This is a genomic window from Streptosporangium sp. NPDC023963 (assembly GCF_040639135.1).
Lineage (GTDB): Bacteria > Actinomycetota > Actinomycetes > Streptosporangiales > Streptosporangiaceae > Streptosporangium.
Genome location: NZ_JBEZZK010000006.1, coordinates 57,672 through 114,702, shown reverse-complemented (window position 1 = coordinate 114,702; position 57,031 = coordinate 57,672). Strand labels below are relative to the sequence as shown.

Here is a 57,031-nt window from a genome sequence, read left to right as displayed (position 1 = left end):
GTGAGCCCGGACATCTTCCTGCCGACCCACTTCGCCGGGAAGATGAAGATCGGCAGCAGCACGAGGGCGACGACGGTGATCTGCCAGGAGAGCACCAGCATGGCGCCGAGCACCAGCACCAGCATGACCACGTTGGCCACGACCGACGACAGGGTGCTGGTCAGGGCGCGCTGGGCGCCGATGACGTCGGTGTTGAGCCGGGAGACCAGGGCGCCGGTCTGGGTGCGGGTGAAGAAGGCCACCGGCATGCGCTGGACGTGGTCGAAGACCTCGGTGCGCAGGTTGTAGATGAGGCCCTCGCCGATCCGCGCGGAGAACCAGCGCTGGGCCAGGGTGAGCGCCCCGTCGGCGACCGCCAGGCCCGCGATGACCAGCGCGAGGAGAATCACCACGTCCTGGCGCTTGGCGATGATGCCGTCGTCGATGATCGCCTTCATCAGCAGCGGGTTGGCGATCACGATGACCGAGCCGACCACGACCAGCGCGAGGAAGGCGGCGATGTGCCGCGAGAAGGGCTGTGCGTAGCGGGCGATGCGTCTGACCGTGCCCGGCGCCAGACGCTGCTTGGTCACCGACCTGTCCCGCCGGAACGAGAACATCGCCTGGGGGCCGAGACCCCCGCCCATCATCGCCATACGGCCTCCTCTCCCGATGCGAGCACCGGGAGAGGCACGATCATTCCCCTGTCAGCTTCGGGCGAACACCGCCGGGGGGCCACCGGGACGGACCCTGCGACGGTCTTGCGCGAACCGCGTGCCACGAGCGGGACGGCCTACCCGAACAGCGCCTTGACGCGCCCCGCCTGCTCGCGCGCCTCGGCCGCGCACTGCTCCTCCAGCGTGCGCCCCGAAGCACCCTGAAGCAGCCGCTTGGTCGCCGTCGCGGCGTCGCGGTTGGTCGCCAGCAGCGCGTCGGTCAGGTCGCGTACGGCCTGCGTCAGCTCCTGTGGCGCGACGACCAGCTCGGCCAGGCCGATCCTCGCCGCCTCCTGCGCCCCCACGACGCGGGCGGTCAGGCAGATCTCGATGGCCCTGGACAGGCCCACCAGGTCGACCAGCGGCTTGGTGCCGGTCAGGTCCGGGACCAGCCCGAGGGCCGGCTCCTTCATGCACAGTTTGGCGTCGTCCGCCAGGACCCGCAGGTCACAGGCGAGCGCCAGTTGGAACCCCGCACCGACCGCGTGGCCCTGAACGGCTGCCACGGAGACGATGTCGGGACGCCTCAGCCAGAGGAAACCCCGTTGGGCCCGCGCCACCCGCTCGGCGAAATCCACTTCGCCGAGTGTCGCGGAGGACGCGAACGACCCCTGCCCGGGAACCCCCTCCGGGGTGAACATCCTCAGATCGATCCCCGCCGAGAAGGACGGCCCCTCACCTCTGATCACGACGACCCTCACCTGCTGCGGCAGGCCGTCACCGATATGAGCCAGAGCCGACCAGGTAGCGAACGTCTGGGCGTTCCGCTTCTCCGGACGGTCCAGCGTGATCGTCGCGATCTCGCCGTCCACCTCATAGCGCAGACCGACCTCCTCGAGAGAGATCTCCTCCGCACTCCCCCCGAACGCCACTTCCGCCATCGCCTGTTCTCCCACCTTCGGTGTCCGCCTCGCCCGAGCCTATCGATTCCCCAGAATGAGGTTCTACAGGTTCGGGCGGGGACGGCTTCAGAGTGGGGGACGAGCGGCTGCGGTCGCGCGTTCCGAGGCGGGGTCAGCGCTTGGACTTGCCTCGGGTGGCGCCACCGCGCCCGCGCAGAGTCACGCCGGACTCGCTCAGGATGCGGTGGATGAACCCGTACGACCTGCCGGTCGAAGCGGCCAGGGCGCGGATGCTTTCACCCGCGCTGTAGCGCTTCTTGAGATCGGAGGCCAGTTTTTCACGATCGGCCCCGGTAACCCGGGTGCCCTTCTTCAGAGTCTCGGCCACGAGTACCTCCTGTAGTGCCAGACTTCCGCAGCGTTACACACGCCATGATCAGTCATTTCAGCGAGATCGGCTACCTACTCCACGGGAAAAGATCCGTACCCGCTCAAATTAAGATCAGGCAAGTGCCACAAGATCGGAAAATTCGTCGCTCCACGCGTCTTCAACTCCGTCAGGCAGCAAGATCACCCTATCGGGTCGTAGAGCCTCTACAGCACCCTCATCATGCGTGACAAGCACAATCGCCCCAGAATAGGACGTTAGCGCCGAAAGAACTTGTTCCCGGCTGGCCGGATCGAGGTTGTTCGTGGGCTCGTCCAGGAGGAGGACGTTGGCCGCGGACAGCACCAGCGTGGCCAGGGCCAGCCGCGTCTTCTCCCCGCCCGACAGCACGCCCGCGGGCTTGTCCACGTCGTCGCCGGTGAACAGGAACGAGCCCAGGACCTTGCGCAGCTCCACGTCGGGCAGCTCTCCCCCGGCCGAGCGCATGTTCTCCAGCACGGTCCGCTCGGGGTCGATCGTCTCGTGCTCCTGCGCGTAGTAGCCGAGCTTGAGCCCGTGGCCCGGCTTGACGGCGCCGGTGTCGGGCTCCTCGATGCCGCCCAGGATGCGCAGGAGAGTGGTCTTCCCCGCGCCGTTCAGGCCCAGGATGACGACCCTGCTCCCCCTGTCGACGGCGGCGTCGACGTCGGTGAAGACCTCCAGGGAACCGTACGACTTCGACAGCCCCTCCGCCATGATCGGGGTGCGCCCGCACGGGGCGGGCTGGGGGAAGCGCAGCTTGGCGACCTTGTCGCTGCGCCGCTCCACCTCCAGGCCGGACAGCAGGCGCTCGGCGCGGCGCTGCATGTCCTGCGCGGCCTTGGCCTTGGTGGCCTTGGCGCGCATCTTGTCGGCCTGCGACATCAGGGCCGAGGCCTGCTTCTCGGCGTTGGCGCGCTCGCGCCTCCTGCGCTTCTCGTCGGTCTCGCGCTGGGCCAGATAGGCCTTCCAGCCGACGTTGTAGGTGTCGATCACCGCGCGGTTGGCGTCGAGGTGCAGGACGCGGTTTACCGTCGCTTCAAGAAGCGTGACGTCGTGGCTAATAATGATCAAGCCGCCCTGGTGAGATCGTAAAAAATCACGAAGCCACCCGATTGAGTCCGCATCTAGGTGGTTTGTCGGCTCGTCAAGAAGGAGAGTCTCCGCCCCGCTGAAGAGGATCCTGGCCAGTTCCACCCGCCTGCGCTGCCCTCCGGAGAGGGTCTCCAGCGGCTGGCCGAGCACCCGGTCGGGCAACCCCAGGCTGGAGGCGATGGAGGCGGCCTCCGACTCGGCGGCGTACCCGCCCAGGACGTGCAGCCGGTCCTCCAGGCGCCCGTAGGCACGGACCGCGCGGTCCCTGGTGCGGTCGTCGGCCGAGGACATGCCGGCCTCGGCCTCGCGTAGCTCGCGCAGCACCTGGTCGAGCCCCCGGGCCGAGAGGATGCGGTCGCGGGCGAGCACGTGCAGGTCGCCGGTGCGCGGGTCCTGCGGCAGGTAGCCGACCTCGCCGCTGATGGAGACCGTGCCCGAGGCGGCCGACCCCTCTCCCGCGAGCACGCGGGTCAGCGTGGTCTTCCCGGCTCCGTTCCGGCCGACGAGCCCGATCTTGTCACCGGGGTTCACCCGGAAGGACGCACCCTCGATGAGCAGCCGGGCCCCGGCCCGCAATTCGATGTCAGAAGCTACGATCATGGTTGGAGAACACTCCCAGCAGGAAATACACAGGCTCACTTCACTGTGGCCGAACCCGCCGCGCCCTGTGTCTCCCGGCTCTCGGCTCGGCCGTCTCGCCTTCATCGGGACGACGGTCAATCGGGAGTGCGCATACCGATCAGTGTACGGCGCGACACCGAGCGGGTTCTCCATGATTTGACGAGCCCCGCCCGCCCGGGACCCGCGGACGCGGGCGCCCGCCACGCGAACCCCGGCCGCACAGGCCCCTCCGCACGGAGGCGCTCACGCGGGCGCCCGCCACGCGAACCCCGGCCGCACAGGCCCTTCCGCACGGGACCCGCTCACCCGCGACCCGGTCATCCCGGATCGCTCACCCTGATGCGGACCGCGCGGAACTGGGCGGGGGTGTCCTTGAGGACCACCAGCCGCGGGTCGGGGACCGTCAGGAAGGGCTCGGTCTCCAGCGCGAAGACCGGCGCGAGCCTGCGGTCGGGCCGCAGCGCGTCGACCGCGCGCCGGTCGCCGCCCAGCACGACCGCCTCCAGCTCGCCCACGTGCGGGCCCAGGACGCGCAGCGCCACCTCGGCCGCCGCCTCGTGCGCCTGGTCGACCTGCTTCTCCCTGCGCCGGGCGAAGCGCCGCTGCGACCAGCCGCCCGCCGCGCTGCGCCCGTGGACCTGCCGCGAGCCCACCTTGGAGGAGAGCAGCTCCTCCCCCTGGAAGATCCCCGCCGCGTGGCCGCCCAGCCGTACCAGCAGCACGCCGATCCTGCGCTCGGTGCGCACGTGGGTGACCAGCCGCGCCATCGGGCCGCCCCCCGAGGAGGTCAGCGGCGGGAACGGCACCTGGCACTCGGCGACCGCGCCGTCCGCGCCTTCGAGGCGTACGACGGAGGCCGAGGCCGTCACGCTCGGCGGGCCGTGCCGGTCGACGAAGCCGTCGATCCAGCGGTTCAGGCGCTCGGGCGCCACGGAGACCCAGCGGCCTCCCCCCTTGGCCGGTCGCGACGTCATGGAACGCGACACTACCGGCTGACCTCGCCGGACACACGATCTCACTGGTCAAGTCCAACGAATGGCGAAATATCGGTGAACATCACAGTGCGTTACTTCTGTGACGGTAGAGAATGCCCCATGCTCGGAATGTGACGACCAGAGCGCAAACCGTCCCGCAGGCCTCCGCGGGAGGCGCGGGTGTCACGCCTGTCGTCGATCTCGACACCGGGGGCGTCATCGCCTTCCAGGCGGACGGCGGGGGACGCGGGAACATCTCCTCCACCGTCCAGACGGTGCGCGACGTCGCCGCGAGCGAGATCCTGCTCCCCCTGGTGCTCACCCTGCCGACGGCCGCGGTGATCGGTGGCTCGGCCGCGCTCGCACCGCTGCACGAGGCCCTGCGCGCGTCAGGCCGGCGGCCCCGCGAGGTGATCCTCACCATACGAGGCGACTTCGCCCAGTTCGAGCGCCGCTCCCTGCTCACCGGCCTGGACGGCCTGCGCGCCATCGGCTACCTCGTCGCGGTCGGCGACCTGGGCACCGGGCACGTCCCGCTGGACCTGCTCGCCGACGCGGCACCGTACCTGGCGGTGATCTCGCGGGACCTGATCGACCAGGTGCCCGGCGACCCGCGCCGGGCCGCGATCGGGGAGGGCCTGGCACGGGTCGCCCGGGGAACGGGGGCGCACGTGCTGGCCCCGGGGGTGCGGGACGAGGCGCAACTCGCCGTGATCCGCGGCTGGGGGGTGCGGCTGGCCCAGGGCCCGCTGCTGATCCCCGGCCCGTCGGGACGGGTGCACGTGCCGCTCCCGGTCGTCGAACAGGAACCCTCGCGGCTCCTGCTCGGCCCCCGCGTCCACGAGTTCCTGCTGCCCGCGGTGACCCTCCCCTACGAGGCCACCGCCGAGGCCGTGATCGACGCCTTCGGCAGCGAGCCGTCCATCACCAGCGTGATCCTCGTCGACGAGTACCAGCGCCCCAGGGGCAGCCTCGACCGCAGCCGCTTCCTGCTGTCGATCGCCGGGCGCTTCGGTCACGCCCTGCACGGCAAGAAGGCCGCCGGGCGGCTGGCCGACCCCGCGCGCACGGTCCCCAAGACCACCCCCGCCATAGCGGCCATGCAGGTCGCGGGCCGCGACGCCGAGCGTGTCTACGACGACCTGGTCGTCACCGACGAGGTCGGCCGCTGCATGGGCGTCGTCCGGGTCGCCGACCTGATCCGCCAGGTGGCGGCCATGCAGCACTGAGGGCTCCTTCGCCCACCGGCCCTGCCTGCCGGCCCTGCCCGCCGGCTCCACCCGTTGACCCTCCGGCTCCATCCGCCGGCGCGACGGGCCGCCTCACCGTGCCGGGCGCCCTCGCCTTTACGTTGTAGATTCGAATATCCGCCACGCCGGCCCCGGCCCCCTTGGCAGGCGCGCATGATCACGGTAGGAAGGGCACAGGGGCGGGACGACGACGAGGGGCACGGAATGGACGATCGCGGACCTCGGGTCGGGCGGCGGGGGCTGCTCGGGGCGGGACTCCTGGCCGGGGCCGGGGCCGCGCTGTCCGGCTGCACCCCCGGCGACACGCCCGCCGCCCCGGCTCCTTCGCAGTCTCCGCCGTTCGACCCCGCCAGCTGGGAGTCGGTGCGGGCCCAGTTCCCGCTCGACCCCTCCTACGCGCAGTTCGCCGCCTACGTCCTCGCCTCCCACCCGGCCCAGGTGCGGCGGGCGATCGAGGAGCACCGGCGCGGCCTCGACACCGACACCGACGCCTACCTGCACGGCGAGGACAGGGAGGGGAAGGTGCGCGAGGCCGCCGCGGCCTACCTGGGCGCCGACGCCCCCGACGTCGCCCTCACCGACAGCACCACGATGGGCCTGGGCCTGCTCTACAGCGGCATGCGGCTGCTGCCCGGCCAGGACGTGCTCACCACCGAGCACGACTTCTTCGCCACCTACGAGAGCCTGCGGCTGCTCGCCGCCAGGACCGGCGCCAAGGTCCGCAGGGTCGGCCTGTACGACGACCCGGCCAAGGCCTCCGCCGACGAGATCGTCTCCCGGCTGAAGGCCGCGCTCACGCCGAGGACCCGGGTGGTGGCGATCACCTGGGTGCACTCGGGCACCGGGGTGCGGATGCCGGTCAGGGCGATCGCCGACATGGTCGCCGAGGCCAACCGCTCCAGGGACGCCGAGGACCGGGCGCTGCTGTGCGTGGACGGGGTGCACGGTTTCGGCGCGATGGCCGACGGGGTGGAGGAGCTGGGCTGCGACTTCCTGGCCAGCGGCACCCACAAGTGGCTGTTCGGCCCCCGGGGCACCGGCGTCCTGTGGGGCCGGGGGCAGGCCTGGCGCGCGCTGCTGCCGGTGATCGCGAGCTTCTCCAACGTGACCGTCGACCCGGGGACCGGCGACGAGCCGTACGGCCCCGGCGGGCTGCTGAACACCCCCGGCGGCTATCACAGCTTCGAGCACCGCTGGGCGCTGAGCGAGGCGTTCGCCTTCCACCGGGCGATCGGCAAGGAGCGGGTGGCGGCCAGGATCACCGAGCAGGCCACCCGGCTCAAGGAGGGGCTCGCGGGCCTGCCCAACGTGCGGCTGATCACCCCGGTCTCCGCCGAGCTGTCGGCCGGGCTGGTCTGCTGCGCGGTCGACGGCGTGGACGCCCCCACCGCGGTGGGCAGGCTCCGCCGCGACCACCGGATCGTCACCAGCGCGACCCCGTACCAGGACGTCTACCTGCGCTTCGGCACCGGGATCGTCACCACCCCCGAACAGGTGGACCAGGCGGTGAAGGCCGTCGCCGCCCTCAGGTGACGTATGGTACGAGTTAGGTTTACCTAACTTGGACCCCCACGGAGTGACACATGGCAGACGAGAAGGCCGAGCGCCGCACGCCGAAGGTGACGACCGGCCTGGTCCGGCGAGTCGAGCGGCTCACCCCCCACATGATCCGGGTGGTGCTCGGCGGAGAGGGTCTCGCCGGTTTCCGCGCGGACGAGTACACCGACCACTACGTCAAGCTGCTGTTCGCCCCGGCCGGGGTGAGCTACCCCCGGCCGTTCGACATGGAGGCGATCCGCCGCGACCTGCCCCGCGACCAGTGGCCCACCACCCGCACCTACACCGTCCGCCGCTGGGACGCCGAGGCGGGCGAGCTGACGATCGACTTCGTCCACCACGGCGACAGCGGCCTCGCGGGGCCGTGGGCCGACCGGGTCCGGCCGGGCGAGGAGGTCCACTTCTTCGGCCCCGGCGGCGCGTACGCGCCCGACCCCGAGGCCGGCTGGCACCTGTTGGCGGGAGACGAGAGCGCGCTGCCCGCCATCGCCGTCGCCCTGGAGAACCTCCCCGCCGGGGCACCGGCCTGGGCCTTCATCGAGGTCGAGGGCCCCGAGGAGGAGCAGAAGATCGAATCCCCCGGTGACGCGCGGATCGTCTGGCTGCACCGCGGAAGCTCCCCGTACGGCGAGCTGCTGGTCAGAGCGGTCCGCGAGCTCGACTTCCCCGACGGCGACGTGCACGCCTTCGTCCACGGCGAGGCGGGCTTCGTCCGCGACCTCAGGCGCCACCTGCGCGCCGAGCGCGGCATCCCCCTGGCGAGACTCTCCATCTCGGGCTACTGGCGCCTGGGCCGCGACGACGAGGCCTGGCGCTCCTCCAAGCGCGAGTGGAACGAGCAGATCGAGGCCGAGGAGGCCGCGGCGCTCTCCTCCTGACCGCGCGTTCACCGGGCGCACCGGCCCCGTGACACCCGGCGGCGAGCCGCCCCGGCGCCACGGGAACACGGGGCAGGACCGCCGGGGCGCCCGGCGGTTACGGGCCGGGGCGGCAGGCGAGGGCGCGGCTCAGAGGCGGCAGGCGAAGATGGCGGTCACCAGGATGGCCTTGGCCCCCATCTCCCACAGCTGGTCCATGATCTGCTGGTGCCCCTTGCGCGGGACCATGGCCCGGACCGCGACCCAGCCCTCCCGGTGCAGCGGGGAGACCGTCGGCCCCTCCATACCGGGGGTGAGGGCGATGGCCTCCTCGATCCGCTCGGCGCGGATGTCGTAGTCCATCATCACGTAGTCGCGCGCCACCAGCACGCCCTGCAGGCGGCGGATGAGCTGCCGCAGGCCCGGGGTCTCCTCGGTGCCGATCCCCTTGATCAGCACCCCCTCGGAGCGGGTGATCGGCTCGCCGAACACCTCCAGGCCGATGTTGCGCAACGTGGTGCCGGTCTCCACGACGTCGGCCACGGCGTCGGCCACGCCCAGCCGGATGGCGGTCTCGACCGCGCCGTCCAGCTTGATCACCCGGGCCTCGACGCCCTGCTCGGCGAGGTAGGCCTCCAGCAGGCCCGCGTAGGCGGTGGCGACGCGCCTGCCCTTGAGGTCGGCGACGGAGTCGAAGTCGCCGGGGTTGGCGGCGAAGCGGAAGGTGGAGCGGCCGAAGCCGAGCGGGATGATCTCCTCGACCCGCGCCCCGGAGTCGTGGAGCATGTCGCGGCCGGTGATCCCGGCGTCCAGGGTGCCCTCGCCGACGTAGACGGCGATGTCCTTGGGCCGCAGGAAGAACAGCTCGCAGGAGTTCTCGGGGTCGGCGACCACGAGCTCCTTGCTGTCCTTGCGGACGCGGTATCCGGCTTCCTTGAGGATCGTCTGGGCACCCTCGGTGAGGGCGCCCTTGTTGGGTACGGCGAGACGCAGCATGGCGGGCTTCCTTACAGGTGGACGGGATTGCCTACGAGGGCCGGAGCCGGGCGCACCGGCTCACAGATGCTTGTAGACCTCGTCCAGTCCGATCCCCTTGGCGATCATGAGGACCTGCACGTGGTAGAGGAGCTGGGAGATCTCCTCGGCCGCCCGCTCGTTCGACTCGTGCTCGGCCGCCATCCAGCTCTCGGCGGCCTCCTCCACGACCTTCTTGCCGATGGCATGGACCCCGGCGTCCAGCGCGGCCACGGTGCCCGAGCCCTCGGGCCGGGTGCGCGCCTTGTCGGACAGCTCGGCGTACAGCTCTTCGAAGGTCTTCATGATCTCTCTCGGCGTCGTCGGATGTGCCCGTCAAGCCTAACGGGCCATCGGCCCCCGGCGTGTGCAGGTCCACGCTCTGGGACGCGCGCCGCCCGGTCGTCGTCCCCTTTCCCCTGGATTCCCCCGCACAGCCGGAAACCTCCCCGGGGCGCTCAGTCGTTGACGCAGCGCAGCACCGGGCGGGTGACGAGGGCCGCGGGATCGGGCGAGCCGGTGACGTGCAGGGTGACGCTCTCGCCGGGCAGCAGGGTGATGAGCATGTCGTCGACCGAGGAGGCCGGGTCGAGGCGGTCGGGGAACAGGGCCAGGTCGCGCAGGAGGGTGCGGGCGGTGACGGTGACGTCCAGGCCGCCGCCCTCCGCCTCGGCCACCTCGGTGTCGTAGGCGGCGGCGGGGAAGGCGACGCGGGTGTCCTCGGCGAAGAAGTGGAGCGCGCGGTGCCCGTCCAGCCGTACGGACAGCAGCTCGGCCGACGGGTCTCCCGGGACGGCCACCGGGTCCGGGAGCGGCACGCTCGTCACCGAGCGGGGTGCCACGTCGACCCGGATGCTCTCCTTGGCCAGCGGTTCCCCGCCCAGGGCGAGCCGCTGGAGTTCCAGCTCGCCCGTCCACGGTTCCGGGCCGTCGTTGACCACGGCCACGGCGCCGCCCTGGACGCTCAGGAGACGGTCGGCGTAGACGCGGCGCAGCGCGTACCACAGCGGCTTGCGACGGCCGCGGCCGTCGACGGCCGACCAGGAGGTGACCGGCCAGCAGTCGTTGAGCTGCCAGACGATGGTGCCGGCGCAGTAGGGGGCCAGGGCGCGGAAGCGCTCGATGCCGAAGGCGACAGCCCTGGCCTGGTTGAGCTGGGTCAGGTAGTGCCAGTCGTCGTAGGTCTCCGGTGCCGGCAGGTGCTCGCCCAGGCCGCGCAGGAGCTTGGCGTTGCCCTCGTGGGCCTTCTGGTGGTGCAGCACCAGGGGCGCGTCGGGGGCCAGCTCGCCGCTGACGGCGTCGCGCAGCGTGGTGTGGGCGGGTGGGCCCTGGAAGCCGAACTCGGCGACGAAGCGGGGGGTGTAGGTGGCGTAGTGGGTGTAGTCCTCGCGGTTCCACACGTCCCAGATGTGGGTGGTGCCGTGGGCGGGGGCGTTGGGCGGCAGGCCGGGGTGGCCGGAGTACGGGCTGCCCGGCCAGTAGGGGCGGGTGGGGTCGAGCTCGGCCGCCAGGGCCGGGAACAGCCCGTGGTAGAAGCCCGCGCCCCAGGTGCGCCCGTCCAGCTCGTCCTGCCAGCCCCAGTCGGCGTGGCCTTCGAGGTTCTCGTTGTTGCCGCACCACAGCGCCAGGGAGGGGCGCCAGGACAGCCGGGTGAGGTTCTCGCGGACCTCGGCCTCGACCTCGGTGGCGAAGGGTTCCTCCTCGGGGTAGGCGGCGCAGGCGAAGGGGAGGTCCTGCCAGACGAGCAGGCCGAGCTCGTCGGCCAGGTCGTAGAAGTCCTCGCTCTCGTACAGGCCGCCGCCCCAGACGCGCAGCAGGTTGACGTTCGCGTCCAGGGCCTGTTCGAAGCGTCCGGCCAGGCGTTCGCGGGTGACGCGGGCCGGGAAGCAGTCGTCGGGGATCCAGTTGACGCCGCGCACGAACACCGGGGTGTCGTTGACGACGACGGTGAAGCCCTCGCCGGTCCGGTCCAGGCGCACGTCGCGGAAGCCGATCCGCCGCGTCCAGGTGTCCCCGTCGCCCGGTCCGGACAGGTCCACGGTGAGCTCGTAGCGGTCCTGGGCGCCGTATCCGCGCGGCCACCACCGCCGGGGCCCGGGCACCCGCACCTCCAGGACGGCCTCGCGCTCGCCGGGGGCCAGCACCGCCTCCGCCACCACCCCGGCCACCCTCGCGGTCACGGTGAGGGGCTCGGCCGATGTGTCGCCGGCGCGCTCGACGGTGACGTGCGCCTCGACCCGCCCGCCGGATCCGTCGGTGCTCACCAGCGGCCGCACCGACGCGATCCTGGCCCCGCTCCACGAGTGCAGCCCGATGGGCCGCCAGATGCCGGAGGTGACCACGGCCGGGCCCCAGTCCCAGCCGAAGTTGCAGGCCATCTTGCGGATGAACTGGTAGGGCGCCTCGTAGCTGCCGGGCCGGTCGCCCAGCTCGGCCCTGCGCGCCTCGGCGTACTCCACCGGGGAGGCGAAGCGCACCCGCAGCGTGTTCTCGCCCTCGCGCAGCAGCTCCCGTACGGGGAAGCGGTAGGAGCGGTGCTGGTTGGCCGTGGTGGCGACCTCGACGCCGTTGAGCTCGACGGTGGCGACGGTGTCCAGGCCCTCGCAGACCAGGTCGGCGCGGTCGTGCCCGTCGGCGTGCCAGGCGAAGACCGTCTCGTACTCCCAGCCGGAGCGGCCTATCCAGGTCAGCCGGTTCTCGTTGTCGTCCAGGTACGGGTCCTCGATGAGCCCGGCGGCCAGCAGGTCGGTGTGCACGCACCCCGGAACCGTGGCCGGGACGCGGGAGATGTCCCCGCCCACCTGGTGAAGGGTCCAGCCGTCGTGTAGCGCCCTCAATTCACACTCCCCATGGATGCGGTGTCGCCCCGCCGGACGAGATGGCCCGGTTCGGCCTCCACCAGTGTGGAGGGCCCTTCCCGCACGTCTTCTGCGGGGGCGGCCGGCTCGCCGTCCCACCGGGCGGTGAGCCTGGGCACCGACGACAGCAGCCTGGCCGTGTACGGGTGGAGGGGGTTGCCGAACACCATGTCGGTGGGACCGGACTCGACCACCTGTCCCCGGTACAGGACCACGGCCCGCTCGCTGATGTAGTTGCCCAGCGACAGGTCGTGGGTGACGAACAGCACCCCGAGGCCGCGCGACTTCAGGTCGGCGAGCAGGTTGAGGACGTCGATCCTGGTGGACGCGTCGAGCATGCTGGTGATCTCGTCGGCGACGAGGTACCGCAGGTCGAGCAGGAGCGCCCTGGCGATCAGCAGGCGCTGCAGCTGGCCGCCGCTGAGCTGGTGCGGGTAGCGGCCCAGGATCTGCCCGGGATCGAGGCCGACGTCCTTGAGGGAGGTGTCGATCCTGCCGTCCCACTCGGAGGCGGCGACGCCGGGGAAGTACTCATTCTTGATCATCTGCAGCACCCGGTCGGCCTTGAAGATCGGGTTGTAGCAGCTGAACGGGTCCTGGAACACGCCCTGCACGTGCCGGTAGTAGGCCTTGCCCGGCCTGGCGGGGGCGCCGTCGAGGGTGATCGCGCCCTTCGTCGGGCGGATCAGCCCGAGGACGGTCTTGCCGAGGGTCGTCTTGCCGCTGCCGCTCTCGCCGATGAGGGAGACCACCTCCCCCGGCGCCAGGTCCAGGCTCACGTCGTCGACGGCGGTGAGGGTCGCGGTGCCGAAGGCACCCACCCTGTAGGTCTTGGTGACCCCTTCGATTCTCAGCATCGTCCGAAATCCTCCGGGTCAGGCCTTCCAGCAGGCGACGTGGTGGCCGGTGTAGGTCTTGGTGACCCCTTCGATTCTCAGCATCGTCCGAAATCCTTCGGGTCAGGCCTTCCAGCAGGCGACGTGGTGGCCGGGGGCGACCTCGACCGGCGGGGGGTCCTCCGCGCACCTGTCGAAGGCGAGCGGGCAGCGGTCCCTGAACCGGCAGCCGGAGGGCGGGTCGAGCAGCGAGGGAGGCCTTCCGGGGATGCCCGACAGCCTGCGCTCGGCGTGGCGGACGCCGACCTCGGGCAGCGAGGAGATCAGCATCCGCGTGTACGGGTGGCGCGGCTCGTTGACGATCACCCCTGCCGGAGCCTTCTCGGCCAGCCGCCCCGCGTACATGACCATGATCGTGTCGGCGATCTGGTAGGTCAGCGAGATGTCGTGGGTGATGAAGATCATGCTGCGCACGAAACCCCGGTCCCTGAACTCCACCAGGGTCCTGGCCACGGCCTTCTGGGTTGACACGTCGAGCGCGGAGGTGATCTCGTCGGCGATGAGCAGGGACGGGTCGAGCAGGGTGGAGACGACCATCACCATCCGCTGCTTCATCCCGCCCGACAGCTCGATCGGGTAGCGGTCCAGGACGTCGCGCGGCAGCTCGACCAGGTCGAGGCGGCGTTCCAGCTCGGCGACGTCGAGGCGCTCGCCCCGGGAGGCGAGCAGTTCGGCGACCATCCGGCCGATCCTGCGGGTGGGGTTCAGCGCGCTCATGGAGTACTGCGGGATGAGGGAGACCCGCTTGAAGCGGAAGGGGTTCATCCGGCGGTCGTCGCCGATCGGCAGCTCCTCGCCGTCCAGCTCCGCTCCGCCCCCGGCCAGCCGCATCCGGCCGTCCATCCTGATGAGGCTCTTGCCGAGGGTCGTCTTGCCGCAGCCGGACTCGCCCGCCAGGCCGAGGATCTCGCCGTCGCCGACGTCGAAGCCGACGCCGTCGAGCGCCCGCACCTCGCCGCGCATGGTCCGGTAGTGGACCCGCAGGTCCTTCACACGCAGAGTCATTCACAGCTCCCGCAGTTTCGGGTTGAACACCTCGTCGAGGCCGACGTTCATCACGTAGAGGGCGCCGACGATGGCGGTGATCCCGGCCCCGGGCGGGACGAACCACCACCACATGCCCAGGTGAAGGGCGCTCCAGCGGGCCGCGTTGTTGAGCATCAGGCCGAGCGAGACGCCCTCGCTGGGACCGAGGCCGATGAAGTCGAGCGAGGCGGCGATCAGGATCGACCCGCCGAACAGCAGGATGAAGGTCATGAAGAGGTACGAGCTCATGTTGGGCGCGATCTCCCTGGCGATGATCTTCCAGGTGCGCACCCCGCTGAGCCGGGCCAGGTCCACGAAGTCGCGCGAGCGCAGCGAGAACGTCTGGGCCCTGATGGCCCTGGCCGCCCAGGGCCAGGAGGTGAGCCCGATGAAGAGCGCCTGCACGCCGACGCTGCGGACCCCGAGGTAGGCGTTGACGATCAGCAGCACCGCGAGCGCGGGCAGGACCAGGACGATGTTGGTGAGCATGTTCAGCACCTCGTCGACCAGCCCGCCCCGGTATCCGGCGGTGAAGCCGACCGCCATGCCGATGATCGCGGCCAGCCCGCCGCCGAGCACCCCCACCTGGAAGGTGAGGCTCAGGCCGTAGACGAACTGGGCGAAGATGTCCTGGCCGAACATGGTGGTGCCGAACCAGTGCTCGGCCGAGGGCGGCGAGGCGGGGGTGGCGACGTAGGCGTTCGGGTCGCCCCCGGCGATCACGGGGGCGGCGACGGCCAGGACGAGCAGCGGGACCAGCACGACCAGTCCCGCCAGGAGCTTTCCGTTGCGCAGCGCGAAGTACAGGCCCTCGCGGCGCCTCGCGGGCACGGCCGCCGTCACGGCGGCCTCCCGGTCCGGCCGCGGGTCCGCGGGTACGGCGGTCACGCGGCCTCCCCTCCCATCCCGGTCCTGGTACGGGGGTCGACCAGGACGTAGACGATGTCGATGATGAAGTTGGCGATCAGCACGCCCACGACGATGAACAGGAAGGCCCCCTGCAGCAGGAAGAAGTCCTGGTTCTGGATCGCCTTGAGGATCAGGTGGCCCAGTCCCGGATAGGAGAAGACGATCTCGGTGACCAGGGCCCCGGCCACGAGCACGCCGAGTTGCAGGGCCAGGCCGGTGATCTGCGGCAGGACCGCGTTCCTGAACGCGTAGCGCCGGATGAGCCGTCGCGACGCCCCGAGCGAGGACAGGTAGGTCGAGTAGTCGGCCTCCAGCTCATAGATGATCATGTTGCGCATGCCGATCGCCCAGCCGCCGAACGCGACGAGGAAGAGCGAGACGAACGGCAGGAACCAGTGCAGCGCCAGGTTCCCGAGGAACTCCCACGACCAGTTGGGCCGCATGGAGAAGCTGTAGCCGCCGGAGACGGGGAAGATCCCCGCCACCACGCCCAGCCCCCAGGCCATCAGGATGGCCAGCCACATGTAGGGCGTGGCGGTGAGCACGTACCCGATCGGCAGGGCCGCGTTGTCCAGCCACTTGCGCCTGGCCGCGAAGGCGCCGAACCGGTTGCCCGCCCACCAGCTGAGCAGGATGGACGGGATGAGCAGCGCCAGCGTGTACGGCACCGCCCGCACGATGACGTCGGTCACCGGGGTGGGGAACAGCCAGATGCTGGTGCCCAGGTCGCCCCGGAACAGCGCGGCCCAGAAGTTGGCGTACTGCTCCCAGAGCGGCAGGTCGAGCCCGAACAGGTTCGTGTAGTGGGCCCGCATCGCCTCCACGGCGGCGGGCTGTGACACGTTGGCCCTGGCCAGCATGCTCTGGACCGGGTCTCCGGGCATGAAGCGCGGGATCATCCAGTTGATCGTGACGGCCACGAGGAAGGTGAGCCCGTACACGAGCAGCTTCCGGCCGAAATAGCGTCGCACGCGATCCTCCAGAATCGGCGGGGTGAGCCCCTCCCCGCGCGGCCCCGCGGGTCCCGGCGGGTCCCGGCCGAGGTGGAGGCCGGGCGGGAGTCCGGGCGGGACGTCCGGGGGCGCGAGGGAGGGGGTGAGGATCGCCGGATCAGCCGCCGGCGGGCTTCAGCTCGGTCAGGGTCAGCACCCCGCCCAGCTCCAGCCAGTTGCGCCACATGGTCGGCGGGGTCTTGGGGGTGCCCGAGGCCGAGGACGGCCAGTTGGTCCAGACCGCGTTGCTGGTCTGCGCCCACAGGCCGTTGTACCAGAGGGGGATCACCGGCAGGTCGTCCAGCTGGATCTTCTGGATCTCCGAGGCGACCTGCTTCATTCCCTCGGCGTCGTCGACCTTCTTGCCGTCGAGGTCCTGGACCAGGTCCCAGACCTTCTTGTTCTCGTAGCGGCCGAAGTTGACGGTGTTCTGCTGCTTGTTGATCGGCAGCCGGAACATGTAGTCGTAGTACATCCAGGGGGTGTTGGAAAGCTGCCGCTCGTTGTTGAGCAGCAGGTCGAACTTGCCGGACGTGCGCTGGTCGACCAGCGCGTTGTAGTCGGGGAACTCGGGGGTGAGGTCGATCCCGGCCGCCTTGGCGCCCTCGGCGATGACCCGGCTCGCCTCCATCCAGTCGGTCCACCCGGCCGGGACGATGAGCTTCAGCGAGGCCTTGGAGCCGTCCTTGTTCTCCACGAACCCGTCGCCGTCGCCGTCCTTGTACCCGGCGTCGGCCAGGAGCTTCTTCGCCTTCGCGGTGTCGAACGCGAAGCCCTTATCGCTCACCACGGCCTGGTCGACGTACTTGTCCCACTGTGGCAGCAGGCCGGTGGGGCCGGCCGCCTTGACGAGGTTGCCGTAGACGCCCTCGACGATCTTCTTGGTGTCGACGGAGTTGGCGAGCGCCTTGCGGAAGGCGGGGTCGTCCATCGGCTTCTTCGTGGTGTTGGGCACCAGGAACGCGGTGTTGGCCGAGAGCATGTACGGCGGTTCGGGGTAGTAGGTCTGGACGCCGAAGTTGCCCTTGACGAGGTTGGCCACCCCGGGCAGGAAGTTGTTGCTGAGGTCCAGGCCCTTCTGCAGCAGCAGGCCCATCGCGACCTCGTTGCTGGAGTTGACGATGTCGACGACGTACTTGGGCTTGACCTCCTTGCCCAGCGCGGCGGTGGCCCACCAGCCGTCACGCTTGACCCAGGCCATCCGGTCCTGGTCGTGGCTGTGGTAGGCGTAGGGCCCGGTGCCGACCGGCTTCTCGTTGACGCCGTTCAGCACCTCCTCCTCGGAGAGACCTTCCCAGATGTGCTTGGGGACGATCGCGTTGGCGTAGACCCAGTTGGCCCACTGCTGGTAGTTGGCCTTGGAGAAGGTGAACCTGACCGTGCCCGCGTCGACCGCCTCGACCTTCTCCAGCCAGTCCCACAGGTTGGCGTAGGGGATGGTCTTCATCTTGCCGAGCTCGACCGTGAAGACCACGTCGTCGGCGGTGAAGGGCTTGCCGTCGGCCCAGGTGACCCCCTGCCTGAGCTTGAGGTCGTAGGTCTTGTCGTCCGTCCAGGTGCCGCTCTCGGCCAGCCAGGGGGTGAACTTGTCCGTCTGGGGGTCGTACAGGAACAGGGTCTCGTAGACGAGTCCCTTGGTGCCGGTGGCCGAGTCCCAGGTCCGCAGCGGGTTCCAGTTGGCCGGGGGACCCCACTGGGTGCCGCTGGTGTACAGGGTCTCGTTGCGGGGGAACGCGGCGTTCGCGTCGCCCGCCCCGCCCGCTCCGGCCGGCGGGGCCGCTCCGCCGGAACCCTGCGGCGCCGCGCTCGGAGCGGACGGCGTGGTGGACCCGCCGGTGCACCCCGCCGCGGCCATGCAGGCCACGCAGGCCGCCGCCCCGAGGATCGCGAACCTTCGTCGAATCCGCATCGACAGTCTCCTCTCCAGCATGGGAGCGCTCCCAACCGATTTAAACGCGACCGCATGCGCTTGCTGAACCGGATAAGTAACGCGACCGTAAAGTCAATGTGTCTGCACTGTCAATAGGCGACTAGACCGGTTCAGTTACAATCACCGCAGCCGGGAGGGGGTCGGCCCCCTGGCAGGGGACCGACCCGCGAGGCCGCGTCACGGCCCCGTCACGGCCCCGTCACGGCTTGGTCAGGGTGACGAGCAGCGCGGGGTGGTCGGTGTACCTCATGGAGATGACGTCGGTGCGCTCGAAGCCCATGCTCGCCGCGAAGACGTGCTGCACGTCCCCGTCCCCCTTCCTGAAGAAGGGAGCGGAGTTGCAGTTCTGGACGTTCTGCCCGAACAGCGGCGCGTACCTCATGTTGAAGTCACCGGCCAGGAAGGTCGGCCTGGTGGCGGCGCCCCGGTCGCGCAACATGGCGATGGCAGCCTTGCACTGCGCCATGGCGACGCTCCCCGTGGTCGACAGGTGGGTGGTGCAACCGGTGAGGTCGGGGAACTCGGCGCACACGTAGACGCGCCTCTCGCTCCCGCCGTCCTGGGTGGCGTAGACGCCGGAGAAGTTCGTCGCCCCGGTGGCGCGGAAGATCAGCCCGTTGCCGTACTCGTCCCCGTTGACGCAGCGCACCGGCGTGCCGTCGGGCCGCAGCGCCGGGGCGAACGCCTGGTGGCCGTTCCCCATCGAGGGGGCCAGCTGGGCCAGGTCGTCGCGGCAGATCTCGTTGAGCGTGACGGCCTGCGGCTGCCTGGCGCCGATGATGTCGCGCGCCTCCTGGATGACGTCGGCCCCGTTGAAGCAGGAGGTGTTGACGCCGCTGTGGCAGAGGTTGAGCTGCAGGACGCGGTAACTCTGCGCGGCGGACGCAGAGGACGCGGAGGAGGGAACGGCGGACGCAGAGGACGCGGAGAAGGGAACGGCGGACGCGGAGGAGGGAACGGCGGACGCGGAGGAGGGAACGGCGGACGCAGAGGAGGGAACGGCGGACGCAGAGGGAACGGCGGCGACGGTCCCGGCCGTGGCCGTCAGGACGACGAGGGAAAGGCGAGCGAGAACACGGAGGCTGGACCACAAAAGGCGCATTTATCCTCTTATCTCGGAGATCCCGGACGCATCAATTGATCACGCGGGCAGCCCGGCGGAGAGTGCCCGGCCCCCAGGGCATTCGAAGCTGAACGGAAATAGCGGGATATACAGCCATGATGACGACTGAATCTAGATCGTCAACCACGGGATCCGGCGGCCACCGGCATCGACCTCGGTCCCCGCTGTCCCGATCAACCTCGATCGCCGCTGTCCCGATCAACCTCGATCGCCGCTGTCCCGATCGACCTCGATCGCCGCTGTCCCGCCGGCCGCCCGGGAGGTCCGGCCAGGGCGACCCGCCGCCGGCGAGCGGGCACCGGCCGGGCACCGGCGCGGCGCGGTCGCGGTGGCGGTCGCGAGAGGTCCCGGGCAACGCCGAAGGGCCGGTACGGCGGATGCCGTACCGGCCCTTCAGGGTGTCGCGGTAGGACCTTCGGGCCCTACGAGGTGATCAGCGTGATCAGCGGCCGTAGCGGCTGCCGCCGCTGCGCGGGGCGGAGCCGCGGCCGTCGGCGCGGAACTCCCCGCCGCGGAAGCCGCCGCCCTGGCGCTCGCCGCGGAACGGCTCGCGCTCGCCCGCGGGACGCTCGGAACGGTAACCGCCGCCGGCCGGGGCCGGACGGTCGGCGCGGAACGGCTCGCGCCGCTCGCCACCGCGGTAGCCACCGGTGGGACGCTCGGAGCGGAAGCCGCCGCCCGACGGGCGCTCGGAACGGTAACCGCCGCCGGCCGGGCGCTCGGAGCGGTACTGGCCGCCACCGGAGGCACCGCCGCCGCGGTTGTCGTCGCCGAAGGAACGCTCGCGGGGCTGCTGGCCCTCGCCGGCGCCGTGGGCGGGACGGTCGGAGCGGAAGCGGCGCGGGCCACGCCCGCCGCCGCCGTTGCCGCCGAAGCCGCCGCGGCCCTGACGCTGCTTGGCGGCCGGCGCCGAGGGCTCCCAGACCGGGATCGGCTCGCCGGTGGGCGTACGCGCGCCGGCGACCTCTCCCAGGCGCGGGTGGCCCGGGGTGGCCTTGATGCGGAACGGCTTGATGCCCGCGCGGCGGGTCATCGAGTCGGTGGAGCGGCGCTCGTTGGGGAGCACCAGCGTCATGACGGTGCCCTTCTCCCCGGCGCGGGCCGTACGGCCACCGCGGTGCAGGTAGCTCTTGTGGTCCTGGGGCGGGTCGACGTGCAGCACGAGGCTGATGTTGTCGACGTGGATGCCGCGGGCCGCGACGTCCGTGCAGACCAGGACGTTGATCGTGCCTTCCTTGAACTCGGCCAGGATGCGGGTGCGCTGGTTCTGGCGCTTGCCGCCGTGCAGGCCGCCGGCCCGGATGCCGACCTGGGCGAGCTGCTTGCACAGCCGGTCGACCCCGTGCTGGGTGCGCACGAAGATGATGGTCCGGCCCTCGCGGTTGGCGATCTCGGCGGTCACCGGGAACTTGTCGTCGCGGTGCACCTCCAGCACGTGGTGCTCCATGGTGTCGACCGAGGAGGCGGCCGGGGCCATCGAGTGGGTCACCGGGTTGGTGAGGAAGCGGCGGACGAGCTTGTCGACGTCGCCGTCGAGGGTGGCGGAGAACAGCAGGCGCTGGCTGTCGGCCGGGGTCTGCTGCAGGATCGCGCTGACGACCGGGAAGAAGCCGAGGTCGCACATGTGGTCGGCCTCGTCGAGGATCGTCACCTGGACCTCGTCCAGCATGCACTCGCCCTGCTGCATGAGGTCGGTCAGGCGGCCGGGGGTGGCCACGACGACCTCGACGCCGCGGCGCAGCGCCTCGATCTGGCGGCCCATGGACATGCCGCCGACGACGGTCTTCATCCGCAGCGACAGACCGCGGCCGAGCGGCTCGAGCGCGTCGGTCACCTGCATGGCGAGCTCGCGGGTCGGGACCAGGACGACGGCCAGCGGGTGGCCGGGACGGGCCTTGGCGCCGGCGATGCGGGTCATCATGGGCAGGCCGAAGGCGAGCGTCTTGCCGGAGCCGGTCTGGCCGCGGCCGAGAACGTCGTGACCGGCGAGAATGTCGGGGATCGTGGCCCGCTGGATGGGGAAGGGACTGTCGATGCCCGAACGGGAGAGACCGGTCACCAGCGGCTTCGGCAGACCGAGGAGAGTGAACTCGGACACGCCTGCGGGGGCCTGGGAGATCTCGGTGATGTCGGTGATTTCGGGCAGAACAGCGTCAAGCATGGTCACGAAGACTCGTGCCTTTCGATAGAAGAACGGGGCACGTCACTTCTGCGAAAGGACGAGCCTGGAACGCACGGCCTGAGGCCGCGCTGGATCAACGCCCACATGGGGGCGGTAGTGCGGTGCAAGTCGAGGCGCACCGCACGGGGCGGGTCTAGCTTACCCGCACGCAGTCAAACCACGATCAAGCATACCCGGCGTTCGCAGTGCCGGGTTCGGTCGGGGCGTCCGGCATCGGCCGGTCGCTTGTCCGTCGGTTGGAGTCAACACTCCTGGCCGGGCTTTTCTTCCCGGCCTCGGAAATCCTCTCACACAATTGGGTACGGCCCGAACCCCGGGGGGTGCGAGCCGTACCGGAAACCACTTCTCAGACGTTGAAACCCAGCATCCGGAGCTGCTCGCGTCCCTCGTCGGTGATCTTGTCCGGGCCCCACGGCGGCAGCCACACCCAGTTGATCTTCACGTCGGAGACCATGCCCTCCAGGGCCGAGTGCGCCTGGTCCTCGATGACGTCGGTCAGCGGGCAGGCCGCGCTGGTCAGCGTCATGTCGATGGTGGCGACCGGCAGGGTGACACCCTCGCCGCCCTCGCCGCCCTGCTCGGCGGCGTCCAGGTGGAGCCCGTAGATCAGGCCCAGGTCGACGACGTTGATGCCGAGCTCGGGGTCCACGACGTCCTTGAGAGCCTCCATGACCTCGTCATGGGTGGTGTCCCCGTCGTACGCCGTGGTGGGGGTCTCTACAGCCTTGCTCATTTGGTGCTCCTCACGACCGCGTCCTTGTAGGCCATCCACGCCAGTAGCGCGCACTTCACCCGGGCGGGGAACTTGGCGACCCCGGCGAAGGCGACGGCGTCGCCCAGCACGTCCTCGTCCGCCTCCACCTTTCCCCTGCCCTGCATGAGCCGGGTGAACTCGTCCACGACGCCGAGGGTGTCGTCGACGGTCGAGCCGGTGGCCAGCTCGTGCAGCACGGAGGCCGCGGCCTGGCTGATGGAACAGCCCTGCCCGTCGTAGGAGACGTCCTCGACCTTGCCGCCGTCGCCCAGCTTCACGCGCATGGTGATCTCGTCACCACACGTCGGGTTCACGTGGTGGACCTCGGCGTCGTACGGGTCGCGAAGCCCCCTCCCCTGCGGGTGCTTGTAGTGCTCCAGGATCAGCTCCTGGTACATGGACTCGGCGATCATAGGGCCGTGCTCACCTTCTCGTTCGCTGCGCCGTACGCTCGCGCGTCGCCGGGCGCCGTGCGGCGGGCGTCCGCCGCCCGCCGTCCGCCCGCTCGCCGGCTCGACTGCTCGGGCATGGCTAGGCGAACACCTTCCGCACGTGGTGGAGGCCGCGGACCAGGGCGTCGATCTCGGCCGGTGTGTTGTAGAGGTAGAAGGACGCCCGCGTGGTCGCGGGAATCCCGAATCTCAGATGGAGCGGGCGGGCGCAGTGGTGCCCCACGCGCACGGCTACCCCGAAGTTGTCATCCAGGATCTGCCCGACGTCGTGCGGGTGAATCCCCTCCAGGGTGAACGAGACCGTGCCGCCCCGGTCCTCGAGGTCCAGCGGGCCGATCACCCGCAGCCCCGGGATCTCCCCCAGGGCGTCGAGCGCGTACGCCGTGAGCTCGCGCTCGTGGCGCGTGACGGCGTCCATCCCGATCTCGGACAGGTAGTCGATGGCGGCACCGAGGCCGATGGCCTCGACGATGGGCGGGGTGCCCGCCTCGAACTTGTGCGGCGCGGGCGCGTAGGTCGAGTGGTCCATCCAGACCGCCTCGATCATCTCGCCGCCGCCCAGGAACGGGGGCATCGCCTCGAGCAGCTCGCCGCGGCCCCACAGCACGCCGATCCCCGACGGGCCGAGGACCTTGTGGCCGGTGAAGGCGAGGAAGTCGACCCCCAGCGCGGCCACGTCCACCTTCCGGTGGGGCACCGACTGGGAGGCGTCGAGCATCATCAGCGCGCCGACCTCGCGGACCCTGGCGAGCACCGGGGCGACCGGGTTGACCGTGCCCAGCACGTTCGACTGGTGCGCGATCGAGACGATCTTCGTACGCTCGTTGACGAGCTCGCCGAGGTTGGACAGGTCCAGGCGGCCGGAGTCGGTGACGGAGAACCACCGCAGCGTCGCGCCGGTGCGCTGCGCGAGCATCTGCCAGGGCACGATGTTGGAGTGGTGCTCCATCTCGGAGATGACGATCTCGTCGCCCGGGCCGAGCCGGAAGCGGGGGTCGGTGCCGATGGGGTTGCCGAAGGCGTACGCCACCAGGTTGAGCGCCTCGGAGGCGTTCTTGGTGAAGACGACCTCGTCGCGGCCGGGCGCGCCGATGAAGGCGGCGACCTTGTCGCGGGCGTCCTCGTACGCCTCGGTGGACTCCGCGCCCAGCACGTGCATGGCGCGGCCGACGTTGCTGTAGTGCATCGCCATGTGCTCGCGCATCACCTCGACCACCTGGGTCGGCTTCTGCGAGGAGTTGCCCGAGTCGAGGTAGATGAGCGGCCTGCCGCCGGGAAGCTCGCGGGACAGGACCGGGAAGTCCTTCCTGATCCTCTCCACGTCAAGGCCGTTGTCCATCAGGCCGACGCCTTCGTGTAGGCCTCGTAGCCCTCCGCCTCGAGCTTCTCGGCGAGCTCGGGGCCGCCCTGCTCCACGATCCGCCCGGCGGAGAAGACATGGACGAAGTCCGGCTTCACGTAGCGCAGGATGCGGGTGTAGTGGGTGATGAGCAGCACGCCGGTCTCGTCGGAGCGGAAGCGGTTGATGCCCTCGGAGACCACGCGCAGCGCGTCGACGTCGAGGCCGGAGTCGGTCTCGTCGAGGACGGCGATCTTCGGCTTGAGGAGCTCCAGCTGGAGGATCTCGTGGCGCTTCTTCTCGCCGCCGGAGAAGCCCTCGTTGACGTTGCGCTGGGCGAAGGCCGCGTCGATGGACAGCGCGTCCATGCCGGACTTGAGGTCCTTGGCGAACTCGCGGAGCTTGGGGGCCTCGCCGCGGATGGAGGTGACGGCGGTGCGCAGGAAGTTGGAGACGCTGACGCCGGGGACCTCGACCGGGTACTGCATGGCGAGGAACAGGCCGGCGCGGGCGCGCTCGTCGACCGTGAGCTCCAGCAGGTCGACCCCGTCGAGCAGGACCTGGCCACTGGTGATCGTGTACTTGGGGTGGCCGGCGATCGCGTACGCGAGCGTGGACTTGCCCGAGCCGTTGGGGCCCATGATGGCGTGGGTCTCGCCGGCTCGCACGGTCAGGTTGACGCCGCGCAGGATCTCCTTGTCGGCGACGGTGACGTGCAGGTCGCGGATCTCCAGGGTGGAACCCGAGGGAACTCGGCTCGTGTCAGACACTTTATGACTCCTTCGAGAGCGAGACGAGGACGTCATCGCCATCGATCTTTACTCGGTATACGGGGACGGGCTTGTTGGCGGGCGGCCCGGTGGGCTTGCCCGAACGCAGGTCGAAGCACGAGCCGTGCAGCCAGCACTCCAGGGTGCCGTCGTAGACCTCTCCCTCGCTGAGCTTCACCTCGGCGTGGGAGCAGACGTCGTGCAGCGCGAAGACCTCCTCGCCCCGGCGGACCAGGGCGACGGGGGTGTCGCCGACCTCAAGGCCGATCACTCCCTCGTCGGGGATGTCGGCGAGCTTGCAGACCTTCTCGAACGTCACTTCTCAAGCTCCGCCTCGACCCGGGCGAGCACCCGCTCGCGAAGCTCGGGAACCTCGATCTTCTCCAGCAGCTGCGCGAAGAAGCCCCTGATGACGAGGCGGCGTGCGTCCTCGAAGGGGATCCCGCGAGCCTGGAGGTAGAAGATGTGCTCGTCGTCGAGACGGCCCGAGGCGCTGGCGTGACCGGCCCCGGCGACCTCGCCGGTGAGGATCTCCAGGTTGGGCACCGAGTCGGCGCGGGCGCCGTCGGTGAGCAGCAGGTTGCGGTTGAGCTCGTAGGTGTCGGTGCCCTCGGCCTCGACGCGGATGATGACGTCGCCGATCCAGACCGCGTGCGCGTCCTGGCCCTGCAGCGCGCCGCGGTAGTCGACGTTGCTGCGGCAGCCGGGCTTGGAGTGGTCGACGAGGAGGCGGTGCTCCAGGTGCTGGCCGGCGTCGACGAAGTAGAGGCCGTTCAGCTCGGCGTCGCCGCCGGGGCCCTCGTAGGAGACCGACGGGGACAGCCTGACCAGGTCGCCGCCGAGGGTGACCACGAAGCCGCGGAAGGTCGCGTCCTTGGCCAGCAGCGCGTGGTGGTGGGAGACGTGCACGGCGTCGTCGGCCCAGTCCTGCAGGCTGACGACCTTGAGCGTGGCGCCCTCGCCCACGACGAACTCGACGTTGTCGGCGTAGACGGCGCTGCCCTGGTGGTCGAGGACGACCACGGCCTCCGCCATCGGCTCCAGCCGCACGACCGTGTGGCCGTACGCGGCGCCCTGCCCGGACCCGGTGAGGGTGATCACCGTCGGCTTGGAGGCGACGGCCTCGCGCGGGACGGTGAGCACGGTGGCCTTCTCGAAGGAGGCGTAGGCCTGGGCGCTGACCCGGTCGGCGGGCACGTATGCCTTACCGACCCGCTGGTCGTCGCGGCCGACGGTCTCCACGGTGACCTCGGGGGCGGCGTCGACGTGCACGACGACGTTCGCGGAGGCCGCGACGCCCTCGTGCAGGCCCTTGAGCCGGGAGAGCGGGGTGAAGCGCCACTCCTCCTCCCGGCCGGTCGGTACCGCGAAGTCGGCCACGTCGTACGAGGCCTTCTCGTGGAGGGTCGACAGGGGTTTTCCGGTGTCGAGACCCATCAGCCGACGGCCCCTTCCATCTGCAGCTCGATCAGGCGGTTCAGCTCCAGGGCGTACTCCATCGGGAGCTCGCGGGCGATCGGCTCGACGAAGCCCCGGACGATCATCGCCATCGCCTCGTCCTCGCCCATACCGCGGCTCATCAGGTAGAAGAGCTGGTCGTCGGAGACCTTGGAGACGGTGGCCTCGTGCCCCATGGAGACGTCGTCCTCGCGCACGTCCACGTAGGGGTAGGTGTCGGAGCGGCTGATCTGGTCGACGAGGAGCGCGTCGCACTTGACGGTGCTGGCGCTGCCGTGCGCCCCCTCCTCGATCTGGACCAGGCCGCGGTAGGAGGTGCGGCCGCCGCCGCGGGCGACGGACTTGGAGATCACCGAGGAGCTGGTGTTCGGCGCGAGGTGCACCATCTTGGCCCCGGCGTCCTGGTGCTGGCCCTCACCGGCGAAGGCGACGCTGAGGGTCTCGCCCTTGGCGTGCTCACCCATGAGGTAGACGGCCGGGTACTTCATGGTGACCTTGGAACCGATGTTGCCGTCGACCCACTCCATGGTCGCGCCCTCGTACGCCACGGCGCGCTTGGTGACCAGGTTGTAGACGTTGTTCGACCAGTTCTGGATGGTCGTGTAGCGGCAGCGCGCGTTCTTCTTCACGATGATCTCCACGACCGCGCTGTGCAGCGAGTCGGAGGAGTAGATCGGCGCGGTGCAGCCCTCGACGTAGTGGACGTAGGAGCCCTCGTCGACGATGATCAGGGTCCGCTCGAACTGGCCCATGTTCTCGGTGTTGATCCGGAAGTAGGCCTGGAGCGGGATCTCCACGTTGACGTTCGGCGGCACGTAGATGAAGCTGCCGCCGCTCCAGGTGGCCGTGTTCAGCGCGGCGAACTTGTTGTCGCCGACCGGGATCACGGTCCCGAAGTACTCCTTGAAGATCTCCTCGTGCTCCTTGAGCGCGGTGTCGGTGTCGACGAAGATGACACCCTTCTCCTCAAGGTCCTCACGGATCTTGTGGTAGACCACCTCGGACTCGTACTGGGCGGCGACGCCGGCGACCAGGCGCTGCTTCTCCGCCTCGGGGATGCCGAGCTTGTCGTAGGTGTTCTTGATGTCGTCGGGCAGGTCCTCCCAGGAGGCGGCCTGCTTCTCCGTCGAGCGCACGAAGTACTTGATGTTGTCGAAGTCGATCCCGCTGAGGTCGGAACCCCAGTTGGGCATGGGCTTCTTACCGAAAAGGCGCAGCCCCTTCAGACGAAGGTCCAGCATCCACTCCGGCTCGCTCTTCAGCGCGGAGATGTTGCGGACGACCTCTTCGGACAGGCCGCGCCGGGCCGTCGCTCCCGCGGCGTCCGAGTCGGCCCAGCCGAACTTGTAATTCCCGAGGCCTTCCAGCTCCGGGCGGTCGGTGACAGTCACCTTCCGGTCTCCTTGCTCGATGTGTCGATCGTTTCGTGGACTGCCGGCGGTGGCGCCGGATCGGGTACCGAAAAGCCCGTCGCGGGCTCTCTGGCGCCCGGCCCGGGGGTTCTGCGGGGACTCACGTGCGTGGTGCACACGCCGTCGCCGTGGGCGATGGTCGCGAGCCGCTGCACGGGGGTGCCGAGGATGCGTCCGAACGCCTCTGTCTCGGCCTCGCACAGCTGCGGGAACTCCGCGGCCACGTGCGCCACCGGGCAGTGGTGCTGGCACAGCTGCTCGCCGCCGAGGCTGGCCTTGCTCGCCGAGGCGGCGTAGCCGTCGGCCGACAGCGCCTCGGCCAGGACGCGGACCCGCTGGTCGGCGGGGACCTCGCTCATCCTCGGCCGCAGGCGGTCGACCAGGCCGGCCACCTGTGACCTGGCGAACTCCGCCACGGCCTCCTCGCCCACGCGCTCGGCCAGGAAACGCAGCGCGCTCCCGGCGAGGCCGTCGTAGGCGTGCTCGAAGGCGCTGCGGCCCGCGTCGGTTATCGCGAACAGCTTGGCCGGTCGCCCGCGCCCGCGCTGGCCTCGTGGCCTGGCGGTGCGGGCCTCGGCCATTCCCTCGGCCAGCAGGGCGTCGAGGTGCCTGCGCACGGCGGCGGGAGTGAGGCCGAGCCGCTCGCCGAGGGCGGCGGCGGTGATGGGTCCGTGCTCCAGGATGAGCCGGGCGACACGCGCTCGCGTGCTGCGCTCGGCGGACACGGCGGAGGGCCGCACGGCGGCGGCTCCCTCGGTGCCCTGCATCCCGGTCACGTATTTCACAACATCAGTGTGCCGTAATTGCTTCCCCAGTTACAAACCCGATGTTCGGTCGACCGAATGTGGTTCGTCACGCAGGTAAGCCTTACCTAAGCTGGGGAAACGCTCCGCGAGGTCCCCCGCAGCCCGACGAAGGCGGCGAGCGCGGCGAGGGTGAAACCGGCCAAGACGACGGCCATCGGCAGGGCCGACCCCTCGCCGCCCAGGCCCACCAGCGGGGCGGCGAGCGCACCGAGCGCGAACTGCAGCACGCCCGTCAGCGCGGCCGCGCTCCCGGCGATCTGCTGGGGCTGGCCGGCCAGGGCGAGCGCGCCGCTGCCCGGCAGGACGAAACCCGCCCCGCACATCATCACGAACAGCGCGGCGACCAGCACCGGCAGGGGCAGGTGGAACAGGGCCGCGACGAGCACCCCCGCGGCCCCGGCCACGCTCATGAGCAGCCCGGCCACGATCAGCCTGGCCGGATCCAGCCGCCCGGCGAGGCGCCCGCCGATCTGCGCGGTGACGGTCAGGCCGAGCGCGTTCAGCCCGAACACCAGGGAGAAGGTCTGCGCCGAGGTGTCGTAGACGTCCTGGAGCACGAAGGGCGAGCCGGAGATGTAGGCGAACATGGCCGCGAAGCCCAGCCCCCCGGCCAGGGTGGCGGCCATGAAGGAGCGGTCGCGCAGCAGGTGCCAGAAGGTGACGAGGGTGTGCCGGAGCCCGCCGCTCTCGCGCCGGTCGGCGGGCAGCGTCTCGCGCACCCCGGACAGCGCGAAGGCCAGCAGCAGGAGCCCCGCGACGCTCAGCGCGACGAACACGCCCCGCCAGGAGGTGTGGTCGAGCAGCTGCGCGCCCGCGATCGGGGCGAGGATCGGCGCGAGGCCGGTCACGAGCATGAGGGTGGCGAAGATCCGGGCGATGGCCGCCCCCTCGTACAGGTCGCGGACGACCGCGCGGACGATCACCAGCGCGGCGCCGCCCGCGATGCCCTGCAGCAGGCGGAACCCCACCAGCCCGTACACCGACGGGGAGAAGGCGCACAGCAGGGAGGCTGCGGCGTAGGCGGCGATGCCGATCAGCAGCGGGCCGCGCCGGCCGCGCGTGTCGCTGATCGGGCCCGCGACGACCTGCCCGATGGAGAACCCGACGAGGCAGGCGGTGAGGGTGAGCTGCACCTGCGCCTGCCCGGTGCCCAGGTCGGCGGCGATGGAGGGGAAGGCGGGCAGGTACATGTCGATCGAGAGAGGACCCACCGCCGACAGCGCGCCCAGGATGAGCAGTAGCAGTGTCCTGCGCCGTGCGATCGGCGCCACCTCCGGCTCGACGACGGCCGCGGTCATACCCGTGTCCCCTTTTGATTGCAGGCCACGCCCGCTGGTCACGGGCGAACGATGGGCCCACAGGGGCCGAAGCGTGCCAACCAACAGCCGGTCATCCGAATTCCTGTATTTCGGAAATTTCCTCAGAAAAACCTTTAAGCGCCAGTCGGGCGGGTCCGGTCCCGGCCGGGAAACGGGGCCGCGGCGACCGCGGACGCGTGGTCCGGGAGCGTGACCGGCGAGCGCAGTCCCTAAACTCGTGGCCATGGACTCCCCAGCCGTCGAGATCGTCGACCTGGTCAAGAGATACGGCGGGACGACCGCGATCGACGGCCTGACCTTCAACGCCGCCCGTGGCGCGGTCACCGCGGTGCTGGGCCCCAACGGGGCCGGCAAGACCTCCACCCTGGAGATCTGCGAGGGATTCCGCCGGGCCGACGGCGGCACCGTGCGGGTGCTCGGGCTCGACCCGTCACGACCGGAACTGCGGGCCAGGGTCGGGGTGATGCTCCAGGCGGGCGGCGTTCCCCCCGCGTCCCGCTGCGGGCAGTGGCTGCGGCTGATGTCCCGCTTCCACGCCCACCCGCTCGACCCGGCGGCGCTGCTGGAGCGGCTGGGGCTGAGCGAGCACGCCCGCACCCCGTACCGCAGGCTCTCCGGCGGCCAGCAGCAGCGCGTGTCGCTGGCGGGGGCGGTCATCGGCCGTCCCGAGCTGGTCTTCCTCGACGAGCCGACCGCGGGTCTGGACCCGCAGGCCAGGCACGCCTGCTGGGAGCTGGTGCGGGACCTGCGCGCGAGCGGGGTCTCGGTGGTGCTCACCACCCACCACATGGACGAGGCGGAGAAGCTCTCCGACCAGATCGTGATCATCGACCGCGGCAGGGTGGTCGCCGAGGGCACGCCCTCCTCCCTCACCGGCGCCGAGCGGCAGCTGCGCTTCCGCGCCCGGCCCGGCCTCTCCCTGGACGAGCTGCTGGCCGCCCTGCCCGCCGGCAGCGCGGCCAAGGAGTCGCCGGCGGGGCACTACATCATCGAGGGACAGGTCGCGCCCGGCCTCCTGGCCACCGTGACGACCTGGTGCGCCGCCGAGGGGGTGACCGCCGACGACCTCAGCATCGAGCGGCGCACCCTGGAGGACGTCTTCCTGGAACTGACCGGGCGTGAGCTCCGGTGACGCCCTCGCGATCCCCGGCTCCGGCGCCGCTCCCGGAGCTCTTCGCCCCGGTGACGCTCCCGGAGCCCCTCGCTCCGGCGGCCCCCTCGAAAACCCCTCACCACCGCCCCGCGCGCGTCCGGGTGCGGTCCCGGCCGGAGCGCGGGCCAGACCGCAGGAGAGCCCCATGACGACCCTGGACCTCACGCCGGCGCCCGGAGCCGCGCCGCTGGGCCGGATGGTGGCGGCCCAGACGGGCGCGGAGATCCGGGCGATGCTGCGCAACGGCGAGCAGCTGCTGCTCACGATGATCATCCCGGTGCTGCTGCTCGTCGGCCTCTCCTCCGCCCCGATCATCGACGTGGGCGGCGGTTCCCGGGTCGACTTCATGACCCCCGGGGTGCTCGCGCTGGCCGTGATGTCCACCGCCTTCACCGGGCAGGCCATCGCGACGGGCTTCGAGCGCCGTTACGGCGTGCTGAAGCGGCTGGGCGCGACCCCGCTGTCGCGGACCGGGCTGATGCTGTCCAAGACGCTCGCGGTGATCGCCGTGGAGGTCGTCCAGGTGGCGGTCGTCTGCGCGGTGGCGCTCGCCCTGGGCTGGCGCCCCGCGGGCTCGCCGCTCGCGGTGCTGCTGCTGGTCGTGCTGGGCACCGCCGCGTTCAGCGGGCTCGGCCTGCTGATGGCGGGAACGCTGCGCGCCGAGGCCACGCTCGCCGCGGCGAACCTCGTCTACCTGCTCCTGCTCGCCTGCGGCGGGGTCGCCTTCCCGCTGGCGAAATTCCCCGAGGCGGTACGGCCGGTGCTGGAGCTGCTGCCGATCTCGGCGCTGACCGGCGGGCTCCGCGCGGTGCTGAGCGACGGTGCGGGACCGCCGCTCGCCGCCGTGGCGATCCTCGCGGCGTGGGCGGCGGTGTCGCTCCTCCTGACCTCCCGGACGTTCCGCTGGGAGTGACCCGGCCGGACCCACGCACCGGAACCCACGCGCCGGAACGGCTTAACCGGAAATATCCCCACGTTTCACCGTAAAAGATCTACGGGGATGATCGCCAAGATTTACCATCCTCCAAGTGATCACTACCGGAACGCGGTCTTCATCCCGTCCGGCGACACGACATACGGGGCAAATCTGGCCAAGTTTGGCCATGGGGATCGTCGCCACGCTTGTCGCCGTCGCAGGCTCGTCCACGGTCTCCCAGTCGGGGGACGAGCTCGCCACCCTCAGCGCGGCCCGCCGCGGCGCCGGAGGACTCTGGGAGCTGGCCCAGCACATCGACGGGCACTTCCTGCCCTACTACGCGTTCATGCACCTGTGGCTGGAGTTCGGGCAGGCCGAATGGTGGATGCGCCTGCCCTCGGCGCTCGCGACGGGCGCGGCCACCGCGCTCATCGCCGACCTGGGACGCCGGCTCAGCTCGCAGCCCGCCGGACTGGCCGCCGCCGCCGTCTACGTCTTCCTGCCCTCGGTCTCCTACCACGGGCAGAACATCCGCTCCTACGCGTTCGCCGCCGCCGCCGCGGTCCTGGCCACCTGGACGCTGTACCGGGCGATCGAGGAGCCCGGACGGCGCGGCGGCTGGTGGAGGTACGCGGCCGCCGTCGCGCTGCTGGGCTGCACGCAGGTGTTCGCGCTGCTCGTGATGGCCGCGCACCTGCTCGCGATCGCACTGTACGGGCGGGGCGTCCTGCCCAGGGTGCTGGCCTGCATGGCCCTGGGGTGTGTTCCGGGGGCCGTCTGGGCGGCGGTCGGCTTCGCCGAGCGGCACGCGATCAGCTGGATCACCATGCCGGGACCCGACGTGTTCCTGGCACTGCCCAAGATGGCCGGGGGCACCGCCCTGGCGGGGTGCGCGGTGCTGGCCGTCGCGGCGGCGGCCCCCTTCCTGCGCCGGCGACACGGCGCCGACCGGCTCTGGATCGTCCTGCTGGGCGCCTGGGCGCTCCTGCCGCCCCTGCTGCTGTTCGCCCTGTCCCACCTGGTCTCGCCGGTCTACGTCGACCGCTACCTGTTCGCGACGGTGCCCGCGTACGCGCTGCTGGCCGGGCTCGCGCTCACCGCGCTGCCCCGCCTGCCCGCCGTGCTCGCGCTGGCGGGCGTGCTGGCGGCCGGGTTCCCCGGCCAGCTGGACTTCCGCAGGGAGGACGGGCACCACGAGAACTTCCCCCGGGCGGTGCGGATCCTCGCCGGCGAGTCCCGGCCGGGCGACGCCCTCGTCTACGGGCGCTCCTCGCTGCGTGAGGGCTTCCGCTACTACGACGGGACGCGGCACGGCGGGAAGGGGCTGCCCGACGACGTGCTGCTCGCCGGGCCCGGCCCCCTGCCGGACTCCTTCGGCTACCCGGAGCGCTCCGACGTGGCCGCCGCCGTGGCCGGGCGCGAGCGGGTCTGGGTGGTCTGGCGCGGCGGATCGGAGGCGGCCTCGCGCGTCGGCCGGGTCACCGCCCTGACCAAGGAGGGCTTCGTCCGGGCCAAGGCATGGCGGACGGGCCGCGTACCCGGGATGACCGTGGCGCTCTACACCCGCGACCCGGCGCCCGCCACCGAGTAGACCGGCGGGCCGTCACCCCCCGGGAACGCCGGGAACACCGAGGTCCCTGAGACTGGGAGCACCGAGGCCCCCGAGGCGCCACCTTCGCGGGAGGCGCTTCTCGCCGGGCGTCTCGCATCGCGGACGCCACTGAAAACGAGGGCCGCGATAAGTAAGGTGTCATCAATCACTTTGCACCTGGCACTAGGAGAGCCGTGACCGCCGAAGCCGCGCAGGGGCCCGCCGAGCCGTACAAGCAGGGCCTGCCCAGGCCCGCGGCGCTGCTGAAGGCGGCCTCCGACGCCGTCCCGCCGTCCGGGCTGGTGCTGCTGGCCATCCTGTCGGTGCAGGTGGGCGCGGGTTTCGCCAAGGACCTGTTCGCCCAGCTGCCGCCGAGCGCCGTGGTGTTCCTGCGGATCGCGACGGGCGCGCTGATCATGGGCGCGGTCGCCCGCCCCCGGCTGCGCGGGCTGTCCAGGGCGGACGTCGGAGCGGGGGTGGCGTTCGGCGTGACACTGGGCGTGATGAACCTGTCGTTCTACGAGGCGCTGGCCCGGCTGCCGATGGGCATCGCGGTGGCGATCGAGTTCCTCGGCCCGCTCGGCGTCGCGGTGGCCGCCTCACGCCGCCGCCTCGACCTGCTCTGGGTCGCGCTCGCCGGGTCGGGCGTGGTGCTGCTGGCCCCGTGGGGCACGGGGGCGTCCAGGATCAGCTGGGCCGGGATCGCCTTCGCCCTGGTGGCGGCGGCCTGCTGGGCCGGCTACATCCTGCTGTCCGCCTCGGTCGGCCGGCGCTTCCCCGGCACGACCGGCCTCTCCCTGGCGATGATCGTCTCCTGCGTGCTGGTCGCCCCCGTCGGGATCACCTCGGGCGGCACCGACCTGCTCCAGCCCGAGCTCCTGCTGATCGGGCTCGGGGTGGGCCTGCTGTCGTCGGTCATCCCCTACTCGATCGAGCTCGAGGCACTGCGCCGGATGCCCAAGCGGGTCTTCGGCATCCTGATGAGCCTGGAGCCGGCGATGGCGGCGCTGGTCGGGCTGCTGGTGCTGGGCGAGGTGCTCCAGATGCGGGAGTGGGCCGCCATCGGCTGCGTGGTCGTCGCCAGCGTGGGCGCCACCCGCGGCAGCGGCTGACGCCGCCCACCCGGTCCACCGCTACTCGGGCCGGCTGGCCCAGATGCCGCGGACGTGCCGGATGTGGGCGCGCATCAGCCGCTCGGCACCGCTCGCGTCCCCCTCGGAGAGCAGCGCGAGCAGGGTGAGGTGCTCGCGGGCGGAGTCGGCGAGGGTGCCCCGCCGGTGCAGGGAGGACAGGCCGTACAGGCGGGCCCGGTTGCGCAGGTCGCGGACCACCTCCACGAGGTGGGAGTTGCCCGCCAGGGCGAGCAGGTCCAGGTGGAAGCGGATGTCGGCGTCGACGTACGCGAGCAGGTCGCCGCGCTCGGCGGCGTCGACGATCGCCTGGGCCAGCGGGCGCAGCGTCTCGAAGCTCGGCGCGCGCCCGGCGTCGGCCAGTTGCGCCACCGTGGGCACCTCGATGAGCCTGCGGATCTCGGTCAGCTCGTCCAGGTCCCGGTCGGACAGCTCGGTGACCCGGAAGCCCTTGTTGCGCACCGCCTCGACCAGGCCCTCCTTGGCCAGGTCGAGCATGGCCTCGCGCACCGGGGTCGCCGAGACCCCGAACTGGGCGGCGAGGACCGGGGCGGAGTAGACCATGCCAGGCCTCATCTCACCGGTGATGAGGGCCGCCCTGAGCGCGTGGGCCACCTGCTCACGCAGGCTCTGCCGCTCGCTCACGGCCGGCAGGTCGAGCCGGCCGTCCGCCCTAGGAGCCATACCGGAGCCTCTCGTGTCGCTCGCGTCCGCGCCCGATCGGCGGAACCCGCCACTCCCTCATCCTCCCAGGCCATGCGTGCGTCCCCGAACACCCGGGGGCCGATCCGGAGGGCACGACGCCGGCGGCGGTTCCGCCGGTCATCCCCCCTCGCTCCCCCGGACCCCGCCGAGGTAGGCCTCGACCACCCGGGCGTCCCGGCGGAGCTCGGCGGCAGGCCCGTCGAGGACGCACTCGCCGTTCTCGATCACGTAGCCGCGGTGCGCGATCCCCAGGGCGGCCACGGCGTTCTGCTCGACGAGCAGGACCGAGGTGCCCTCGGCGTTGATCCCCGCGATGAGCTCCATGACCGAGGCGACCACCAGGGGCGCCAGGCCCATGGACGGCTCGTCGAGCAACAGCAGCCGGGGCCCGGTGACCAGCGCCCTGCCGATGGCGAGCATCTGCTGCTCGCCGCCCGACAGCGTGCCGCCCTGCTGGGCGCGCCGCTCCGCCAGGCGGGGCAGCAGCTCGTAGACCCGCTCGATCCGCGCGCGGATCTCCGCCTGGTCGCGGACCAGGTAGCCGCCCAGCTGGAGGTTCTCGTGCACGCTGAGCGTGCTGAAGATCCTGCGGCCCTCCGGGACGTGCACCAGGCCGCGCGCGGTGATCCGATGCGGTTTCTCCCTGGTGATCGCCTTCCCGTCGAAGACCACCGTGCCGCCGGAGGGCCGCAGCAGCCCCGAGACCGCCGACAGCGTGGTGGTCTTGCCCGCGCCGTTGTTGCCGAGCAGGGCCACGATCTCCCCCTCGGCGACGCCGAGCGACAGGCCCCGCAGGGCGTGCACGCCGCCGTAGTGGACGTCCAGCCCGTCGATGTCAAGCATTGGCCTCTCCCCCGGCCGCGCCGTCGTTCCCCGCGGTCTCTTTTCCGGCGGCCTCTTTTCCGGTTTCCCCGGTTTTTCCGGCTTTCCCGGCGCCGTCGTCTCGCCTTTCGCCGTATCTTTCGCCGTGTCTCGCCGCGGCCTCCTCACCCGAGCCGCCTTCCCCGGTGCCGCCCTTCCCCGCCGTCGCGGTCCCGCCGGCCTCGTCCCTCGCGGCGGTGGGGTCGCCGCCGAGGTAGGCCTCGATGACGGCCGGGTCGCGCCGGACGTCCTCGGGACGGCCGTCGGCGATCTCCCTGCCGAAGTTGAGCACGACCACGCGCTCGGAGACCTCCATGACCAGGCCCATGTCGTGCTCGATGAGCACGATGGCCACCCCCAGCGCCTGGATGCGCCGGATCAGGTCGAGCATCTCGGCCTTCTCGCCGTGGTTGAGCCCTGCCGCGGGCTCGTCCAGCAGCAGCAGGTCGGGGCGGCGGGCCAGGGCACGGGCGATCTCCGTACGGCGCTGCTCACCGTAGGGAAGGTTGCGTGCCTGCCCGTACCGGTCGCCGCGCAGGCCGACGAAGTCCAGCCAGTGGTGGGCCTGCTCGGTGCACTCGCGCTCGGAGCGCCGGTAGCGCGGGGTGTGCAGCAGCGCGTCCAGGACGCTCTGGCGCAGCCACAGGTGCGATCCGGCGCGCACGTTGTCCAGGACCGACAGCTCGCCGAACAGGCGCAGGTTCTGGAAGGTCCGCGCGACCCCCAGGCCCGCGATGGCCGAGGGCCGCATCCCCGGCAGGTCCCTGCCGCGCAGGGTGATCCGGCCGGAGGTCGGCCGGTAGAAGCCGGTGACGCAGTTGAAGGCCGACGTCTTGCCCGCCCCGTTGGGCCCGATCACCGAGACGATCTCCGCCTCGTCCACCGAGAACGACAGGCCGTCGATGGCCACCAGCCCGCCGAAGGTCAGGCGCAGGTCGGCCACGCTCAGCAGGCTCACGGGACCTCCTTGGAACGAGCCGGCCAGATCCCCTGCGGTCGCAGGAGCATGAAGACGATGAGCAGTACGCCGAACAGGAAGAACCGGTAGTCGGCGAGGTCGCGCAGGATCTCCGGCAGGATGCTGATCACGATGGCGCCGACGACGACGCCGGGCACCGATCCCATGCCGCCGAGGACCACGGCCATGAGCACCAGCGCCGACGACAGGAAGGTGAAGCTGCCCGGCGAGATGGCCGACAGCTGCGCGGCGAACAGCACCCCGGCCAGGCCGCCCCAGACCGCCCCGGCGATGTAGGCGGCGAGCTTGACCCGGTAGGTGTGCACGCCCATCGCCTCGGCGGCGTCCTCGTCCTCCCGGACGAAGCGCCAGGCCCGGCCCAGGCGGGAGCGGCCCAGCCGCGCCGCGCCGAGGACGGCCAGCGAGACGACGGCCACGGTGACGTAGTAGAAGGCCGCGGGGTGCTCGACCAGGTGCGGGATGCCGTAGATGCCGGAGGGGCCGCCGGTGACGTCCAGGTTGTTGGCGGTGATCCGGATGATCTCCCCGAAGCCGAGGGTCACGATGGCGAGGTAGTCGCTGCGCAGCCGCAGGGTGGGTGCGCCGATGACGATCCCGGCGACGACCGTGACCACGAGCACGGCGGGCACCGTGGCGAGCAGCGGCAGGTCGAAGCGGGTGGCCAGCACGCCGCTGGTGTAGGCGCCGACCGCGAAGAAGGCGACGTAGCCCAGGTCGAGCAGGCCGCAGTAGCCGACCACGATGTTCAGCCCGGCGGCGAGCATCACGGCGATGGCCGCGCTGGTCATGACCGACAGCGCGTACGGCGTGGCGTTGACGAAGGGGGCCAGCAGCGCGATCAGCAGTCCGGCGATCCCGGCCCAGCGGTTCTGCAGCAGCCTCGACGCCCGGGTGGGGGGCCTGCCGGCGCCGCGGCGGCGGACCTCGGTACCGGCATCGGTGGCTCCGGCGGGCCCGGTGGTCTCGTTCATACGCGCTCCGTGACGCGCTCGCCGAGCAGGCCGGTGGGCCGCACCGTCAGGAACAGGATCAGCACTCCGAAGGCGAACACGTCGCGCCACTCACCGCCCAGCCAGAACGTGCCGAACGACTCCAGCAGCCCGAGCAGCAGGCCGCCGAGCATCGTGCCGGGGATGTTGCCGATGCCGCCGATGACGGCCGCCGTGAAGGCCTTGAGCCCGATCAGGAAGCCCATCATGAAGTCGATCTTCCCGTAGTAGGCCCCGGCCATCACCCCCGCGGCCCCCGCCAGCGCCGAGCCGATGAAGAAGGTGCGGGAGATCACCGCGTTGACGTCGATGCCCATCAGCGCGCTGGTGCGCGGGTCGAGCGCGATGGCCCGCATGGCCCGGCCCTCACGGGTGCGGGTGACCAGCAGGTTGAGCCCGGCCATGAGCAGCACCGCCACGCCGACCAGGACGACCTGCTGCACGGTGAGCCGGGCCCCGAGGATCTCCAGCGAGGTGCCGCCCAGCCGTACCGGGTAGACGCGCGGATCGGCCCCGGCCACCGCGCGCATGCCGTACTCCAGGGCGAAGGAGGCCCCGACCGCGGTGATCAGCAGGGACAGCCGCGGGGCGCGGCGGAGCGGCCGGTAGGCGATCCGCTCCAGCGCCACCCCGGCCAGGCCGGTGACGACCATGGTCGCCAGGAGCACCGCGAGCAGCAGCGGCAGGGCCATCGAGGAGGACACGCCGCCGACCGCGCCGAGGATGGCGAAACCGGCGAACGCGCCCAGCATGTACAGGTCGCCGTGGGCGAAGTTGAGCAGCTTGATGATCCCGTAGACCATGCTGTAGCCCAGGGCCACCAGAGCGTAGAACGAGCCGACGAACAGCCCGTTCCAGACGAGCTGCGTCACTGGAGGGCGTCCTGCAGGGCGAACTTGTCGTCCTTGACGACAAGGATCTGGAAGCCGCCGTTGGCCAGGGTGTGCTCGGGGGTGAACTTCAGCGGCCCGGAGAACATCGAGAAGCCGTCGATCGCCTCGAGCGCCGCGATGACCTTGTCGCCTTCGGTGGCACCCGCCTTGGTGATCGCCTCGGCGGCCAGCCGCACCGCGTCGTAGGCCTGGTTGGAGTACGGGCCGGGCTCGGAGGAGTACTTCTTCTTGTACGCCTCGATCCAGCCCTCGGCGCCCTCGAGGGTGTCGGGGGTCTGGGTCATCGTGGCGTAGAGGCCCTCGGCGGCCTCGTCTCCGGCGATCTCGATCAGCTTGGGGGAGACCGAGCCGTCGCCGACCATGATGGAGCCCTTGTATCCGGCCTGCCGTAGCTGGCGCGCGATCAGGCCGCCCTCCTGGAAGTAACCGGTCCAGTAGACGAAGTCGGGCTTCTTGGCCAGCACGTTGGTGATGTTGGCGCTGTAGTCGCTCTCCTTCGGGGTGACCGCCTCGGTGATCGCGGCCTCGGCTCCGTCGGGGGCCTCCAGGAGGGCCTGGGTGCGCAGCGCGATGTCCTTGGAGTAGCTGGTGTTGTCGTGCATCAGCGCGACGCTCTTGGACCCCTGCTTGGCGATCCACTTCTCGGCCGCCGCGGCCTGCTGGGAGCCGGTGCCGTTGATCAGGAAGACGTGCTTGAGCTTCTGGTCGACCAGTTCCTGGGAGTTGGCGGCCGGGATGATCATCGGGATTCCGGCCTTGCCGAAGATCGGCAGGGTGGGTAGCGTCGCCCCGGAGCAGTAGCCGCCCACGGAGACGTCGACCCCCTCGGTGACCAGCTTGTTGGCGCCCGCCGCCGCGGACTGGGCGTCGCAGGCGTCGTCGGCGGTCTTCAGCTCCAGCTTGCGGCCGAGCACACCGCCCTTGGCGTTGATCTCGTCGATCGCGAGCTGCGCCGCGTTGCTCATGTAGGGACCGATGGCGGCCTCGCTGCCCGACTGCGGGATCAGCATGCCGAGGACGATCGGCTCGTCCTTCGCGGCGGCCGTCTGTCCCCCGCCGCCGTCACCGAGCAGTCCCTGGCCACATCCGGTGACCATGAGACCGAGAACGGCCAGCGAGGTGAAGCACTTCAGGGGGGTGGCACGCATGCGCGGCTCCTCACGTCCGGTGGTGTGTGATATTGCACGGGCAATGCCGGCGCACGTCAAGGGCCGAAACAAGACCGTTAGCGTTAAGACGCCGTTTTTCCACGAGCCGCGGCCCACCGGGGTCGTCCCCCGGGGAGGACGGCGTGTTCGCAGCTCGGAGAGGGGCGGACGGCGCCGGGAACGGCCTCCCGCGAGGGTTCTCCGGCGCCGGGGTTGCGGTCGCGGGCCCGCGCGGGAAACGGTCCCGCGCCGCCCGGCCGGAAACCGGACCGTCGGCGGCCCGGCGACCGGAGTCAGAGGAGGAAACCTCCCAGGAACGGGTCGCGGGGGTCGAGGAAGTACTGGGCGGTGCCGGTGACCCACGCCCGCCCGGTGATGGCCGGAACCACCGCGGGCAGGCCCGCCACCTCCGTCTCCTCCGTGAGCCGCCCGACGAAGCGGGTGCCGATGAACGACTCGTTCACGAAGGCGGTGTCCAGCGGAAGCTCGCCCCTGGCGTGCAACTGGGCCATCCGGGCGCTGGTACCGGTGCCGCACGGCGAGCGGTCGAACCAGCCGGGATGGATCGCCATCGCGTGCCGCGAGTGCCGGGCGCCGGAACCGGGCGCGGTGAACTGCACGTGGTGGCAGCCCCGGATGCCGGGGTCCAGCGGATGGACGGGCTCGTCCTGCTCGTTGATCGCCCCCATGATCGCCAGACCGGCGTCGAGGATCGCCTGCTTGCGCGACCGCTCGAACGGCAGGCCCACCGACTCGATCGGCAGGATCGCGTAGTAGTTGCCGCCGTAGGCGAGGTCGTAGACGACCTCCCCGAAACCGGGAACCTTGACCACGCGGTCCAGCCCGGCGCCGAAGGAGGGCACGTTGGTGATGGTCACCTCCGCGGCGGCGCCGTCCTCGACCCGGACCTCGGCGACGACCAGGCCCGCGGGGGTGTCCAGCCGGATGGTGGTGACCGGTTCGGCCACCTCGACCATCCCGGTCTCGACGAGGACCGTGGCGACGCCGATGGTGCCGTGCCCGCACATGGGCAGGCAGCCGGAGACCTCGATGAAGAGCACGCCGTAGTCGGCGTCGGGCCGGGTGGGCGGCTGCAGGATGGCCCCGCTCATCGCCGAGTGGCCGCGCGGCTCGTACATGAGCAGGGTGCGGACGTGGTCCATCTCGGCCAGGAAGTGCTCACGCCGCTCGGCCATGGTGGAGCCGGGGATGACCCCCACTCCCCCGGTGATCACCCGGGTGGGCATGCCCTCGGTGTGGGAGTCCACCGCGTGGAAGACCCTCTTCGTTCTCATCGACTCTCCTCACGGGGAAGGGTAAGGGGTGGATCTACCGCAGGCCCTCGGCCAGGGCCTTCTCCGTGGCGGCGCGCACGGCGGCCTCCTGCTCGGGGGCGAGGCCGAGCCTGGGCGGGCGGCACGGGCCGCCGTTGCGCCCGGCCAGGTCCATGGAGAGCTTGATGGCCTGGACGAACACCGGCCTGGAGTCCCAGCGAAGCAGCGGGTGCAGCGCGCGGTAGAGCGGCAGCGCGGTGGCCGTGTCCCCCGCGGCGGCCGCGCGGTACAGGGCCACGGTCGACTCGGGCAGCGCGTTGGGGAAGCCGGCCACCCAGCCGACCGCCCCGGCGGTGACCAGTTCCAGCAGCACGTCGTCGGCCCCGGCCAGCACGTCCAGCCCGGGGGCGAGTTCGGCGATCTCGTAGATGCGGCGGACGTCCCCGCTGAACTCCTTGACCCCGGCGATCAGACCCTCGGCGTGGAGGGTGGCCAGCAGTCGGGGGGTGAGGTCCACCCGGGTGTCGAAGGGGTTGTTGTAGGCCACCACCGGCAGGCCGGCCCGGGCCACCTCCCGGTAGTGCTCCACCACGGTCCTGTCGTCGGCGCGGTAGGCGTTCGGCGGGAGCAGCATCACCGCGCGGCACCCGGCCTCGGCGGCCTGCTCGGCCCAGCGCCGGGCCTCCAGGGCGCCGTAGGCGGCGACCCCCGGCATGACGCGGTCGCCGCCGACGGCGGCGACCGCGGTCTCCACGACCGAGGCCCGCTCCTCGGGGGTCAGCGTCTGGTACTCGCCCAGCGACCCGTTCGGCACGACGCCGTCGCACCCGGAGGCGACCAGCCACCGGCAGTGCTCGGCGTAGCCGTCCAGGTCGAGGGAGAGGTCCGCGCCCAGGGGCAGCGCGGTGGCCACGGTCACACCGTGCCAGGGCTTCGCGGGGGTCGTCATGGTTCGTCCTTCCGAGGGTTTTCCAGCCGGTACGGGTCCGGGGAAGATCCCGTACGGTCCCGGCGCGGGGGAGGCCCAGAGCCACCCGGCTCCGGGGAGGTCTCCTGCCGATCGGGGTCCGGGTCCGGGTCCGGGTCCGGTCCCAGGTCCGGTCCCAGGTCCGGGTCCGGTCCCAGGTCCATGTCCAGCTCCATGCCGAGGTCCAGGTCCAGGAGGGTTTCCGGCCCTCCCGTCACAGGGCGGCCCTCCCGCCGTTCCGGGGCGGACGACGGCCGCGCGGCGAGGTCGCCGAGCCTGACGGGCTGGGCGATCGGGCGCCGGGGCGGCGCGGGGTCCTCCCCCGCGAGGCACGCGACCGCGTAGCCGCACATCCTGCCCTGGCACCACCCCATCCCCGGGCGGGCCAGGAGCTTGACGGAACGCGCGTCGACGGCCCCCATCGCCTGGGCCTCCCGCACGGCCGACAGGGGCACCTCCTCGCAGCGGCAGACGAGCGTGTCGTCGCGCAGCCACTCCCGCCAGCCCGGCCGTACCGGGTAGGCCTCCTGCAGGGCGCGGGCGAAGGCGGCGAGCCGGTCCCTGCGCCGGGACAGGGCCGGGTCGGGCGGCACGGGGCGGCCCAGGTCCGCGGCGGCGGACCGGCCCGCGATGCGGCCCTCCACCTCGGCGAGCGCGGCCCCGCCGACGCCGGTGGGCTCCCCCGCCGCGTAGACGCCGGGCACGCTGGTGCGCATGCCCGCGTCGACCGCGACGACCGGGCCGCCGTCGGGGTCGCGGCGGGTGTCGCAGTCCAGCTGGACCGGCAGGTCGAGCTGGGGGACGAATCCGTAGCCGAAGGCGAGGGTGTCGCACTCGACGGTCCTCGTCGAGACCGGCCGCCAGTCCCCGTCCAGTCTCGCCACGGTGACGTGGGTCAGCGCGGTGTCGCCGTGCGCGGCGACCACCGCCTCGCGGACGCGGTACGGGATCCGGTGCCGGGCCAGGCGCACTCCGTACCCGAGGGCCTCCCCGGCCCGTCCGGCCGCGAGCAGCGGGTGCCTGGCGAGCCCGAACCCGCTGCCGGCCTCGTGGACGCCGAGCACCCGGGCCCCCGCGTCGGCCAGGCCCGCGGCGACGGGGAGCAGGAACGGGCCGGTGCCGGAGACCACGATCCTGCTTCCCGCGAGGACCAGGTCGCCCTTGAGCAGCGCCTGCGCGCCGCCCGCGGTGAGCACCCCCGGCAGGTCCCAGCCGGGGAACGGCAGCGGCCGGTCGTGCGCGCCGGTGGCGATCAGCAGCCCGCGCGCGGTCACCGCGCGGGGCCGCTCCTCACGGTCTCCCTCCAGGCACCGTACGGTGATCGCCCCGTCCGCGCGCTCGACCGCCCAGACCCGGTGGCGCAGGAGCACCTCGGCGCGCTCGCCGAGCGTCTCCCACTGGCGGGTGAACCGGTCGAGCCCGTGGTGGAGCGCGCCGGGCCGCGCGGCGCGGAAACCCTCGGCGGGACGCCGGAAATACTGGCCGCCCGGCCTGGCGGCCCCGTCGATCAGTACGACGTCCAGCCCGGACAGGGCCGCGGTGAGCGCGCCCGCGACCCCCGCGGGGCCCGCGCCGACGACGGCGAGGTCGTGAATCCGCGTCATCGGCCGCTCACCCCTCCCCCTCGTCGCCGGTGGTCACCAGGTCTCCCGGGAGGGCCTCGGTCAGGCAGGCGCGCAGGGACGGGGTCCCGTTCACCGTGACCAGGCAGTCGAAACAGACCCCGATGCCGCAGAACAGCCCGCGCGGGCGCCCGCCGAACCTGGTGGTGCGCCAGGAGCGGATGCCCGCGCCGTGCATGGCGGCGCCGACGGTCTGGCCGGGGACCACCGGGACGGGGACGCCGTCCACGCTGATCTCGAACCCCGGCTCGGGCCGCGCCCTCACCAGGCGGTACGGATCCCTCATCGGGCACCTCCGCCGGAAGGATTCCGGCTCCGGCTCCGGCTCCGTGAGAAGGTCAAGACGTCTCCTCGGCGAAGCGGTCCGGGCGGAAGGGGGCGAGGTCCAGGTCGGGGCGGAGCCCGGCCAGGAGCTGGGCGATCAGGTGGCCGGTGGCCGGGGCCAGGCCGATGCCCGCCCCCTCGTGGCCGCAGGCGTGGTAGAGCCCGGGTGCCCGGGGATCCTCCCCGATCACCGGAAGGTGGTCCGGGCAGTAGGGGCGGAAACCGCAGTAGGCGCGGATCGCCCGGTACGCCGCCAGGGCGGGGAACAGCTCCACGGCCTGGCGGGCGAGACGTTCGAGCACCGGGACGGAGACCGTGCGGTCGAAGCCGACCCGCTCGCGGCTGGCGCCGATGAGCACCGGCCCCGACGGGGTGCTCTCCACGACGGCGGACGTCTCCAGCCCCTCCGAGTCGCTGGCCACCGCGGTGACGTAGGCGGCGGTGTAGACCTTGTGCCTGATGAGCGGCCCGGCGAGGGGCTCGGTGACCAGGATGAAGCCGCGCCTGGGCAGGATCGGGACGCGCGCACCGGCCAGCGCGGCGATCTCGCCGCCCCAGGTGCCCGCGGCGTTGACGACGGCTCCGGCGAGGATGTCGCCGTGATCGGTGGTGACGCCGGCGACCCGGCCGCCGGCACGGACGAAGCCGGTCACCGTCACGCCGGTCCGCAGCATCAGGGCGCCGTGGCCGAACCGCTCGGCGCCCCTCCGGATGAGCCCGGCCGCCGCCAGCATGGGCTGGACCTGGGCGTCCTGCGGGTAGAACACGCCTCCGGCGAGCCCCCTCGCCAGGTGGGGCTCGTAGTCGCCGAGTTCCCCGGAGGCGACGGCGACGTGCTCGACGCCCTGCTTGGCCGCCAGGCCGGTGAGCGCCGCCAGGATCTCGTCCGTCTCGGCGACCACCAGGCCGCCCTTGGCCTCGAACTCGAACCCCCCGCCCGGCTCGAACCCCCCGCCGCCCGCCGTACCGGCCCCGCCGGCCCCGCCGGCGCTGTCGTCGCTGTCGTCGCTGTCGTCACCGCTGTCACCGCCGGCCCCGGCCAGGTCTCGCCAGAGCCGGTTGGAGAGCAGCGCCAGGTCGAGCTCGGGTCCCGGTTCCTTGTCGGAGACCAGGATGTTGCCCTCACCCGCACCCGTCGTGCCGCCCGCCACCGCTCCCCGGTCGACGACCACCACGTCCAGTCCCGCGCGGGCGGCGTAGTAGGCGCAGGCGGCACCGACGACTCCGGCGCCGATGACCACGACGTCCGGCATGTCCCACCTCGCTCCCGCGCCTCGGACTCGCCAGTACTATGTCACATACCCTCTATCGGATCAATGCACCAAAACAGGCGTGGCAGGCGTGCCGCCGGCTCGAGCGCACCCCTACCCACCGGCCCGGACGGCACGCCGTCTCGCGGCGGGTGGCCCGCTCCGGCGGCCGGTACCCGGGGTCCGCGGCGGGACCGCCCACCTCGCCACCTAGCATGTGAGCCGTGAACCACCTCCTTGACCGGACCCGCCGGCACGCCGTGAAGTCGGCGCGGATCGTGGGGCCGCCGACCCTCCTCACGCTGCGCCGCTGGGCGCTGGCGGCGGTCGTCGTCAACATCGGGATCACGGTGACGGGCGCCGCGGTACGGGTCAGCGGGTCGGGCCTGGGCTGCCCCACCTGGCCCCGGTGCACGCCGGAGAGCTTCACCCCGGTGGCCCACGCCGAGATCTCCCCGGTGAACATGGCGATCGAGTTCGGCAACCGGATGCTGACCTTCCTGGTGCTGGCCGTCGGCGTGGCCTGCCTGATCGCCGCCCTGCGGCTGCTGCCGGCCCGCCGCCCCGACCTGGTCAGGCTGGCCTGGCTGCAGCCGATCGGCGTGGCCTTCCAGGGGCTCTGGGGCGGCCTGGTCGTGCGCAGCGCGCTCAACCCGGTGACCGTGAGCGTGCACTTCCTGGTCTCCGTCGGCATGATCGCCGCGGCGTACGCGCTGTACGCCCGTGCCAGGCAAGGCGAGAACAGGGACCGGAGCGAGGGCGGGTCCCGGCAGCCGGTCCACCGCCACGTCCGCACGCTCGCCTTCGCGCTCGTCGCCGCCGTGTTTGTCCTGCTCGTCGTGGGCGTGGTGGTGACCGGCACCGGGCCGCACTCCGGCGACGAGATGGCCTCCCGGTTCGGCTTCGACATCGAGACCGTGGCGAGGATCCACGCCGACGTCGCCTACGTGGTGGTCGGCCTCACCTTCGCGCTGGCGTTCGCGCTGCACATCACCGACGCGCCCGGGTACGCCCGGCGGGCCGCGTGGACGTTGCTGGCCGTGGAGGCGGCGCAGGGGGTCGTCGGATACGTCCAGTACTTCCTGGGCGTGCCCGCGGCCCTGGTCAACCTGCACGTGCTCGGCGCGACCCTGGTCTGGCTCTGCGCGCTGCGGGTGCTGTTCGCGACCGGCCCGCGCGGGCCGCGCGACCTCCCGGAGGCGGTCGCCGGCGACCGCGACGCCGTCCGCGTCTGACCCCGCCCGCACACCGCCCGTCCGCTTCCCGCACACCGCCCGGACGCCGTCCATACGCCGTCCGCACTCGACGCGGTCCCGGTGCGGCAGGACAATGATCGGATGTCGTCGTCACGCACGATCATGCGGCGTTGCTACCAGGGCGTCGTGCTGCTGAGCGTCCTGGCCGTCGCCCCGATCACCTGGGCCTGGCTGTCCAGCTCCGGCCACCGGGCGGTCGCCGACTCCTCCCCCGGCTGGGTGGCCGGGGTTCCCGAGGCCCCGGTGGCGCTGGTGCTGGGGGCGGGCGTCGTCGGGGACGTCCCCTCCCCCATGCTGGCCAGGCGCCTGGACATCTCCGCGCAGCTCTACCGGGCGGGCAGGGTCGAGGCGATCCTGCTCTCCGGGGACAACAGCCGCAGGGAGTACGACGAGCCGACCGTGATGCGCGACTACCTGCTGGCGAGCGGCGTACCGGCCGGGGCGCTGGTCCTGGACTACGCGGGCTTCGACACCTGGGACTCGTGCGTCCGGGCCCGTACGGTGTTCGGCGCCACCAAGGTCACCGTGGTCACCCAGGTGTTCCACCTGCCCAGGGCGGTCACCCTGTGCCGCACGGCGGGCCTGGACACCTTCGGCGTGGGCGACGACTCGTCCAAGCGGTGGGTGTCCACCTACGGCCTCGCCGCCCGTGAGTTCCTCGCCTCGGCGAAAGGGCTCGTCGACTCCGTGCTCCTCGACTCGCCGCCCGTTTTCCCCGGGCCCCGCGAGACCACCCTGGAGACCGCGCTCCGGCGGGGGTGAACCCCGGCCAGGACGCCCTACAGGCGGAACGCACCGCCCTGCGGCGGGTGACCGGGACCGGGGTCACCGGCGGAGCCGCCCTGCGGAAAGGGAGAGCCGCCCGCGCGGCCGGGGCCGCCGGAGGTGTGGCCCGCCGTGGCGTTCCCGGCCGCGGACGGCGCGGGGAACCGGGCGCGGGCACCGGCCATGCACTCCAGCAGCGCCCGCTGCTCCTCGTTGAACGTGCGCTCGTCGATCACGTGGCCCCTGGCCCGCTCGTGGAGCAGGCCGAGTTCGGTGGCCGCCAGCTGGTAGTCGCTCATCGCCCGCAGGGCCGTCCTGCCCCCGTGGTTCCTGGCCCACTGCCGGGCCTGGCGGCGGCTGGGCAGGGAGGAGAGCATCGCGACATCGCCCGAGGAGACCAGCCCCGTCGCCCAGTAGGCGGGCAGGTAGGTCTGGATGAGCCCGATGATGCGCTTGCGGTCGCGGAAGATGATCCAGATCAGCGCGAACAGCACGGCCATCAGCAGCAGGTAGGCGATGGCCAGGCCGCCGATGCCGACATAGGAGGCGAAGCCGTTCCAGATGCCGTGCAGCAGCATCGCGCCGATCCACCCGGCGGCGATGACGAAGATCCGGCCCGGTCCCCGGCGCTGCGCCGCGTAGGCCACCGCGACACCGATCATGGAGGTGAACAGCGGGTGCGCGAACGGCGAGAGGATCCCGCGCAGCACGACGGTCACCGCCAGGCCCTGCGCGCCCAGCTCGTCGAGCGCGGCCACGTAGTAGCTGACGTTCTCGCTCATGGCGAAGCCGAGGCCGACCATGCCGGCGTAGATGATGCCGTCGGTGGGCCCGTCCAGCTCGGCGCGCTTGAACCTGAGCAGGCCCAGCAGGACCAGGCCCTTCATCGTCTCCTCGACCACCGGGGCGCCGAACGTGGCGGTGATGTTGCGCGCGTAGTCGTAGCCCAGCTGGACGGTGTTCTCGATGTAGAGCAGGTTGAAGGAGTTGATCACCCCTGCTACCAGGACCGCCACGCCCGCGCCCCAGGCGAACGCGAAGAGCAGGTTGGCGCGCGGCTCGGGCTCGATGCGGTCGAGCGCCAGCACCGCGGCCAGCAGCACCGGGACGGGCGCCAGCGCGAGGCCCAGGGCGATGAAGAAGTAGACCGGGTCGCCGTTCAGCACGTCGAAGGAGAACGACACCAGGGCGCACAGTCCCGCCAGGACGAGCCCGACGATCAGCGTGACCGACGGACGGTCCCTGAGCACCCAGCGGGGGTCATGGCCGGCCATGTGGCCACCGTAACCGCTGGTACCCGCCCCACGGTTGGAACCGGGAGATTACCGTCCGAAGGTTGACGAACCCCGCGCCGGTACCGGATCGCGGCCACGCCCCGCCGGCCACCCCGCGAACCTCGCATATCCGGCGAATCCGGCGAATCCGTCCGGCCGCCGCGAATCCCGGGACCATGCCGAGTGATGGGCCGCCCCCGCGACCGGAGCCGGAATCCGGCTCCCAGGGTTTCCCGAAGACCACGATTCACCCTCCCCACGACCAGGCCCGCCCCGGGCCGGTCAAGAAAACGTCTTCCCCCCGGGAGACGTCTCCCCCGTGGCCGGGGCGCGGAAACGGGCGCACCGGGGGAGAACGTACGTGTGAGATGACTCAGACGGGTGTCGGATGAGCCTCAGGCGAACATCAGACGAACATCGAGTCGATGGCGACGGCCAGGAACAGCAGCGCCAGGTAGGCGTTGGACCAGTGGAAGAAGCGCATCGGGCGCAGGTCGACGCCGGTCTTGCCCGCGTTGACCCGGCCGAGGAGGCGGTGGACCTCCCACAGGCAGGCGGCGCCCAGGACGGCGGCCACGGCGGGGTAGAGAAGCGTGGTCCCGGCGATCGGCCACAGCAGCAGCGAGCAGAGCACCGTGGCCCAGGTGTAGGCGATGCTCTCCAGCACCACGCGACGCTCGGTGGCCACCACCGGGAGCATCGGGACCTTCGCCGCCGCGTAGTCCTCCTTGTAGCGCATCGCCAGGGTCCAGGTGTGCGGGGGCGTCCAGAAGAACACCACGCCGAAGAGCACCACGGGGGCCCAGTCGAGGCTGCCGGTGACACCCGCCCAGCCGATCAGCACCGGCATGCAGCCGGCGATGCCGCCCCACACCACGTTCTGCGAGGTCCGCCGCTTGAGGATCATCGAGTAGACGAGCACGTAGAACAGGTTCGCGCCCAGCGACAGGCCCGCGGCGAGCCAATTCACCGTCAAACCGAGTCCAAGAGTGGACAGCGCGCCGAGGATGATCCCGAAGATCAGCGCGTTCGTCGGCGGCACCAGGTCGCGGGCGAGCGGGCGGCGCCGGGTGCGGCGCATGGCCGCGTCGATGTCACGGTCGATGTAGCAGTTCAGCGCGTTCGCGCTGCCGGCCGACAGGGTGCCGAACACCAGCGTGTTGACGGCGATCCACAACGGCGGCAGGCCCTTGGCCGCCAGGAACATCACCGGCAGCGTCGTGATCAGCAGCAGCTCGATGATCCGCGGCTTCGTGAGGGCGACGTACGCCTTCACGACGTCGCCGAAGGAGCGCGGCCCGGCCTCGGGGACCGTGCCCCCCTCGGGAGGGGTCGTCGATTGCTTGTCGGTGAGCACCATCTAAGGCGCTTCCAGCACGTGCGGGGTCAACGCGTAACCTCTGATTAGAGCGGATCCGTGAATGCGGGCACCAGCCAGCCTTGAGGACTCACTGTAGTTGCAGGGGGGGCCGGTCCCGGCACGGGGTGCGGAAGCGGCGCGAGGGGGGCTCCCATCCGGGAGGCGCGCGCCGCCTGCGGATCCCGCGGACCCGCCCCGGGTCGACCTGCGCCACGGTGGCCAGGTCGAAACCGTTAGGGTCCGGTGTGGGCGGGAAATACCAGACCGGCGCCACCAATCAGACGATTAGATCCGGAGATCGAGCACTTGAGCAGTGAACTCGTGCCAGCCCTCGAATGGAGCGACCTGGACCGCCGTGCGGTCGACGTCGTACGGGCCCTGGCCATGGACGCGGTAGAGAAGGCGGGATCGGGTCACCCCGGCACCGCGATGAGCCTGGCGCCGGCCGCCTACCTGCTGTTCCAGCGGGTGATGCGACATGACCCGTCAGATCCCACGTGGGCGGGCCGTGACAGGTTCGTCCTTTCCGCGGGTCACAGCAGCCTGACCCTCTACATCCAGCTCTTCCTGTCGGGGTACGGCCTCAGCCTGGACGACCTCAAGGGGCTGCGCCAGTGGGAGAGCCTGACCCCGGCCCACCCCGAGCACGGTCACACCGTCGGTGTCGAGACCACCACGGGCCCGCTCGGCCAGGGGATCGGCAACGCGGTCGGCATGGCGATGGCCGCCCGCCGCGAGCGCGGCCTGTTCGACCCGGACGCCGCCGCGGGCGCGAGCCCGTTCGACCACAACATCTGGTGCATCGCCTCCGAGGGCGACATCGAGGAGGGCATCAGCCACGAGGTGAGCGCCCTCGCGGCCCACCAGAGGCTGGGCAACCTGACCGTCGTCTTCGACAGCAACCACATCTCGATCGAGGACGACACCCAGATCGCGCTGAGCGAGGACGTCGTCGCGCGCTACGAGGCGTACGGCTGGCACACCCAGACCGTCGACTGGACGCGGACGGGCGACTACGTCGAGGACGTCGAGGCGCTGCACCAGGCCCTGGAGGCCGCCCGCGCCGAGACCGGCAGGCCGTCGTTCATCCGGCTGCGCACGATCATCGGCTGGCCCGCCCCCAACAAGCAGAACACCGGCAAGATCCACGGTTCGGCGCTGGGCGCCGACGAGGTCGCCGCGACCAAGAAGGTCATGGGCTTCGACGTCGAGAAGAGCTTCGACGTCCCCGCCGAGGTCCTGGAGCACGCCCGCGAGGTCGTCGAGCGCGGCCGGGCCGAGCGTGCCGAGTGGGACAAGCTCTACGAGAGCTGGCGCGAGGCCAACCCCGAGCGCGCCGCCGAGTTCGACCGCATCTCCGCGCGAAAGCTCCCGGCGGACTGGACCGAGGCGCTGCCGTCCTTCGAGATCGGCTCCTCCGTCGCCACCCGCAAGGCCTCCGGCGAGGTGCTCAGCGCCCTCGCGCCGGTGCTGCCCGAGCTGTGGGGCGGCTCGGCCGACCTGGCCGAGTCCAACAACACCACGATGAAGGGCGAGCCGTCCTTCATCCCCGAGGAGTTCCAGACCAAGGAGTTCCCCGGCGGCCCCTACGGCCGGACGCTGCACTTCGGCATCCGCGAGCACGGCATGGGCGCGATCCTCAACGGCATCGCGCTGCACGGCGGCACCCGCCCGTACGGCGGCACGTTCCTGGTGTTCAGCGACTACATGCGCCCGGCCGTGCGGCTGGCGGCGCTGATGAGGCTGCCGGTCACCTACGTGTGGACGCACGACTCCATCGGCCTGGGCGAGGACGGCCCGACGCACCAGCCCGTCGAGCACCTGTGGTCGCTGCGCGCCATCCCCGGCCTCGACGTGGTCCGCCCCGCCGACGCCAACGAGACGGCCGCCGCCTGGCAGGTCGTGCTCGAGCACAACGACCGCCCGGCCGCGCTGGCGCTGACCCGCCAGAACCTGCCGGTCTTCGAGGGCACCGGCGACGCGGAGCAGGTCGCCCGCGGCGGTTACATCCTGCGGGACGCCTCCGACGGGCAGCCCTCGGTGGTCCTGATCGGCACCGGCTCCGAGGTCGAGATCGCCCTCGGTGCCCGCGACATCCTCGAGGCGCAGGGCATCGCGACCCGGGTCGTGTCGATGCCGTGCGTCGAGTGGTTCCAGGCCCAGGACGCGGCCTATCGGCAGACGGTGCTGCCCACCTCGGTGCGCGCCCGCGTGGCCGTGGAGGCGGGAATCTCGCTGGGCTGGCGGGAGTTCGTGGGAGACGAGGGTGTGGTGGTCGGCCTGGAGCACTTCGGTGCCTCGGCCCCCTACAAGACCCTCTACGAACAGTTCGGCCTGACCGCCGAGCGCGTGGCCGCCGCCGCCAAGGCGAGCCTCGCCAAGACCGGAGCCGACAAGGGCGAGACGACGGGAAACTGATCATGAGTGAGATCCTGAAGAAGCTCTCCGAGCAGGGCGTCTCCATCTGGCTGGACGACATCAGCCGCGAGCGCCTGCGTACGGGCAACCTGCAGTCGCTGATCCGCGACAAGCACGTGGTCGGCGTCACCTCCAACCCGACGATCTTCGCGTCGGCGCTGAGCAAGGGCGACGCCTACGACGGCCAGCTGCACGACCTGAAGATCCGCGGCGTCGACGTCGAGGAGGCCGTGCGGGCCATCACCACGTACGACATCCGCTGGGCCGCCGACGTGCTGAGGCCGGTCTACGACGCCAGCGGCCAGGTGGACGGCCGGGTGTCGATCGAGGTCGACCCGCGCCTGTCCAGGGAGACCGACAAGACCGTCGCCGAGGCGCGCGCGCTGTGGTGGCTGGTCGACCGGCCCAACCTGTTCATCAAGATCCCCGCCACCGTCGAGGGCCTGCCCGCGATCACCCAGGCGATCTCCGAGGGCATCAGCGTCAACGTCACGCTGATCTTCTCCCTCGAGCGCTACCGCGCCGTGATGGACGCCTGGCTGACCGGCCTGGAGCAGGCGAAGGCCAACGGCCTGGACCTGGCGAACATCGAGTCGGTCGCCTCGTTCTTCGTCAGCCGCGTGGACGGCGAGATCGACAAGCGCCTGGACAAGATCGGCACCCCCGAGGCCCTCGCGCTGAGGGGCAAGGCCGCGGTCGCCAACGCCCGCCTCGCCTTCGCCGCCTTCGAGGAGGTCGTCGAGTCCTCGCGCTGGCAGGCGCTGGCCGCGGCCGGCGCCCGGCCGCAGCGCCCGCTGTGGGCCTCCACCGGCACGAAGAACCCCGACTACCCCGACACCCTCTACGTCGACCAGCTGGTCACCTCCGGCACGGTCAACACGATGCCGGAGAAGACCCTCGACGCGACGGCCGACCACGGCGGCATCACCGGTGACACGGTCCGCTCCTCCTACGAGGAGGCCTGGAACACCATGGCCGCGCTCAAGGAGGCAGGCATCGACTACGACGACGTCGTGCGGTTCCTGGAGGTCGACGGCCTGGACAAGTTCGAGGCCTCCTGGAAAGAGCTGCTGGAGACCGTCTCCTCCGAGCTGAAGAAGGCGTGAGGAACATATGTCAGTGTCCGTAACGTTCGGCGACGACGACCTCACCGATCAGGCAGGGGAGACCGCCGGGCAGCTCGCCTCCGAGGGGGTCCCCCAGGCCCTGGCCTCCGGCGACTCCACGCTGTGGGGCCAGGAGGCCCAGGCCGAGGCGGCCGTCCGCCTCGGCTGGCTCAACCTCCCGGCGACGAGCAGGCAGCTGCTCCCCGAGATCGGCGCGCTGGTGGAGCGGGCCCGCGCCGAGGGCCTGGACCACGTGGTCCTGGCGGGCATGGGCGGCTCCTCCCTCGCCCCCGAGGTCATCACCGCCTCCGCCGACATGCCGTTGACCGTGCTCGACACCACCGACCCCGGCCAGGTGCGCCGCGCGCTGGAGGACCGGCTGGAGAGCACGATCCTGGTCGTCGCCAGCAAGAGCGGCGGCACGGTCGAGACCGACAGCCACCGGCGGATCTACGAGAAGGCCTTCCGCGACGCCGGGATCGACCCGGCGAGCAGGATCGTCGTCGTCACCGACCCCGGCTCGCCCCTGGAGCTCAGCGCTCGCGAGGCGGGCTACCAGGTGATCCTGGCCGACCCGAACGTGGGCGGCCGCTACAGCGCCCTGACGGCGTTCGGCCTGGTGCCCAGCGCGCTGGCGGGCGTCGACGTCGAGCGGCTGCTCGACGACGCGGCCGAGGTGGCGCCGCTGCTGTCGCGGACCGAGGGCAACCCCGGCCTCGACCTCGGCGCCGCCCTGGGCGCCGCCGCGGCGGCCGGTCGCGACAAGCTCGTGATCGAGGACAGCCTGTCGGAGATCAACGGCCTGCCCGACTGGATCGAGCAGCTGGTCGCCGAGTCCACCGGCAAGTCCGGCAAGGGCATCCTGCCCGTCGTGGGCGCCGACCCGGGTGACGCCGACGACGAGCTGCTCGCCGGGATCGACACCGACGCCACCGTGACCGTCGTCGGCCCGCTGGGCGCGCAGTTCCTCGTCTGGGAGTACGCCACGGCCGTCGCGGGCCGCGTCCTCGGCATCGACCCGTTCAACCAGCCGAACGTGGCCGAGTCCAAGGAGAACACCGCCAAGCTGCTGGACCGGGCCGAGCTGCCGGTCGGCACGCCGCTCCTGGTCGACGGCCCGGTGGAGGTGTACGGCGAGTTCCCCGGCTCCGAGGACGTCAAGGACCTGTCGGACGTGCTCACCCGGCTGCTGGAGTCGATCCCCGACCGCGGCTACCTCGCGGTGATGGCCTACCTCGACCGTGAGGCGGCCTTCGACGCCCCGTACCCCGAGGGCGCCTCGTTCGAGGAGATGACGGACGTGTGGAGCGGGGCCGATCCGGCCACGCTGCGCGGGATGCTCGCGATCCGCACCGAACGCCCGGTCACCTTCGGCTGGGGCCCCCGCTTCCTGCACTCCACCGGCCAGTACCACAAGGGCGGCCCGCAGAACGGGGTGTTCCTGCAGATCACCGGGGCCGTCGAGAACGACCTCGAGGTCCCCGGCAAGCCCTACACGCTGGGCCGCCTCCAGCTCGCCCAGGCACTGGGCGACCAGGGCGCGCTGGCCAGCCGCGGGCGTCCCACCGTACGGCTGCACCTGACCGACCGCGCCGCCGGAGTCGCGCGACTGCTCGCCGCCGCGCGGGAGGTCTGATGGGCCGCTGGAGGTTCGCATGAGCAAGGGGAACTCCCGGACGAGCGCCGAGGAGAACGTCACGACGGGCGCCCCCGCGGGCACGACGGACGCCGTCGCTGTCACGCCGGACGCCGCGACGGCGGGCACGCCGGGCGCCTCGACGGCGGGCACGCCGGAGAAGGTGACGCCCACGGCCACCACGGCCACCGCCGCCGCGACCGTCGGCATCACCGAGGCCCTGGTCGACGCCAACCCGCTGCGCGACCCGCGCGACAAGCGCCTGCCGCGCGTGGCGGGGCCGTGCGTGCTGGTGCTGTTCGGCGTGACCGGCGACCTGGCGCGCAAGAAGCTGCTGCCGGCGATCTACGACCTGGCGAACCGCGGGCTGCTGCCCCCGGGCTTCTCCCTGGTCGGCTTCGCCCGCCGCGACTGGAAGGACCAGGACTTCGCGCAGCTGGCGCACGACGCCGTCAAGGAGCACGCGCGGACGCCGTTCCGCGAGGAGGTCTGGAAGCAGCTGTCGGAGGGCATCTTCTTCTGCCGGGGCGAGTTCACCGACGACGGCGCGTTCGACGCGCTGTCGATGATGCTCAAGGAGATCGACCAGACCCGGGGCACCGGCGGCAACTACGGCTTCTACCTGTCGGTGCCGCCGAAGTTCTTCCCGGTCGTGGTCCAGCAGCTGAAGCGGACCGGCCTGGCCGACGGCCCCGCCGGATCCTGGCGCCGGGTGGTGATCGAGAAGCCCTTCGGGCACGACCTGCGGAGCGCCCAGGAGCTCAACGCGATCACCAGCGCGGTCTTCCCGGAGAGCTCGGTGTTCCGCATCGACCACTACCTGGGCAAGGAGACGGTCCAGAACATCCTGGCGCTGCGCTTCGCCAACAACCTGTTCGAGCCGATCTGGAACCGCAGTTACGTCGACCACGTGCAGATCACGATGGCCGAGGACATCGGCATCGGCGGCCGGGCGGGTTACTACGACGGCATCGGCGCGGCCCGCGACGTGATCCAGAACCACCTGCTGCAGCTGCTGGCCCTGGTCGGCATGGAGGATCCGACGTCGTTCGGGGCCGACTCGCTGCGCAGGGAGAAGGAGAAGGTCCTCAAGGCGCTGCGGCTGCCGTCGGACCTGTCGCTGGCCACCGCGCGCGGCCGCTACGGGTCCGGCTGGCAGGGCGGCGAGCCGGTCATCGGCTACACCCAGGAGGAGGGCATCCCGCCCGACTCGATCACCGAGACGTACGCCGCCATCAAGGTGGAGATCGCCAACCGGCGCTGGGCCGGGGTGCCGTTCTACCTGCGCACCGGCAAGCGGCTCGGCCGCCGGGTCACCGAGGTGGCCGTGGTGTTCCAGCGGGCGCCGCACCTGCCGTTCAGCAAAGACGACACCGAGATCCTGGGGCAGAACGCCCTGGTCATCCGGGTGCAGCCGGACGAGGGCATCACGGTGCGGTTCGGCTCCAAGGTGCCCGGCACCGCGATGGAGGTCAGGGACGTCTCGATGGACTTCGCCTACGGCGAGTCGTTCATGGAGTCCTCCCCCGAGGCCTACGAGCGGCTGCTGCTGGACGTGCTGATCGGCGACCCGCCGCTCTTCCCGCACCAGCGCGAGGTCGAGCTGTCGTGGAAGATCCTCGACCCGATCGAGGAGTTCTGGGGCACCCAGGGCCCGCCGGAGGAGTATCCCGCGGGCACGTGGGGGCCGGCCTCGGCCGACGAGATGATGGCCCGCGACGGGCGTTCCTGGAGGCGGCTGTAGATGACCAGTTTCATGCTCAGCGGTACGAACGCCTCGAAGATCTCCTCGCAGCTCACCCACCTGCGTCACCAGATGGGCACCCCGGCGGTCGGCATGGTGCTGACCCTGGTGGTGGTCTGCGGCGAGAGCGACC

The 57,031-nt window shown here is 71.5% G+C and carries 51 protein-coding genes (2 of these 51 only partly in view); 14 read left to right on the top strand and 37 right to left on the bottom strand.

The annotated features are described in order from the left end of the window. From AB0F88_RS20340 to AB0F88_RS20320, 5 genes are all read right to left on the bottom strand, one after another. Positions 1–635: the 5' portion of an ABC transporter ATP-binding protein gene (locus tag AB0F88_RS20340; RefSeq protein ID WP_362685869.1), read on the bottom strand. Its footprint begins 1,237 nt before the window's first position; 635 of the gene's 1,872 nt are visible here — the first part of the coding sequence; its start codon is at positions 633–635; its stop codon lies off the left edge, out of view. A gap of 137 nt (positions 636–772) precedes the next feature. Next, the gene (locus tag AB0F88_RS20335) at positions 773–1,576 is read right to left on the bottom strand and encodes an enoyl-CoA hydratase/isomerase family protein (RefSeq protein ID WP_362685866.1); all 804 of its coding nucleotides are present in this window, start codon (positions 1,574–1,576) and stop codon (positions 773–775) included. Positions 1,577–1,709: 133 nt separating this feature from the next. Further along, positions 1,710–1,925 (bottom strand): helix-turn-helix domain-containing protein, encoded by a 216-nt coding sequence (locus AB0F88_RS20330; protein WP_030904785.1) that lies wholly within the window; start codon positions 1,923–1,925, stop codon positions 1,710–1,712. 114 nt (positions 1,926–2,039) lie between these two features. Next, positions 2,040–3,638: an ABC-F family ATP-binding cassette domain-containing protein gene (locus AB0F88_RS20325; protein WP_362685863.1), complete on the bottom strand. Its 1,599-nt coding sequence runs from the start codon at positions 3,636–3,638 to the stop codon at positions 2,040–2,042. Between the two features lie 338 nt (positions 3,639–3,976). Further along, complete coding sequence (locus AB0F88_RS20320; RefSeq protein WP_362685860.1) at positions 3,977–4,633, bottom strand: acVLRF1 family peptidyl-tRNA hydrolase; 657 nt, start codon at positions 4,631–4,633, stop codon at positions 3,977–3,979. A 131-nt stretch (positions 4,634–4,764) separates the two neighbouring features. Between AB0F88_RS20320 and AB0F88_RS20315 the strand changes: the two genes are divergently transcribed. From AB0F88_RS20315 to AB0F88_RS20305, 3 genes are all read left to right on the top strand, one after another. Further along, on the top strand, positions 4,765–5,862 hold the full coding sequence (locus tag AB0F88_RS20315) for an EAL domain-containing protein (RefSeq protein ID WP_362685857.1): 1,098 nt from the start codon (positions 4,765–4,767) through the stop codon (positions 5,860–5,862). A gap of 225 nt (positions 5,863–6,087) precedes the next feature. Continuing rightward, complete coding sequence (locus AB0F88_RS20310; RefSeq protein WP_362685854.1) at positions 6,088–7,416, top strand: aminotransferase class V-fold PLP-dependent enzyme; 1,329 nt, start codon at positions 6,088–6,090, stop codon at positions 7,414–7,416. 50 nt (positions 7,417–7,466) lie between these two features. Further along, the gene (locus tag AB0F88_RS20305; protein WP_362685851.1) at positions 7,467–8,318 is read left to right on the top strand and encodes a siderophore-interacting protein; all 852 of its coding nucleotides are present in this window, start codon (positions 7,467–7,469) and stop codon (positions 8,316–8,318) included. Positions 8,319–8,447: 129 nt separating this feature from the next. On the opposite strand, the gene hisG is transcribed toward AB0F88_RS20305, so the two are convergent. The 19 genes from hisG to AB0F88_RS20210 all read right to left on the bottom strand — a co-directional run bounded on the left by hisG (position 8,448) and on the right by AB0F88_RS20210 (position 29,516). Next, a complete protein-coding gene (gene hisG, locus AB0F88_RS20300; protein WP_362685848.1) occupies positions 8,448–9,293 on the bottom strand; it encodes an ATP phosphoribosyltransferase in 846 nt (281 codons plus the stop codon). Between the two features lie 60 nt (positions 9,294–9,353). Further along, positions 9,354–9,617 carry a phosphoribosyl-ATP diphosphatase gene (locus AB0F88_RS20295; protein ID WP_012892448.1) on the bottom strand — a complete coding sequence of 88 codons (264 nt, stop codon included), beginning with the start codon at positions 9,615–9,617 and terminating at the stop codon, positions 9,354–9,356. 152 nt (positions 9,618–9,769) lie between these two features. Next, positions 9,770–12,148 carry a glycoside hydrolase family 2 protein gene (locus AB0F88_RS20290; RefSeq protein ID WP_362685845.1) on the bottom strand — a complete coding sequence of 793 codons (2,379 nt, stop codon included), beginning with the start codon at positions 12,146–12,148 and terminating at the stop codon, positions 9,770–9,772. After that, a complete protein-coding gene (locus tag AB0F88_RS20285) occupies positions 12,145–13,026 on the bottom strand; it encodes an ATP-binding cassette domain-containing protein (RefSeq protein WP_362685842.1) in 882 nt (293 codons plus the stop codon). Before AB0F88_RS20285 ends, AB0F88_RS20290 begins: the two co-directional genes overlap by 4 nt. Positions 13,027–13,128: 102 nt before the next feature. Beyond that, on the bottom strand, positions 13,129–14,070 hold the full coding sequence (locus tag AB0F88_RS20280; RefSeq protein ID WP_362685839.1) for an ABC transporter ATP-binding protein: 942 nt from the start codon (positions 14,068–14,070) through the stop codon (positions 13,129–13,131). Further along, positions 14,071–14,934 carry an ABC transporter permease gene (locus AB0F88_RS20275; RefSeq protein ID WP_362686721.1) on the bottom strand — a complete coding sequence of 288 codons (864 nt, stop codon included), beginning with the start codon at positions 14,932–14,934 and terminating at the stop codon, positions 14,071–14,073. A 41-nt stretch (positions 14,935–14,975) separates the two neighbouring features. Then, positions 14,976–15,971 (bottom strand): ABC transporter permease, encoded by a 996-nt coding sequence (locus AB0F88_RS20270; RefSeq protein ID WP_362685836.1) that lies wholly within the window; start codon positions 15,969–15,971, stop codon positions 14,976–14,978. 139 nt (positions 15,972–16,110) lie between these two features. Continuing rightward, positions 16,111–17,901, bottom strand: a complete 1,791-nt coding sequence (locus AB0F88_RS20265) for an ABC transporter substrate-binding protein (RefSeq protein ID WP_362685833.1) — start codon at positions 17,899–17,901, stop codon at positions 16,111–16,113. A 220-nt stretch (positions 17,902–18,121) separates the two neighbouring features. Further along, entirely contained in the window at positions 18,122–19,024 is a 903-nt protein-coding gene (locus tag AB0F88_RS20260) for a hypothetical protein (RefSeq protein ID WP_362685830.1), read from the bottom strand. A 463-nt stretch (positions 19,025–19,487) separates the two neighbouring features. Next, positions 19,488–21,206 carry a DEAD/DEAH box helicase gene (locus AB0F88_RS20255; protein ID WP_362685827.1) on the bottom strand — a complete coding sequence of 573 codons (1,719 nt, stop codon included), beginning with the start codon at positions 21,204–21,206 and terminating at the stop codon, positions 19,488–19,490. 367 nt (positions 21,207–21,573) lie between these two features. Then, on the bottom strand, positions 21,574–21,960 hold the full coding sequence (locus AB0F88_RS20250) for a metal-sulfur cluster assembly factor (protein ID WP_362685824.1): 387 nt from the start codon (positions 21,958–21,960) through the stop codon (positions 21,574–21,576). Continuing rightward, positions 21,957–22,394 carry a Fe-S cluster assembly sulfur transfer protein SufU gene (sufU, locus tag AB0F88_RS20245; RefSeq protein ID WP_362685821.1) on the bottom strand — a complete coding sequence of 146 codons (438 nt, stop codon included), beginning with the start codon at positions 22,392–22,394 and terminating at the stop codon, positions 21,957–21,959. Before sufU ends, AB0F88_RS20250 begins: the two co-directional genes overlap by 4 nt. A gap of 118 nt (positions 22,395–22,512) precedes the next feature. Then, positions 22,513–23,772, bottom strand: a complete 1,260-nt coding sequence (locus AB0F88_RS20240) for a cysteine desulfurase (protein WP_362685818.1) — start codon at positions 23,770–23,772, stop codon at positions 22,513–22,515. Beyond that, positions 23,772–24,506, bottom strand: coding sequence for a Fe-S cluster assembly ATPase SufC (sufC, locus tag AB0F88_RS20235; RefSeq protein ID WP_362686718.1), 735 nt, complete (start codon positions 24,504–24,506; stop codon positions 23,772–23,774). The genes AB0F88_RS20240 and sufC overlap by 1 nt, the downstream gene beginning before the upstream one ends. Before the next feature lie 37 nt (positions 24,507–24,543). After that, positions 24,544–24,861, bottom strand: a complete 318-nt coding sequence (locus tag AB0F88_RS20230; protein WP_362685816.1) for a non-heme iron oxygenase ferredoxin subunit — start codon at positions 24,859–24,861, stop codon at positions 24,544–24,546. Next, on the bottom strand, positions 24,858–25,979 hold the full coding sequence (gene sufD / locus AB0F88_RS20225; protein WP_362685813.1) for a Fe-S cluster assembly protein SufD: 1,122 nt from the start codon (positions 25,977–25,979) through the stop codon (positions 24,858–24,860). The genes AB0F88_RS20230 and sufD overlap by 4 nt, the downstream gene beginning before the upstream one ends. Next, the gene (gene sufB, locus AB0F88_RS20220) at positions 25,979–27,391 is read right to left on the bottom strand and encodes a Fe-S cluster assembly protein SufB (protein ID WP_350967904.1); all 1,413 of its coding nucleotides are present in this window, start codon (positions 27,389–27,391) and stop codon (positions 25,979–25,981) included. Before sufB ends, sufD begins: the two co-directional genes overlap by 1 nt. Then, positions 27,388–28,179, bottom strand: coding sequence for a metalloregulator ArsR/SmtB family transcription factor (locus AB0F88_RS20215; RefSeq protein WP_362686715.1), 792 nt, complete (start codon positions 28,177–28,179; stop codon positions 27,388–27,390). The genes sufB and AB0F88_RS20215 overlap by 4 nt, the downstream gene beginning before the upstream one ends. Before the next feature lie 104 nt (positions 28,180–28,283). Beyond that, positions 28,284–29,516, bottom strand: coding sequence for a multidrug effflux MFS transporter (locus AB0F88_RS20210; protein ID WP_362685810.1), 1,233 nt, complete (start codon positions 29,514–29,516; stop codon positions 28,284–28,286). 244 nt (positions 29,517–29,760) lie between these two features. On the opposite strand from AB0F88_RS20210, the gene AB0F88_RS20205 reads away from it, so the two are divergent. The 4 genes from AB0F88_RS20205 (at position 29,761) to AB0F88_RS20190 (ending at position 34,309) form a co-directional block, all read left to right on the top strand. After that, complete coding sequence (locus tag AB0F88_RS20205) at positions 29,761–30,669, top strand: ABC transporter ATP-binding protein (protein WP_362685807.1); 909 nt, start codon at positions 29,761–29,763, stop codon at positions 30,667–30,669. Between the two features lie 166 nt (positions 30,670–30,835). Then, positions 30,836–31,603 carry an ABC transporter permease gene (locus AB0F88_RS20200; RefSeq protein ID WP_362685804.1) on the top strand — a complete coding sequence of 256 codons (768 nt, stop codon included), beginning with the start codon at positions 30,836–30,838 and terminating at the stop codon, positions 31,601–31,603. A gap of 190 nt (positions 31,604–31,793) precedes the next feature. After that, positions 31,794–33,197, top strand: a complete 1,404-nt coding sequence (locus AB0F88_RS20195) for a glycosyltransferase family 39 protein (protein WP_362685802.1) — start codon at positions 31,794–31,796, stop codon at positions 33,195–33,197. A gap of 194 nt (positions 33,198–33,391) precedes the next feature. Beyond that, entirely contained in the window at positions 33,392–34,309 is a 918-nt protein-coding gene (locus AB0F88_RS20190; protein ID WP_362685800.1) for a DMT family transporter, read from the top strand. A 21-nt stretch (positions 34,310–34,330) separates the two neighbouring features. Here the strand turns inward: AB0F88_RS20190 and AB0F88_RS20185 are convergent, their stop codons facing one another. From AB0F88_RS20185 to AB0F88_RS20135, 11 genes are all read right to left on the bottom strand, one after another. Then, positions 34,331–35,011: a GntR family transcriptional regulator gene (locus AB0F88_RS20185; protein ID WP_362685797.1), complete on the bottom strand. Its 681-nt coding sequence runs from the start codon at positions 35,009–35,011 to the stop codon at positions 34,331–34,333. 138 nt (positions 35,012–35,149) lie between these two features. Beyond that, entirely contained in the window at positions 35,150–35,875 is a 726-nt protein-coding gene (locus AB0F88_RS20180; RefSeq protein ID WP_362685794.1) for an ABC transporter ATP-binding protein, read from the bottom strand. After that, positions 35,868–36,851: an ABC transporter ATP-binding protein gene (locus AB0F88_RS20175; RefSeq protein ID WP_362685791.1), complete on the bottom strand. Its 984-nt coding sequence runs from the start codon at positions 36,849–36,851 to the stop codon at positions 35,868–35,870. Before AB0F88_RS20175 ends, AB0F88_RS20180 begins: the two co-directional genes overlap by 8 nt. Further along, on the bottom strand, positions 36,848–37,843 hold the full coding sequence (locus AB0F88_RS20170; protein WP_362685788.1) for a branched-chain amino acid ABC transporter permease: 996 nt from the start codon (positions 37,841–37,843) through the stop codon (positions 36,848–36,850). Before AB0F88_RS20170 ends, AB0F88_RS20175 begins: the two co-directional genes overlap by 4 nt. Beyond that, positions 37,840–38,733: a branched-chain amino acid ABC transporter permease gene (locus tag AB0F88_RS20165; protein WP_362685785.1), complete on the bottom strand. Its 894-nt coding sequence runs from the start codon at positions 38,731–38,733 to the stop codon at positions 37,840–37,842. The genes AB0F88_RS20170 and AB0F88_RS20165 overlap by 4 nt, the downstream gene beginning before the upstream one ends. Continuing rightward, the gene (locus AB0F88_RS20160; protein WP_362685782.1) at positions 38,730–39,902 is read right to left on the bottom strand and encodes a branched-chain amino acid ABC transporter substrate-binding protein; all 1,173 of its coding nucleotides are present in this window, start codon (positions 39,900–39,902) and stop codon (positions 38,730–38,732) included. Before AB0F88_RS20160 ends, AB0F88_RS20165 begins: the two co-directional genes overlap by 4 nt. A gap of 293 nt (positions 39,903–40,195) precedes the next feature. Then, positions 40,196–41,197, bottom strand: a complete 1,002-nt coding sequence (locus AB0F88_RS20155; RefSeq protein WP_362685779.1) for a proline racemase family protein — start codon at positions 41,195–41,197, stop codon at positions 40,196–40,198. A gap of 34 nt (positions 41,198–41,231) precedes the next feature. Beyond that, positions 41,232–42,125, bottom strand: coding sequence for a dihydrodipicolinate synthase family protein (locus AB0F88_RS20150; protein WP_362685776.1), 894 nt, complete (start codon positions 42,123–42,125; stop codon positions 41,232–41,234). After that, positions 42,122–43,747 (bottom strand): FAD/NAD(P)-binding oxidoreductase, encoded by a 1,626-nt coding sequence (locus AB0F88_RS20145; RefSeq protein ID WP_362685773.1) that lies wholly within the window; start codon positions 43,745–43,747, stop codon positions 42,122–42,124. Before AB0F88_RS20145 ends, AB0F88_RS20150 begins: the two co-directional genes overlap by 4 nt. Positions 43,748–43,754: 7 nt before the next feature. Next, positions 43,755–44,051, bottom strand: a complete 297-nt coding sequence (locus AB0F88_RS20140) for a (2Fe-2S)-binding protein (protein ID WP_362685770.1) — start codon at positions 44,049–44,051, stop codon at positions 43,755–43,757. A gap of 52 nt (positions 44,052–44,103) precedes the next feature. Further along, on the bottom strand, positions 44,104–45,342 hold the full coding sequence (locus AB0F88_RS20135) for an FAD-dependent oxidoreductase (RefSeq protein ID WP_362685767.1): 1,239 nt from the start codon (positions 45,340–45,342) through the stop codon (positions 44,104–44,106). Between the two features lie 221 nt (positions 45,343–45,563). Between AB0F88_RS20135 and AB0F88_RS20130 the strand changes: the two genes are divergently transcribed. Further along, positions 45,564–46,574: a COX15/CtaA family protein gene (locus AB0F88_RS20130; RefSeq protein WP_362685764.1), complete on the top strand. Its 1,011-nt coding sequence runs from the start codon at positions 45,564–45,566 to the stop codon at positions 46,572–46,574. A gap of 102 nt (positions 46,575–46,676) precedes the next feature. Next, the gene (locus AB0F88_RS20125; protein ID WP_362685761.1) at positions 46,677–47,357 is read left to right on the top strand and encodes an ElyC/SanA/YdcF family protein; all 681 of its coding nucleotides are present in this window, start codon (positions 46,677–46,679) and stop codon (positions 47,355–47,357) included. A gap of 17 nt (positions 47,358–47,374) precedes the next feature. Here the strand turns inward: AB0F88_RS20125 and AB0F88_RS20120 are convergent, their stop codons facing one another. Together AB0F88_RS20120 and AB0F88_RS20115 are read right to left on the bottom strand one after the other, a co-directional pair. Further along, the gene (locus AB0F88_RS20120; RefSeq protein WP_362685758.1) at positions 47,375–48,634 is read right to left on the bottom strand and encodes a PrsW family intramembrane metalloprotease; all 1,260 of its coding nucleotides are present in this window, start codon (positions 48,632–48,634) and stop codon (positions 47,375–47,377) included. Positions 48,635–49,040: 406 nt separating this feature from the next. Continuing rightward, positions 49,041–49,994, bottom strand: a complete 954-nt coding sequence (locus AB0F88_RS20115) for a heme o synthase (RefSeq protein WP_362685755.1) — start codon at positions 49,992–49,994, stop codon at positions 49,041–49,043. Between the two features lie 384 nt (positions 49,995–50,378). Between AB0F88_RS20115 and tkt the strand changes: the two genes are divergently transcribed. The 5 genes in view from tkt to AB0F88_RS20090 are tightly spaced (at most 19 nt apart) and all read left to right on the top strand, a layout consistent with a single transcriptional unit that may run on beyond the window. Continuing rightward, on the top strand, positions 50,379–52,412 hold the full coding sequence (gene tkt, locus AB0F88_RS20110) for a transketolase (RefSeq protein WP_362686712.1): 2,034 nt from the start codon (positions 50,379–50,381) through the stop codon (positions 52,410–52,412). A 2-nt stretch (positions 52,413–52,414) separates the two neighbouring features. Next, positions 52,415–53,518, top strand: a complete 1,104-nt coding sequence (tal, locus tag AB0F88_RS20105; protein WP_362685752.1) for a transaldolase — start codon at positions 52,415–52,417, stop codon at positions 53,516–53,518. A 7-nt stretch (positions 53,519–53,525) separates the two neighbouring features. Continuing rightward, a complete protein-coding gene (locus AB0F88_RS20100) occupies positions 53,526–55,154 on the top strand; it encodes a glucose-6-phosphate isomerase (RefSeq protein ID WP_362685748.1) in 1,629 nt (542 codons plus the stop codon). 19 nt (positions 55,155–55,173) lie between these two features. Then, positions 55,174–56,898, top strand: a complete 1,725-nt coding sequence (zwf, locus tag AB0F88_RS20095; protein WP_362685745.1) for a glucose-6-phosphate dehydrogenase — start codon at positions 55,174–55,176, stop codon at positions 56,896–56,898. Further along, positions 56,899–57,031, top strand: partial view of a glucose-6-phosphate dehydrogenase assembly protein OpcA gene (locus tag AB0F88_RS20090; protein ID WP_362685742.1) — the 5' end (the start) only. Its footprint extends 779 nt past the window's final position; 133 of the gene's 912 nt are visible here — the first part of the coding sequence; it begins with the start codon at positions 56,899–56,901; its stop codon lies beyond the right edge, outside the window. It abuts the gene before it with no gap.

Coding starts and splice junctions, on each gene's coding strand:
- AB0F88_RS20260 (WP_362685830.1), bottom strand. CDS start 19,024: ATGCGCCTTTTGTGGTCCAGCCTCCGTGTTCTCGCTCGCCTTTCCCTC.
- AB0F88_RS20240 (WP_362685818.1), bottom strand. CDS start 23,772: ATGGACAACGGCCTTGACGTGGAGAGGATCAGGAAGGACTTCCCGGTC.
- AB0F88_RS20320 (WP_362685860.1), bottom strand. CDS start 4,633: ATGACGTCGCGACCGGCCAAGGGGGGAGGCCGCTGGGTCTCCGTGGCG.
- AB0F88_RS20150 (WP_362685776.1), bottom strand. CDS start 42,125: ATGACGACCCCCGCGAAGCCCTGGCACGGTGTGACCGTGGCCACCGCG.
- AB0F88_RS20195 (WP_362685802.1), top strand. CDS start 31,794: ATGGGGATCGTCGCCACGCTTGTCGCCGTCGCAGGCTCGTCCACGGTC.
- AB0F88_RS20170 (WP_362685788.1), bottom strand. CDS start 37,843: ATGAACGAGACCACCGGGCCCGCCGGAGCCACCGATGCCGGTACCGAG.
- AB0F88_RS20250 (WP_362685824.1), bottom strand. CDS start 21,960: ATGAGCAAGGCTGTAGAGACCCCCACCACGGCGTACGACGGGGACACC.
- AB0F88_RS20325 (WP_362685863.1), bottom strand. CDS start 3,638: ATGATCGTAGCTTCTGACATCGAATTGCGGGCCGGGGCCCGGCTGCTC.
- sufU (WP_362685821.1), bottom strand. CDS start 22,394: ATGATCGCCGAGTCCATGTACCAGGAGCTGATCCTGGAGCACTACAAG.
- AB0F88_RS20180 (WP_362685794.1), bottom strand. CDS start 35,875: ATGCTTGACATCGACGGGCTGGACGTCCACTACGGCGGCGTGCACGCC.
- tal (WP_362685752.1), top strand. CDS start 52,415: ATGAGTGAGATCCTGAAGAAGCTCTCCGAGCAGGGCGTCTCCATCTGG.
- AB0F88_RS20160 (WP_362685782.1), bottom strand. CDS start 39,902: ATGCGTGCCACCCCCCTGAAGTGCTTCACCTCGCTGGCCGTTCTCGGT.
- AB0F88_RS20285 (WP_362685842.1), bottom strand. CDS start 13,026: ATGCTGAGAATCGAAGGGGTCACCAAGACCTACAGGGTGGGTGCCTTC.
- AB0F88_RS20215 (WP_362686715.1), bottom strand. CDS start 28,179: ATGCAGGGCACCGAGGGAGCCGCCGCCGTGCGGCCCTCCGCCGTGTCC.
- AB0F88_RS20200 (WP_362685804.1), top strand. CDS start 30,836: ATGACGACCCTGGACCTCACGCCGGCGCCCGGAGCCGCGCCGCTGGGC.
- AB0F88_RS20185 (WP_362685797.1), bottom strand. CDS start 35,011: ATGGCTCCTAGGGCGGACGGCCGGCTCGACCTGCCGGCCGTGAGCGAG.
- AB0F88_RS20155 (WP_362685779.1), bottom strand. CDS start 41,197: ATGAGAACGAAGAGGGTCTTCCACGCGGTGGACTCCCACACCGAGGGC.
- AB0F88_RS20140 (WP_362685770.1), bottom strand. CDS start 44,051: ATGAGGGATCCGTACCGCCTGGTGAGGGCGCGGCCCGAGCCGGGGTTC.
- AB0F88_RS20295 (WP_012892448.1), bottom strand. CDS start 9,617: ATGAAGACCTTCGAAGAGCTGTACGCCGAGCTGTCCGACAAGGCGCGC.
- hisG (WP_362685848.1), bottom strand. CDS start 9,293: ATGCTGCGTCTCGCCGTACCCAACAAGGGCGCCCTCACCGAGGGTGCC.
- zwf (WP_362685745.1), top strand. CDS start 55,174: ATGAGCAAGGGGAACTCCCGGACGAGCGCCGAGGAGAACGTCACGACG.
- AB0F88_RS20280 (WP_362685839.1), bottom strand. CDS start 14,070: ATGACTCTGCGTGTGAAGGACCTGCGGGTCCACTACCGGACCATGCGC.
- AB0F88_RS20310 (WP_362685854.1), top strand. CDS start 6,088: ATGGACGATCGCGGACCTCGGGTCGGGCGGCGGGGGCTGCTCGGGGCG.
- AB0F88_RS20265 (WP_362685833.1), bottom strand. CDS start 17,901: ATGCGGATTCGACGAAGGTTCGCGATCCTCGGGGCGGCGGCCTGCGTG.
- AB0F88_RS20115 (WP_362685755.1), bottom strand. CDS start 49,994: ATGGTGCTCACCGACAAGCAATCGACGACCCCTCCCGAGGGGGGCACG.
- tkt (WP_362686712.1), top strand. CDS start 50,379: ATGGACGCGGTAGAGAAGGCGGGATCGGGTCACCCCGGCACCGCGATG.
- AB0F88_RS20210 (WP_362685810.1), bottom strand. CDS start 29,516: ATGACCGCGGCCGTCGTCGAGCCGGAGGTGGCGCCGATCGCACGGCGC.
- AB0F88_RS20255 (WP_362685827.1), bottom strand. CDS start 21,206: ATGCTTGACGCTGTTCTGCCCGAAATCACCGACATCACCGAGATCTCC.
- AB0F88_RS20120 (WP_362685758.1), bottom strand. CDS start 48,634: ATGGCCGGCCATGACCCCCGCTGGGTGCTCAGGGACCGTCCGTCGGTC.
- AB0F88_RS20125 (WP_362685761.1), top strand. CDS start 46,677: ATGTCGTCGTCACGCACGATCATGCGGCGTTGCTACCAGGGCGTCGTG.
- AB0F88_RS20335 (WP_362685866.1), bottom strand. CDS start 1,576: ATGGCGGAAGTGGCGTTCGGGGGGAGTGCGGAGGAGATCTCTCTCGAG.
- AB0F88_RS20100 (WP_362685748.1), top strand. CDS start 53,526: ATGTCAGTGTCCGTAACGTTCGGCGACGACGACCTCACCGATCAGGCA.
- AB0F88_RS20205 (WP_362685807.1), top strand. CDS start 29,761: ATGGACTCCCCAGCCGTCGAGATCGTCGACCTGGTCAAGAGATACGGC.
- AB0F88_RS20305 (WP_362685851.1), top strand. CDS start 7,467: ATGGCAGACGAGAAGGCCGAGCGCCGCACGCCGAAGGTGACGACCGGC.
- sufD (WP_362685813.1), bottom strand. CDS start 25,979: ATGGGTCTCGACACCGGAAAACCCCTGTCGACCCTCCACGAGAAGGCC.
- AB0F88_RS20135 (WP_362685767.1), bottom strand. CDS start 45,342: ATGCCGGACGTCGTGGTCATCGGCGCCGGAGTCGTCGGTGCCGCCTGC.
- AB0F88_RS20145 (WP_362685773.1), bottom strand. CDS start 43,747: ATGACGCGGATTCACGACCTCGCCGTCGTCGGCGCGGGCCCCGCGGGG.